The sequence below is a fragment of the Streptomyces sp. NPDC002054 genome (assembly GCF_040296685.1).
GTDB lineage: Bacteria > Actinomycetota > Actinomycetes > Streptomycetales > Streptomycetaceae > Streptomyces.
The window spans coordinates 113,455-170,930 of record NZ_JBEOXT010000017.1 but is presented as its reverse complement, the minus strand read 5'-3'; the positions used below and the strand labels follow the sequence as shown (position 1 = coordinate 170,930).

The window sequence follows — 57,476 nt, the reverse complement described above, 5'->3', positions numbered from 1 at the left end:
CACCCTGCGCCGGCTCCTCGGCCCCGAGGCCATCGCCTCCGCCGAACTCGCCGAGGCCGCCGCACTGGCCCTGCGCGCCACCGAGGCCTGCAGCCGCCACGGCCGCACCCTCTACTCCGCCCACGCCGACCTCCCCGTCCCCGAGGAGCCGCACCTGCGGCTCTGGTACGCCACCACCCTGCTCCGCGAGCACCGCGGCGACGGCCACATCACCGCCCTGCTCACCGTCGGCCTCGACCCGCTGGAGGCCCTCGTCAGCCACAGCGCCACCGGCAAGGGCTTCTCCCGGAAGTGGCTGAAGGCCACCCGCGGCTGGGACCAGGAGGACCTCGACGCCGCCTCCGCCCGCCTCCGCGAGCGCGGCCTGCTCGACGAGGCGGGCGAGCTGACCGTCGCGGGCAAGGAGCTCCGCGAGGAGCTCGAGACCCAGACCGACCGCCTGGACGCCGCACCGTACGCGCACCTCGGCGCGGCCGGCCTGGACCGGCTCGCCGAGCTCGGCGGCGCCTTCGTCCTCCAGGCCGTCGTCGCAGGAGCCTTCCCCGGGGACCTCCTCGGCAAGGCCTGACCCCTCCCGTCGGTGCCACCTGCCACAATTGGCGGCTCCAGGCACAGACGAAGGCGGGACCGAGATCGTGACCACGTCCATCGAAGGCAGGATCGCCGAGGAACTCGGCGTACGGGAGCGGCAGGTCAAGGCCGCCGTCGAGCTGCTCGACGGCGGCTCCACCGTCCCGTTCATCGCGCGCTACCGCAAGGAAGCGACCGAGATGCTCGACGACGCCCAGCTGCGCACCCTGGAGGAGCGCCTGCGGTATCTGCGCGAGCTGGAGGACCGCCGCGCGGCGATCCTGGAGTCCGTCCGGGACCAGGGCAAGCTGGACGCCGAGCTGGAGGCCCGGATCAACGCGGCCGACACCAAGGCCCGGCTGGAGGACATCTACCTGCCCTTCAAGCCCAAGCGGCGTACGAAGGCCCAGATCGCCCGCGAGGCCGGACTGGAGCCGCTCGCCGACGGGCTGCTCGCCGACCCGTCCGTCGAGCCGGCGGCAGCCGCCGCCGCGTTCGTCGACGCCGACAAGGGCGTCGCCGATCCGGCCGCGGCCCTGGAGGGCGCCCGCGCCATCCTCACCGAGCGGTTCGCCGAGGACGCCGACCTGATCGGCGAACTGCGCGAGCGCATGTGGGGCCGCGGCCGGCTCGCCGCCAAGGTCCGCGCGGGCAAGGAGGAGGCCGGCGCCAAGTTCGCCGACTACTTCGACTTCGCCGAGCCCTTCACCGCCCTCCCCTCGCACCGCGTCCTCGCCATGCTGCGCGGCGAGAAGGAGGACGTGCTCGACCTCACCCTCGAGCCCGAGGAGCCGAGCGACACGCCCGGGCTGCCGTCCACGTACGAGCCCATGGTCGCGCGCCGCTTCGGGATCGCGGCCCCCTCGGAAGGCAGCCGGCCCGGCGACAAGTGGCTCGCCGACACGGTCCGCTGGGCCTGGCGTACGAAGATCCAGGTGCACCTCGGCATCGACCTGCGGATGCGGCTGCGCGCCGCCGCCGAGGACGAGGCCGTCCGGGTCTTCGCCGCCAACCTGCGCGACCTGCTGCTCGCGGCACCGGCCGGCACCCGGGCCACCCTCGGCCTGGACCCGGGCTTCCGCACCGGCGTCAAGGTCGCCGTCGTGGACGCCACCGGCAAGGTGGTCGCCACCGACGTGATCTACCCGCACGTCCCCGCCAACAAGTGGGACGAATCCCTCGCCAAGCTGGCCCGGCTCGCGAAGGAGCACGCGGTCGAGCTGATCGCCATCGGCAACGGCACCGCCTCCCGCGAGACCGACAAGCTGGCCGGCGACCTGATCACCCGCCACCCCGAGCTGAAGCTCACCAAGGTGATGGTCTCGGAGGCCGGCGCCTCCGTGTACTCGGCCTCCGCCTTCGCCTCCCAGGAACTCCCGGACATGGACGTGTCGCTGCGCGGCGCGGTCTCCATCGCCCGCCGGCTCCAGGACCCGCTCGCCGAGCTCGTCAAGATCGACCCCAAGTCGATCGGCGTCGGCCAGTACCAGCACGACCTGTCCGAGGTGAAGCTCTCCCGCTCCCTCGACGCGGTGGTCGAGGACTGCGTCAACGGCGTCGGCGTGGACGTCAACACCGCCTCCGCACCGCTGCTGTCGCGGGTGTCGGGCATCAGCGGCGGACTCGCCGAGAACATCGTCGCGCACCGCGACGCCAACGGGCCCTTCCGCAGCCGCAAGGCCCTCAAGGACGTGGCCCGGCTCGGCCCCAAGGCGTACGAGCAGTGCGCCGGCTTCCTGCGGATCCGCGGCGGGGACGACCCGCTGGACGCCTCCAGCGTGCACCCGGAGTCCTACCCGGTGGTCCGGGCGATGGGGAAGAAGGCGGGCGGCGAGGTGGCCGCGCTGATCGGCAACAGCGGGGTGCTGCGCTCGCTGCGCCCCGAGGAGTTCGTCACCGAGGCCTTCGGGCTGCCGACCGTCTCCGACATCCTGCGCGAGCTGGAGAAGCCGGGCCGGGACCCGCGCCCCGCCTTCAAGACGGCCACCTTCAAGGAGGGCGTCGAGAAGATCGGCGACCTGGCCGCCGGGATGGTCCTGGAGGGCGTGGTCACCAATGTCGCGGCCTTCGGCGCCTTCATCGACATCGGCGTCCACCAGGACGGCCTGGTGCATGTGTCGGCGATGTCGAAGACCTTCGTCAAGGATCCGCGGGACGTGGTCAAGCCCGGGGACATCGTCAAGGTCAAGGTCATGGACGTGGACATTCCGCGCAAGCGGATCTCGCTGAGCCTGCGACTGGACGACGAGTCCGCGGCGGCCGGTCCCGGGGGCCAGGGGGGCTCCGGCCCGAAGTCCCGGCAGGACCGGGGGCCGCGCCAGGAGCAGGGCGAGCGCGGCAACCGCGGCGACCAGGGCGACCGCGGCGACCGGCGCGGCGGCGGACGCCCGCCGCAGCAGCGCGGCAACGGCGGCAATGGAGGCAGCGGCGGCAACCGCCGCGAAGGCAGCACCCCGCCGCCGCCCGCCAACAGCGCGATGGCCGACGCTCTGCGCCGGGCCGGCCTCACCGGCGGCGGCGAGGGAGGCGGGCGCAACCGCAAGCGTTGATGGGGCGGCCGGGGTGGCCGAATAGCACCCCGGACGAGGGCGTTCCCTTGCCAACCTCCCGGCAAGATCGGTAAGCATGACGGAAGGCCCGTCCGCCGCAGGCGGGCGGGCCTTCATGAACTCCCCTCAGGAGCACTCCCCGAGGCCGCCCCGAAGGCTCAGGACGTCATGGAACCATCCGCCCCCGCCTATCACCGCTGCCCGGGAAAGGGTTCGAAGAGGGAGCACATGCCATTCCGGCACCTGAAACTGCGCCGGCGCTGCCAAACCATTCTCGGCCATCTCGATCTGACGGAGCCGTTCTCCGTCGACGCACTCTGCGCCCGCATGGCCGAGCAGCGCGGACGCCCCATACTCCTGCACCCGCTGCCCCGGGAAGCCGCCGAATCCGGCATCTGCGGACTGTGGGTCGGCACCGACAGCGCCGACTTCGTCTTCTACGAGGCCCAGACCTCCCCGCTGCACCGCGAGCACATCGTCCTCCACGAGCTGGGCCACATCCTCTTCGGGCACAACGCGCTGGCGGGCGAAGACGGCGAAGACGGCGAGGACGCAGCAGACGCTGTCCCGAGGATCCTGGGCCGGACCAACTACACCACCCGGCAGGAGCAGGAAGCCGAGATGCTCGCCAGCATGATCCGCGCCCGGGCCGGCCTGCACCCGCCGGGCGGCAGCCCGGGCGGCACCCTGGAACGCCTGGAGACCGCGATGGGCGTGCGATAGCCCATGACCTCCGGCCTCACCGCATTCGGCGACTGGCTCGCCGTCCCCAGCGTGGTCTGTCTCTGGGCCGCCATCCTGATCCGCACCCGCTCCGCCGTCCGCTGCCGCGAGCAGCGCGGTCTGCTGCTGGCCGTGGCCACCGCCGCAGCGGCCATGACCCTCAATCTCCCCGCCGTCGTGGACTACGCGATGCGCAACCCCGGCCACGGGCACACGGTCGGGCTGACCCGCAATTTCATCGGCGTCCTCTCGGCCGGCGCCGTGCTCTACTTCGTCGCCGCCACCACCGGTGGCCGCCTCCTCCAACGTGCCGCCTGTGCCGCCACCGTGGTCTACCTCGGCACGCTGGTCGCACTGGATCTGGTGGCCGGCTCCCACGGCACCCACCGCATGCCGCCGAAGGGCGACCCGGTGCCCTCGCTCGCCTACTGGCTCGTCCTCATCTCCGCGCATCTGCTCGCCAACACCATCTGCGTGTTCGTCTGCTGGCGCTACAGCCGCCGCACCGACAGCCCCGGACTGGCCGCCGGCCTGCGGCTGTTCGGCCTCGGCACCGCCCTCACCGGGCTGTTCTGGTTCGCCTACCTGCTCAAGGCCGTCTTCGGCACGGTCTGGCCGATGCCCTGGATGCCGCTGCTGATGAACCTGCACGGGCTGCTGCGGGCCGCCGCCATCCTGGTGCCCACCCTGTACGTGCTGCGCCGCACCCTGGCCGACACCGCCGTCGCCTGGCGGCTGTGGCCGCTCTGGCGCGACCTGGTGCAGGCCGTGCCGCATGTGGTCCTTACCGCCCCCGGGAGCAGCAGCCGGCTCGGTGAACTGCTCTGGCCGCCGGTGCCCCGCACCCTGCTGGCGTACCGGAAGGTCATCGAGACCCGGGACGCGATCCTGATCCTCAACGAGTACGTCGCCCCGGGCGTCCCGGAGCTGGCCCGCGGCCATGTCGCGGCGGCCGGCATCCCCGGCCCGCGACGGGACGCCGCCGCGCTGGCCTGCGTACTCAACGAGGCGCGGCAGGCGAAACTGGCGGGGCTGCCGCAGCAGCAGGGCGAGGAGTCCCCGGTCTACCTGTCCACCGCCTCAGCGGCAGCGGAAGGCAGCGATCTCGACGAAGAGAAACGATTCCTCGTTGCCGTCGCACAGGCCTACGCCGCTGCCCCCACCGCCACCTTCACCGGAAAGCGACCCTCCCCTTGAGCACCGCCGCCCCGACCGTCGTCCCGACCTCCGCCCCGACCACCGTTCTGATCACCGGCGCCAGCTCGGGCCTCGGCGCCGCCTTCGCCCGCGGGTTCGCCGCCAAGGGCTGCGATCTGATCCTGGTCGCCCGCGACACCGGCCGCCTCCGGGCTGCCGCCGCTGCCCTGACCGCCGAATTCGGCGTCGGCTGCGAGGTCCTGACGGCCGATCTGCTCGACCCCGCCCAGTGCAGCACGGTCGCCGACCGCCTCGCGGACCCCGCCCGCCCGGTCGGCATCCTCGTCAACAACGCCGGATTCGGGCTCCCGGCCCCCTTCCCGTACAACCCGGTCGAGGACGAGGAGCGGATGCTCGACCTGCTGGTCAAGGTCCCGCTGAAGCTCACCCACGCGATCATCCCGGGGCTGCGCGAACGCCGCCGCGGCGCGGTGCTCAACGTGTCCTCGGTGGCCGGCCTGCTGCCCACCGGCACCTATGGCGCGGCCAAGGCCTGGCTCACCGCGTTCAGCGAATCCCTGCGGGTGGACCTCGCCCCGTACGGGGTCCGGGTGCTCGCGGTGGTACCCGGCTTCACCCGCACCGAATTCCAGGAGCGGGCCGGCGTGGACATGAGCTCGCTGCCCGAGTCCTACTGGCTGGAGGCGGACGCGGTGGTGGCCCGGGCCCTGAAGGACCTGGGCCTGCGCCGCCCGCTCAGCATCACCGGCTGGCGCTACCAGGCGTACGCGGCGGCCGTCCGCCACCTCCCGCGCACCCTGGTCGCCACCAGGATGGCCCGCACCCGCCGCCCCCCGGCCCCCCGGCCGTCTGACCGGTTTTAACGGTCTGGCCGGTCAGACCTCGGTGACCCGGCCGGCCGAGACCTCCAGGCGGCGGGTGGTGTGGACCGCGTCGAGCATCCGGCGGTCGTGGGTGACCAGCAGCAGCGTGCCCTCGTAGGAATCCAGGGCGGATTCCAGCTGCTCGATCGCCGGAAGGTCGAGGTGGTTCGTCGGCTCGTCCAGGACCAGCAGGTTCACCCCGCGCCCCTGGAGCAGTGCGAGGGCCGCGCGGGTGCGCTCGCCCGGGGAGAGGGTGGCCGCCGGACGCAGGACGTGTGCGGCCTTCAGGCCGAACTTGGCCAGCAGGGTCCGGACCTCGGCCGGCTCGGTGTCCGGGACCGCCGCGCAGAACGCCTCCAGCAGCGGCTCGTCGCCCAGGAACAGCCCCCGGGCCTGGTCCACCTCGCCGACCAGCACCCCCGAACCGAGCGTGGCCGAACCCGAGTCCAGCGGAAGGCGCCCCAGCAGGGCGGCGAGCAGGGTGGACTTGCCGGAACCGTTGGCGCCGGTGATCGCCACCCGGTCGGCCCAGTCGATCCGCAGACTGGCCGGACCGAACCGGAACTCCCCGCGCCGGACTTCCGCCTCGCGCAGGGTGGCCACCACCGAGCCGGAGCGCGGGGCCGCCGCGATCTCCATCCGCAGCTCCCACTCCTTGCGGGGCTCCTCCACGACCTCCAGCCGTTCGATCGCCCGCTGTGTCTGGCGGGCCTTCGCCGCCTGCTTCTCGCTGGACTCGCCGCGCAGCTTCCGGCCGATCTTGTCGTTGTCGGTGGCCTTGCGGCGGGCGTTGCGCACGCCCTTGTCCATCCAGTTGCGCTGCATCTGGGCCCGGCCCTCCAGGGCGGACCGCTTGTCGGCGTACTCCTCGTAGTCCTCGCGGGCGTGCCGGCGGGCCGTGTCCCGCTCCTCCAGGTAGGCGTCGTAGCCACCGCCGTAGAGGTTGATCTGCTGCTGGGCCAGGTCGAGTTCGAGGACCTTGGTGACGGTCCGGGCGAGGAACTCGCGGTCGTGGCTGATCACCACCGTGCCCGCGCGCAGGCCCTTCACGAACTGCTCCAGCCGTTCCAGGCCGTCCAGGTCCAGGTCGTTGGTGGGCTCGTCCAGGAGGAAGACGTCGTACCGGGAGAGGAGCAGGGAGGCGAGGCCGGCGCGGGCGGCCTGGCCGCCGGACAGGGCGGTCATCGGCAGGTCCAGGCCGACCGAGAGGCCGAGGTCGTCGGCGACCTCCTGGGCGCGCTCGTCGAGGTCCGCGCCGCCCAGGTCGAGCCAGCGGTCCAGCGCCGTCGCGTACGCGTCGTCGGCGCCGGCCACGCCGTCCACCAGGCCCTGGGTGGCCGAGTCCAGGTCCGCCTGGGCGGCGGCCACGCCGGTACGCCGGGCCAGGAACTCCCGTACCGACTCGCCGGGCCGGCGCTCCGGCTCCTGCGGCAGGTGGCCGATGGTGGCGGTCGGCGGGGACAGCCGCAGCTCACCGTGCTCAGGGGTGTCGAGGCCGGCCAGCAGGCGCAGCAGGGTGGACTTCCCGGCGCCGTTGACGCCGACCAGGCCGATGACGTCCCCGGGGGCGACGACCAGGTCGAGCCCGGAGAAGAGGGAGCGCTCACCGTGTCCGGCGGCGAGTTCCTTGGCGACGAGAGTTGCAGTCATGATCTGCCGATCCTATGGCGTTTCCGGCGGGGGGCTGCCCGCCGGTGGCCGGATAGGTGGGATCCATGTCATTGCGGACGCCGGGGCCCGGCAACAGGATGGAGTCATGCCACTGCGAGACGTACTTGTCGTCCTGTACGACGGCGTGCAGAGCCTGGACGTCACCGGGCCTGTGGAGGTGTTCAACGCGGCCGGACTCTTTCCCGGGGTGCCCGGCGGCTACCGGATCCGGACGGTCTCGGTCGGCGGCGCGCCGGTCCGCACCAGCAGCGGGCTGCGGCTGCTGCCGGACGGCGACCTCGAAGGCGCCGAGCTCGACCTCGGCGAGGACACCACCCTGCTGGTGCCGGGCGGCCAGTACTCGGGCCGTTTCGACCCAGGGCTCACCGACTGGCTCCGGGCGCACGGGGGTCGCGCGGGCCGGCTGATGGCCGTCTGCACGGGCGGGCTGCTGTTCGCCGAGGCGGGACTGCTGGACGGGCACCGGGCGACCACGCACTGGCACGCGTGCGAGCAGCCCCAACCGGGGCTGCGCCCGACCCGGTAGTCCAGGCTCCGCCTGGGAACCGGGGGCTGCGCCCCCATTCTGTCCGGCTCCGCCGTTTTCCCGAGCCCGGGCTCCGCCCGAACCACCGACCGGGGCTGCGCCCCGGCCCTGACCTCCCAGACTCCGCCTGGACCCCCCGGGGGCTGCGCCCCCGAGTGCCGGGCTTCGCCCGGGCCCGTACGCCAGGTTCCGCCCGGGAGCCGGGGGCTGCGCCCCCGTCCCGTCCGGCTTCGCCGGTCCTGGTCCCGGGCTTCGCCCGGACCGCCAGCGGGGCGCGGCCCCAACCCGGGGCCGCGCCCCCGGCCTGACCTTCCGGGCTTCGCCCGGATCGACCGGGGGCTGTGCCCCCAACGCCGGGCTTCGCCCGGATCCGTACGCCAGGTTCCGCCTGGGACCCCGGGGGCTTCGCCCCCACCCCCGCCGGCTTCGCCGGTCCTGGTCCCCGGGCTTCGCCCGGACCACCAGCGGGGCGCGCCCCCAACCCGGGGCCGCGCTCCGGACCGGGCCTTCCGGGCTGTCCGGACCGGTCCGGGGCTCCGCCCCCGAGTGCCGGGCTTCGCCCGGGCCCGTACGCCAGGCTCCGCCTGGGACCCCGGGGGCTGCGCCCCCGGGGCGCCGGCTTCGCCGGTTCTGATCCCGGGCTTTGCCCGGACCGCCAGCCGGGGCTGCGGCCCCGACCCGGGACCGCGCCCCGGGTGGCCTTCCGGGCTTTGCCCGGATCGACCGGGGGCTGCGCCCCCCAACGCCGGGCTTCGGCCCGCCTACCGCTCCGGAGGAGCCATGCAGATTGCCGTACTGCTCTACGACCGGTTCACCGCGCTCGACGCCATCGGGCCCTTCGACACACTTGGCCGGCTGCCCGGCGCCGAGACCGTGTTTGTCGCCGAGCGGCCCGGGCCCGTACGCAACGACTCCGGCATGCTCGCCCTCGTCGCGGACAAGGGGCTCGACGAGGTCACCCGGCCCGACATCGTCATCGTGCCCGGCGGGCTGGTCGAGGAGCAGCTGAAGAACCAGGCGCTGCTCGACTGGCTGCGGACCGTCGATGTCACCACCACCTGGACCACCTCCGTCTGCACCGGCTCGCTGCTGCTCGCCGCCGCCGGGCTGCTCTCCGGGCGCCGGGCAACCTCCCACTGGCTGGCGCTGGAGCAGCTGCCCGCATTCGGCGTCGAGCCCACCGGCGAGCGCGTGGTGATCGACGGCAAGTACGTCACCGCCGCCGGGGTGTCCTCCGGCATCGACATGGGGCTGACCCTGCTTGGGCGGATCGCTGGGGACCGGGTCGCGCAGTCCGTGCAGCTGCTCATCGAGTACGACCCGCAGCCCCCCTACGACGCCGGCTCGCCGGACAAGGCCCCGGCCGACCTCGTCGCCGAGTGGCGCGGGATGAGCCCGGCCGAGCTGGGCTAAGAGCCGCCCGGGGCCGGCACCGTCCAGGTGAAGCGCGGCTCGCGCCGTTCCAGGAATGCGGCGACACCCTCCGCGGTGTCGCCGCTGCCCGCCGCCTGGGCGGCCCAGTACGCGTCGCGGTCCGGCCGCCCGTTCGCGAATTCCTTGGCCGCGGCCTGGGTCAGCTGCGAGCGCTCGGCCAGTACGCCCGCGAACACCGCGACCCGCTTGTCCAGCCGGCCCGGCGTCAGCAGCTCGTCCACCAGGCCGGTCCGCAGGGCCCGCTCCGCATCGATCAACTCCGCCGAGAACAGCAGGTACTTGGCGGCGGACGGTCCGACCAGTGCGGCCAGCCGCCGGGTCGAGGACGCGGGGTAGACGATGCCGAGCCGCGCCGGGGTCACCCCGAACAGGGCGTCCTCCGTCGCGAACCGCAGATCGCAGGCCGCGGCCAGCTGCGTGCCGCCGCCCACGCAGTGCCCGCGGATCGCGGCCAGCGTGGGCTTCGGGAAGGCGGCCAGGGCCTCCTCGGCGGCGACGGCGAGGGCCTGCGGGTCCTCCGAACCGGCCAGCGACGAGATGTCCGCGCCCGCACAGAAGGTGCGGCCCTCCCCGGTGAGGACCAGCACCCGCACCGCGGGGTCGGCCGCGTACCCGGCCAGCAGCTCGGGCAGGGCCCGCCACATCGCGGCGGTCATCGCGTTCCGCTTGGCCGGGTGGGAGATGACGATCGTGGCGACCCCGTCCGCGACGGAGTGCAGCAGCTGCGCGTCCATGCGGCCGATCCTATGATCAATACAGTCGGTCGAAACAGTCCGTCCCGTCCGGGGGGTGCGAAGAGGAGGCACGCCCATGGGCGCAGACCGTCCCCCCGAGCAACAGCAGACCCAGCAGGCGCAGGAGACGAAGAAGCTTCGGCGGCATTTTGCGCTGGTCGCCGCGCTCGGGGTGATTCTGGTTCTGGCCGGGATCGTCGGACTGGTCTACACCGGCCTGGCCACCCTCACCTCGATGTTCCTCTTCGGCTGGCTGCTGCTGATCGGCGGTGTGGTCGGACTGGTGCAGGCCGTCCAGGCGCGCAAGAGCAACTACTTCTGGCTGGCCGTGATCGTCGCCGCGATCAACATCGCGGCCGGTCTCGTGGTGCTGCGCCGCCCGGAGGCCAGCGCCGAGGCGCTGACCATGTTCGCCGCGCTGTTCTTCCTGATCGGCGGGGTGTTCCGGCTGGTCGGCGCCCTGGTGGTGCGGGGCACGCACTTCGGCCTGACCCTGGTGCAGGGCGCCTTCGGAATCCTGCTCGGCATTCTGATCCTGTGGGAGTGGCCGGGCAGCAGCCGGTATGTGATCGGCGTCTTCTTCTCGCTCGCGCTGCTCTTCGACGGCCTGGGCCTGATTGCGCTGGGCATGGGTGCGCGCCGCGTTCTGGGCCTGGTCGGCGAGGAGGAGCAGCCGGTCATCGGCACGACGGATGCCGCCGATGCCGCGCCCAAGTCGGCGGGTCAAGAACAGTCCAACAACTGACTCTGTCATACGCCAGCGGTCAGAAAGTGCCCGAATGACGCTGACTTCTGGTCAGCGGTTCGGTCCGGACCAGCCCGTTCCCCACTCTTGACGCGTGGAGACGATCGAGCGTGAAGACGGGGGCCGGAAGATGGACGTCAGCGGGAGCGCCCCGCCTGCCCAGTACGAGGGAGTGTGGCGGTTCACCGCTCCCGCGGTCGAAGAATCCGTTCCGCAGGCCCGCCGAGCGGTCCGGGACCTGCTCGGCCGCCAGGGCGTGCCCGCGGACCGGGACCTCGTGTACGCCCTGCTGCTGATCGTTTCCGAGCTGGTCACCAACTCGGTGCGGCACGCGGCCCTGCTCTCCCCGGAGGTCGCGGTCGAGGTGGCCATCGACCGGGCGTGGGTACGGGTGGCCGTCGAGGACAACCACCCCTACCGTCCCAAGGCGCTCGAAGCCGACTTCGGCCAGACCGGCGGGCGCGGGCTGCTGCTGGTCCGCGAGATCACCCGGGAGGCCGGCGGGGTCTGCGATGTCGAGCACACCTCCACCGGCGGCAAGGTGATCTGGGCTGCGCTGCCGCACGCGGGCAACCACCCGGTCCCCCCGGTCCACCAGGTTCCCCCGGTTCACCAGGTCCCCCCGGTCCGCCCGGCCTAGCGCGGGCGTGCCCGCCGGCCGTGCCGCTACCAGCCCGCGGCTTCCCCGGTCAGTTCGCGGATGGCCGGCCGGGCCGCGTCCAGCACGGTCATGAACCAGGCCGAGAACGGTGCCTCGGCATGCCGCTTCACCAGTTCCTCCGCCGTCACGAAGACCGTGTCTTCGACCTCCTCCGGGTCCGGCCGCAGCGGAGCCTGCGCGAGTCCCACGAACAGGTGGTTGTACTCCTGTTCCACCAGGCCCGACGCCGGGTCCGGGTGGTTGTAGCGGACCGTACCCGCCTCGGCGAGCAGCGAGGGGGACAGGCCCAGCTCCTCGTGGGTGCGCCGGGCGGCAGCCGCGAACGGGGACTCACCCGGGTACGGGTGGCCGCAGCAGGTGTTCGACCAGACGCCGGGGGAGTGGTACTTCCCCAGCGCCCGCTGCTGGAGCAGCAGTCGTCCCTGCTCGTCGAAGAGGAACACCGAGAAGGCCCGGTGCAGCTGCCCGGGAGCCTCGTGCGCGGACAGTTTCTCGGCCGTGCCGATGGTATTTCCCGCCTCGTCGACCAGCTCGAGCATGATCGGTTCCTGCGGGGCGGTGCCGTGTGACGCGGGGTTCGCGGCGGTGGCTGGTGTGATCGGCATAACCATCCTTCGCTTCGGACTACGGCCTTCAGTCTGCCGCACAAATGAGGCTTGTCCGCACTTCGGTCATCCGCGCATGTCCGTCCCCCGCCCCGTGCTATGCACCCGGGGCGGGGGACGGCAGGGTCAGACGCCGAACGGCGCCGGATAGCCGATCGTGCCCGCCGGGACCGGCACGGAATCGGTCAGGACCAGCGCCATCATGGCCTCGTCAGGCACCGGGAACGGCGCCCGGATCCCGTACCGCGAGGCCGGCACGAAGCCGAACCGCGGGTAGTACTCCGGGTGCCCCAGGACCAGTACCAGGCCCTCGCCGCGCTCGCGCGCCGCCGCCAGCAGGGCCCGTACGACCGCACTGCCCGCGCCGGAGCGCTGCACCGCCGGGTCGGCGGCCACCGGTGCCAGCGCGAGCGCCGGCACCCCGTCCACCGTGCAGCGGGTCAGCAGGGCGTGCGCCGCGACCGAGCCGTCCGGGCCCTCCGCGACGTACGACAGGCCCGGCAGCCAGGACGCGTCGGCGCGCAGGGCGTCCACCAGGTCCGCCTCCAGCGGGGTCTCGAAGGCCGCCAGGTTGACGGCCCGTACGGCGGCCCGGTCCGCGGCGGTCTCCGGCCGGGCCGGCCAGCGGCCGTCGTCCCCGGCCGTGACCGGGCGCAGCACATAGCCGGTGTACCCGTACTCGTGCCCGTGCCGGGCGCGTACGGCGATCTCCTCGCGGGTCGCGGCCAGTGCCTCGGCCATCCCGGGAGCGGACGGGTCGGCCGCGTCGGCCCGCTCGCCCAGCGGCCCGTAGTACTCGGCCCAGTCGGACTCGGGCTGCGGCAGCACCCCGAGCACCCGGTAGCCCGCGGCCTGCACGGCCGCCAGGTTCCGGGTGGCGGAGCGCAGTGGGTAGTGCCGGTCCCAGAAGGCCCGGGCCCCGGCGGACGGCTCCTCGGCCGTCCACTCGCACTCGGTCAGCACCAGGGTGCCGCCGGGGGCGAGCAGCCGCTTCCACTCCGCGAGCGCGGTGTCGAAGCCGATCGAGTAGGCGGAGCTCTCCGCCCACACCAGGTCGAAGGAGCCGTCCGGGTACGGGAGCTTCCCCATGTCGGCGCGGACGGGGTGGACCCGGCCGGTGAGCCCGCGGGCCGCCGCGGCCTTGCGCAGCTCGTCGAGGAAGCCCTCGTACAGGTCGACGGCGGTCACCTCGGCGCCGCCGTGGCCGCCCGCCTCGGCGGCGAGCAGCAGGGCGGAGCGGCCCGGGCCGCAGCCGAGGTCGAGGACGCGAGGCCGCTCGGGGAGGGGGCCCGCCAGGTCGAGGAGACGGCGGGTGGTCGCATCGGAACCGGGACCCTGCCGGGGCAGGCCGCGGTGCAGCGTGAAGAATGCTTCGTGAAGATCTTCGTGATGGTCGGTGTCGGTCAACGTGAGCCCTTGAACGGGGGCACCGGCCGACGAGCCGGATCGAAAGACTCGTAAAGAGAGAGTGATCAGGCCTGGCCGGGTGCCCGGAAGAAGTCGGGGATGTACCGGATGTCGCTGCGCACGGCAGCGATCTCTGCGACGGTCATCAACCCCACCTCTTTCCAGCTCAGGTCTGTGCACACCGTAACATCCAGGCGGTTTGTGATCGGTCGCCAGGATCGTCGATGATGATCAAGCGTCGGAGGATCCAGGTGTGAACGGGGGGTGAACCCCGGCTTCCATTCATCGGATAGCCTCTGCCGACGTGCCGCCGCCCCCACGAGGCGCCCGTTCCAAGGAGTGAGTTCGTCGCCGACCGCCATCCTCACCGGCCTGCCGGTTCCCGGATCACCGCTCGAAGGCGACCTCCGCACCCTCGGCTTCGAGGTCAGGTCCGTGCCCGAGCCGGCCGGCCTCGCCGCCGCGCTGGCCGCCGTCCCCGCCGACCAGCGGGTCGCCGTGGTCGACAGCGGCTTCGTCGGACACGTCCACGCCCTGCGGCTGGCCCTCACCGACCCGCGCTTCGACGCCTGCGCCGTGACCGGCGCGCTCTCCGTCCAGCCGGCCGCCCGCGCCGCCCTGGACCGGGCCGTGACCCGGGTCACCGTGCCCGCCGCCCCGGCCGGCGAGCCGGGCCCGGCCGCCCCGTACGCCGCGGAACTGGCCGACGTACTGGAGGCAGCCGGCACCACCGTGCAGCGGCCGGAGCTCGGCACCCTGGTGGCCGCCCTCCCCGGCAGCGAGCAGGAGCGCGCCGAGGCCGTCGCCGCGGTCGCCGCCGTGGACGACGAGGCGGTCCGCCTGCGCACCGCAGTGAAGTCCCGCGACGGGTTCTTCACCACCTTCTTCATCAGCCCGTACTCCCGCTACATCGCCCGCTGGTGCGCCCGCCGCGGCCTGACCCCCAACCAGGTCACCACCGCCTCGCTGCTCACCGCCCTGGTCGCGGCCGGCTGCGCGGCCACCGGCGACCGCTGGGGCTATGTCGTGGCCGGCGTGCTGCTGCTGGTCTCCTTCGTACTGGACTGCACCGACGGGCAGCTGGCCCGCTACTCCCTGCAGTACTCGACGATGGGCGCCTGGCTGGACGCCACCTTCGACCGGGCCAAGGAGTACGCCTTCTACGCCGGCCTGGCCCTCGGCGCCGCCCGCGACGGGGACGACGTCTGGGCCCTGGCCCTCGGCGCGATGATCCTGATGACCTGCCGGCACGTGGTGGACTTCTCGTTCAACGAGGCCAACCACGACGCCACCGCCAACACCAGCCCCACCGCCGCCCTCTCCGACAAGCTCGACAGCGTCGGCTGGACGGTCTGGGTCCGCCGGATGATCATCCTGCCGATCGGCGAGCGCTGGGCGATGATCGCGGTCTTCACCGCCTTCACCACCCCCCGCATCACCTTCTACGCCCTGCTGATCGGCTGCGCCTTCGGTGCCCTCTACACCACCGCCGGCCGGGTCCTGCGCTCCCTGACCCGCCGGGCCGCCCGGACCGACCGCGCCGCCCGCGCGCTGGCGGACCTGGCCGACACCGGCCCGCTGGGCGAGCTGGTCGCCGCCGGGATGCGCCGGCTGCCCGCGTACACCGCGCCCGCGTTCCTGGCCGGCGGGGCGGGCGCCGGGATCGCCCTGCTCGCCGCCGCCTGGGCGCTGCCCTTCGGCTCCCCGCTGCTGCTGGTCTTCGCCGGGCTGTACGTGCTGGCCGCCGGAGCCGCCGTCGCCCACCCGCTGAAGGCCCCCCTGGACTGGCTGCTGCCCCCGCTGTTCCGCGCCGCCGAATACGGCACGGTCCTGATCCTGGCTGCCAAGGCCGAGGTCCCCGGGGCCCTTCCCGCGGCATTCGGACTGGTCGCGGCGGTCGCCTACCATCACTACGACACGGTGTACCGCATTCGCGGTGGCACCGGCGCGCCCCCGCACTGGCTGGTGCGGACGATCGGCGGCCACGAAGGCCGGGTCCTGCTGACCGCGGCCCTGGCGGCCGTCCTCGCGCGCAGCACGGACTTCCCCGTCGCGCTCACGGCCATGGCCGCGTTCGTGGCACTCGTGGTGCTTGTGGAGAGCATCCGCTTCTGGGTCTCCGCCGGAGCACCCGCCGTACACGACGAAGGAGAACCCGCATGATCGGCCTTGTCCTCGCTGCCGGTGCCGGACGCCGTCTGCGTCCGTACACCGACACCCTGCCCAAGGCCCTCGTGCCCGTCGGCCCCGAGGGCCAGGAGGACAGCCTCACGGTCCTCGACCTGACCCTGGGCAACTTCGCCGAGGTCGGCCTCACCGAGGCCGCGATCGTCGTCGGCTACCGCAAGGAGGCCGTGTACGAGCGCAAGGCCGCCCTGGAGGCCAAGTACGGCCTGAAGCTGACGCTGATCGACAACGACAAGGCCGAGGAGTGGAACAACGCCTACTCCCTGTGGTGCGCGCGTGAGGTTCTCAAGCAGGGTGTGATCCTCGCCAACGGCGACACCGTGCACCCGGTCTCGGTCGAGAAGACCCTGCTCGCCGCCCGCGGCAACGGCCAGAAGATCATCCTCGCCCTCGACACGGTCAAGAACCTGGCCGACGAGGAGATGAAGGTCATCACCGCCGATGGCAGTGCTTCCCGGACTGGCGTGCAGAAGATCACCAAGCTGATGGACCCGGCCACCGCGACCGGCGAGTACATCGGCGTCACCCTGATCGAGCCCGAGGCCGCCGAGGCCCTGGCGGACGCGCTGAAGACCACCTTCGAGCGCGACCCCGACCTGTACTACGAGGACGGCTACCAGCAGCTCGTCAACGACGGCTTCACGGTCGACGTGGCCCCCATCGGCGACGTCAAGTGGGTCGAGATCGACAACCACGACGACCTCGCCAAGGGCCGGACGATCGCATGCCAGTACTGACGAGGCTCATTCCCTCCCCGGTCGTCGTCGACATCAGCTGCGGGGCGATGGACAAGCTGGACGGCATCCTCGCCGACCAGCGGATCTCCGCGTCCGGCAAGCTGGCGATCGCGATCAGCGGCGGTTCCGGCCAGGCGCTCCGCGCCCGGCTGGAGCCGGGCCTGCCGCACGCCGACTGGTACCCGGTCGTCGACGGCACCATCGACTCGGCGGTCAAGCTCGCCGACGACATAAAGGGCCGCCGCTACGACGCCGTGGTGGGACTGGGCGGCGGCAAGATCATCGACGTGGCGAAGTACGCCGCGGCGCGGGTCGGGCTGCCGATGGTGGCGGTCGCCACCAACCTCTCGCACGACGGGATCTGCTCGCCGGTGTCCATCCTGGACAACGACAACGGGCGCGGTTCCTACGGCGTCCCCACGCCCATCGCCATGGTGATCGACCTGGACGTGATCCGCGAGGCCCCCGTCCGGTTCATCCGGGCCGGCATCGGTGACGCGATCTCCAACATCTCGGCCATCGCCGACTGGGAGCTCTCGCACCGGGTCACCGGGGAGGCCGTGGACGGCCTGGCCGCCGCCATGGCGCGCAGCGCCGGCGAGTCGGTCCTGCGCCACCCCGGCGGCTGCGGCGACGACGAGTTCCTCATGGTCCTTTCCGAAGCCCTGGTCCTCTCCGGCATCGCCATGTCCATCAGCGGTGACACCCGGCCCTCGTCCGGCGCCTGCCACGAGATCAGCCACGCCTTCGACCTGCTCTACCCGGGGCGCTCCGCGCTCCACGGCGAGCAGGTGGGGCTCGGCGCCGCCTTCGCCATGCACCTGCGCGGGTCCCGGGAACAGTCCGGGCTCTTCGTGGAGGTGCTGCGCACCCACGGCCTGCCCGTGCTGCCCGAGGAGATCGGGTTCAGCGTGGACGAGTTCGTCGCGGCCGTCGAGTACGCCCCGCAGACCCGTCCGGGACGCTTCACCATCCTGGAACACCTCAACCTGTCCGTAGCCGATATCAGGGACGCGTACGCCGACTATGCCAAAACCATCAGTAGCTGAACTCCGTCCCGTCGTTCACCCCGCGGGCGTGAAGGACCGGCGCAGTGGAGAGCACTGGGGCGGGCGCCTGTACATGCGCGAGATCTCCCTGCGTATCACCCGCCTGCTGGCGACCACCAAGGTCACGCCGAACCAGCTGACCTACCTGATGACCCTGGCCGGTGTCCTGGCCGCCCCGGCCCTGCTGGTGCCGGGCATCTGGGGCGCCGTCCTCGGCGTGGTCTTCGTCCAGCTGTACCTGCTGCTCGACTGCGTCGACGGTGAGCTCGCCCGCTGGAAGAAGCAGTACTCGCTGTCCGGGGTGTACCTGGACCGGGTCGGCGCCTACCTCTGCGACGCGGCCGTGCTGGTCGGCTTCGGCCTGCGCGCCGCGGACCTGTGGGGCACCGGCCGGGTCGACTGGCTGTGGGCCTTCCTGGGCACCCTCGCCGCGCTCGGCGCGATCCTGATCAAGGCCGAGACGGACCTGGTCGGTGTCGCCCGGCACCAGGGCGGGCTGCCGCCCGTCCAGGAAGCCGCCGCCGAGCCGCGCTCGTCCGGCATGGCACTGGCCCGTCGGGCCGCCGCCGCGCTGAAGTTCCACCGGCTGATCCTCGGCATCGAGGCCTCCCTGCTCATCCTGGTGCTGGCGGTCCTGGACCAGATCCAGGGCGACCTGTTCTGGTCGCGGCTCGGCGTCGCCGTCCTCGCGGGCATCGCGATGCTCCAGACCGTGCTGCACCTGGTGTCCGTCCTCGCCTCCAGCAGGCTCAAGTGACGGCGCCGATGCGGCTGGGCGCCGTCGTCATCACCATGGGCACCCGGCCCGAGGAGCTCAAGGCGCTCCTGGACTCGGTGGCCCGGCAGGCCGGGGACCCGATCGAGGTGGTCGTGGTCTGCCAGGGCGTGAAGCTGGACGGGCTGCCCGAGCTGCCGGGCGGTCTCCGTACCGTCGAGCTCCCGGAGAACGTGGGCATTCCGGCCGGCCGGAACGTGGGCATCGAGGCCTTCGGCCCCGGCGGCCGTGATGTGGACGCCTTGCTGTTCCTGGACGACGACGGGCTGCTGGAGCGCACGGACACCGCCGAGCTGTGCCGGCAGGCCCTCGCCGAGGACCCCCGGCTCGGGATCATCAGCTTCCGGATCGCCGACCCGGAGACGGGGTCCACCCAGCGCCGACACGTGCCGCGGCTGGGCCGCTCCGACCCTATGAAGTCCTCCCGGGTCACCACCTTCCTCGGTGGTGCCAACCTTGTCCGCACCACGGTGTTCCAGCAGGTCGGAGGCCTGCCGGACGAGTTCTTCTACGCCCACGAGGAGACCGACCTGGCCTGGCGGGCACTGGACGCCGGCTGGATGGTCGACTACCGGGCGGACATGGTGCTGCTGCACCCGGCGACCTCGCCCTCCCGGCACACGGAGTACCACCGGCTGGTGGCCCGCAACCGGGTGTGGCTGGCCCGCCGCAACCTGCCGGTCCTCCTGATCCCGCTGTACCTCGCGGTGTGGGTGCTGCTCACCCTCGTCCGCCGGCCCACCAAGGCGTCCCTGCAGGCCTGGGTAGGCGGTTTCCGGGAGGGCTGGAAGAATCCCAGTGGGCCCCGGCGGCCGATCAAGTGGCGCACCGTGTGGCTGCTGACCCGGCTGGGCCGACCGCCCGTCGTCTGACACGATCGGCTCTGGGACCATGGGCGTCGTACCCGGAGCCGGTGCCCTAGAGCCCGACGCCCGACCTGCCGCATCTTGAAGACGAAAGTTTCAACTTGTGAGTGACACAACCCACGACGGTGCCCTCGCCACGAGCACGCCGCCGTCCGCCGACGCAGGGCTGACCCCTGCGCAGCTCGCCACCAAGTACGGGCTCTCGGTGAGCGGTGCCCGGCCAGGGCTCGCCGAGTACGTGCGGCAGATCTGGGGCCGGCGCCACTTCATCATGGCCTTCTCGCGGGCCAAGCTGATGGCGCAGTACAGCCAGGCCAAGCTCGGCCAGGTCTGGCAGGTGGCCACCCCGCTGCTGAACGCGGCGGTCTACTGGCTGATCTTCGGCCTGATCCTCGGCGCGGGCAAGGAGATGCCCCCGGGCACCTACGTCCCGTTCCTGATGATGGGCATCTTCGTCTTCACCTTCACCCAGAGCTCCCTGATGGCGGGCGTCCGCTCGATCTCCGGGAACCTCGGCCTGGTGCGGGCCCTGCACTTCCCGCGGGCCACCCTGCCGATCTCGTTCTCGCTGCAGCAGCTCCAGCAGCTGATGTACTCGATGATCGTGGTCTTCATCATCGCGGTGTCCTTCGGCAACTACCCGAAGCTGTCCTGGCTGCTGGTGATCCCGACGCTGGCGCTGCAGTTCGTCTTCAACACCGGCCTGGCGATGATCTTCGCGCGGATGGGCGCCAAGACCCCCGACCTCGCCCAGCTGATGCCGTTCATCACCCGTACCTGGATGTACGCATCCGGCGTGATGTTCCCGATCGCGGCCTACCTCGAGGACAAGCCGGCCTGGATCAGCGACCTGCTGCTGTGGAACCCGGCGTCCATCTACATGGACCTCGTCCGGTTCGCCCTGATCGACGAGTACGGTTCGCAGAACCTGCCGCCGCACGTCTGGGCCTTCGCCGTCGGCTGGGCCGTGGTGATCGGCATCGGCGGATTCATCTACTTCTGGAAGGCTGAGGAGCGTTACGGCCGTGGCTGATACTTCGCAGGGGCGGATCCCCACAGTCATCGCCGATGACGTCCACATCGTCTACCGGGTCAACACCGGTGGCGGCGGCAAGGGTGCCGCCACGGCGGCGCTCAGCAGAATAGTCCGCCGCCGCAAGGGCGACACCCCCGGCGTCCGCCGGGTGCACGCCGTCCGCGGGGTCACCTTCACCGCGTACCGGGGCGAGGCCATCGGCCTCATCGGCTCCAACGGTTCCGGCAAGTCCACCCTGCTGCGCGCCATCGCCGGTCTGCTGCCCACCGAGTCGGGCAAGGTCTACACCGACGGGCAGCCCTCGCTGCTCGGTGTGAACGCCGCGCTGATGAACGACCTGACCGGTGAGCGCAACGTCACGCTGGGCGGCCTCGCCATGGGCATGTCCCGCGAGGAGATCCGGGAGCGCTACCAGGGGATCGTCGACTTCTCGGGCATCAACGAGAAGGGCGACTTCATCTCCCTGCCGATGCGCACCTACTCCTCCGGCATGGCCGCGCGTCTGCGGTTCTCCATCGCCGCGGCGAAGAACCACGACGTGCTGATGATCGACGAGGCGCTGGCCACCGGTGACCGCAAGTTCCAGATCCGTTCCGAGGAGCGGATCCGCGAACTGCGCAAGGAAGCCGGCACCGTCTTCCTGGTCAGCCACAGCAACAAGTCCATCCGGGACACCTGCGACCGGGTCCTGTGGCTGGAAAAGGGCGAACTGCTGATGGACGGCCCCACCGAGGAAGTCGTCGCCGCATACGAGAAGGAAACCGGCCGCTAGGCGCCGGCTCCGCGGAGACCGAGCAGGCCCCTGCCGCAGGTGCGGCGGGGGCCTTGCCGTGCGGGCCGCCGCGACATTTCGTTCATGCCGCGAACACCCGATAGGCCGCCTCGGCGTTGTACAACGTAAGCTGGACCGGTCCTGAATCACGGCATCTGGGGACGAATTCTCCGGCGGCGTGTCCGAAATAGGATGCTGGGTCGGCAGTGTAGAACGGGAGATGTGACGGCAATGGCTACGGGAATTCTCCGCCCCCCGGGCGGACCGGCCGTCCCCCCTGGCGGCGGGCGGTGACCCAGGGAACCGGCATCCGGCCCGACGCCGACACGCAGGCCCACCACCGGGCCCACACCCGAGCCACCCTCGGCAAGGCCGCCGCGGAGAACTTCCCCGTGGCCCCCGCCTTCCTGCCGCGCGCCTGGCGCGACGGACTGACCGCCGTCTACGGCTACGCCCGGCTCGTCGACGACATCGGCGACGGCGACCTCGCCCCCGGCGGCCACGACGCGGCTCTGCTCGGCCTCGACCCGGCCGTCGAGGACCGGCTCGCCCTCCTCGACGCCTTCGAGGCCGACCTGCGGCGGGTCTTCGCCGGCACCCCGCGGCACCCCCTGCTCCAGGCCCTGCAGCCGGTGGTCCGGGCGCACGCCCTGACCCCCGAGCCGTTCCTCGGCCTCATCGAGGCCAACCGGCAGGACCAGCGGGTCAGCCGCTACGCCACCCACCAGGACCTGCTCGCCTACTGCGAACTCTCCGCCAACCCGGTCGGCCGCCTGGTGCTGTCGATCACCGGCACGGCCACCCCCGAACGGATCCGCCGCTCCGACGAGATCTGCACCGCCCTGCAGATCGTCGAACACCTCCAGGACGTCACCGAGGACCTCGGCCGCGACCGGATCTACCTGCCCGCCCGGGACATGGACCGCTTCCACGTCTGTGAAGCCGACCTGGCGGCCCCGACCGCCGGCGCCGCGGTGCGCAGCCTCGTCGCGTACGAGGCCGAACGCGCCCGGCATCTGCTGAATGAAGGCACCCCGCTCGTGGGTAGCGTGCACGGCAGACTCCGGCTGCTGCTCGCGGGCTTCGTGGGAGGAGGGCGCGCCGCGCTGAGAGCGATTTCGGCCGCCGGTTTCGACGTACTCCCCGGCCCGCCCAAACCCACCAAGACCGGCCTGCTCCGCGAGGTGGCCGCCGTCCTGCGCCCAGCGCCGAGAAAGGGGTGAGCCCGACCGTGGAGGGCCCCTCGCACGCCACCGTCCCCACCGCACCGGTCATCGCCGCCTACAGCTACTGCGAGGCCGTCACCGGCGCGCAGGCGCGGAACTTCGCGTACGGCATCAGGCTGCTGCCGACCGACAAGCGGCAGGCGATGTCGGCGCTGTACGCGTTCTCCCGGCGCGTCGACGACATCGGCGACGGCACGCTCCCGCCCGAGGCCAAGCTGACCCGGCTGGAGGAGACCCGGGCGGTGCTCGGCCGGATCCGGGAAGGCGCCGTCGAGGAGGACGACACCGATCCGGTCGCCGTCGCCCTCGCCCATGCCGCCCGCCGCTTCCCGATCCCCCTCGAAGGCCTCGACGAACTGATCGACGGGGTGCTGATGGACGTCCGCGGCGAAAGCTACGAGACCTGGGACGACCTCAAGACCTACTGCCGGTGCGTGGCCGGAGCCATCGGCCGGCTCTCGCTCGGCGTGTTCGGCACCGTGAACACCGGGGGCCTCGGCGCGCGCGATGCGGCGCGCGCCCCCGAGTACGCCGACACGCTGGGCCTCGCCCTCCAACTCACCAACATCCTCCGTGACGTCCGCGAGGACGCCGGCAACGGCCGCACCTACCTGCCCGCCGAGGACCTCGCCAAGTTCGGCTGCGCCGAGGGCTTCGGCTCCGGCCGGGCCCCCGCCGGCTCCGACTTCCCCGGCCTGGTCCACCACGAAGTCCGGCGCGCCCGGGCCCTGTTCGTCGAGGGCTACCGGCTGCTGCCGATGCTCGACCGGCGCAGCGGCGCCTGCGTGGCCGCCATGGCCGGGATCTACCGCCGCCTCCTCGACCGCATCGAACGCGAACCGTACGCCGTGCTGCGCGGCCGGGTCTCGCTCCCGGCCCGCGAGAAGGCGTACGTCGCCGTCCGGGGCCTCTCCGGACTCGACGCGCGCACCGTCTCCCGCCAGAGCACGAGAAGGCGGCCCCTGTGACGCCATACTGCGCAGCACGCGCAACCCCTGTCCGGGCGGGCGCGTCTTACCGGCCGGGGCACGCCCCGAGTGGCCGGTTTACGTACCAGCGGCCCGACAGGGAGGGCTCATGACCGCGCAGAACACCGCCGTGGTCGTCGGCGGCGGACTCGCCGGCGTCACCGCCGCACTGGAACTCGCCGACGCCGGCCTCCGGGTCACCCTGCTCGAGGGCCGGCCCCGGCTCGGCGGCCTCGCCTTCTCCTTCAAGCGCGGCGACCTCACCGTCGACAACGGCCAGCACGTCTACCTGCGCTGCTGCACCGCCTACCGGTGGTTCCTGGACCGGATCGACGGCACCGCGCTGGCCCCGCTCCAGGACCGGCTCGACGTCCCCGTGCTCGACGTGGCCCACCCCAAGGGACCCCGGCTGGGACGGCTGCGGCGCAGCGCGCTGCCGGTACCGCTGCACCTGGCCGGCGCGCTCGCCCGCTACCCGCACCTGTCGCTGGCCGAACGCGCCGCCGTCGGCCGGGCCGCCCTCGCACTGCGCCGGCTCGACCCCGCCGACCCCGCCCTGGACGGGGTCGACTTCGCGACCTGGCTCGGCCGCTACGGCCAGTCCCCGCGCGCCATCGAGGCCCTCTGGGACCTCGTCGGCATCGCCACCCTCAACGCCACCGCCGAGCAGTCCTCCCTGGGCCTCGCCGCCATGGTCTTCAAGACCGGCCTGCTGTCCGAACCCGGCGCCGCCGACATCGGCTGGGCCCGGGTCCCGCTCGGCGACCTCCACGACACCCTGGCCCGCAAGGCCCTGGACGCGGCCGGGGTACGGACCGAACTGCGCACCCGGGTCACCGCCATCTCCCGTACCGAGGACGGGAACTGGCGGGTCGACACCGAGGGCGAGAGCCTGGAGGCGGCCACCGTGGTCCTCGCCGTACCCCAGCGCGAGGCCCACGTACTGCTCCCGCAGGGCGCCCTCGACGACCGCGACAAGCTCCTCGACATCGGCACCGCACCCATCCTCAACGTGCACGTCGTCTACGACCGCAAGGTGCTCCGGCAGCCCTTCTTCGCCGCCCTCGGCTCCCCGGTGCAGTGGGTCTTCGACCGCACCGAGGCCTCCGGGCTCACCGACGGCGGACAGTACCTCGCCCTGTCCCAGTCGGTCGCGCAGGACGACATCGACGAACCCGTCACGGTGCTGCGCGAGAAGTACCTGCCCGAACTGGAGCGGCTGCTCCCGGCCGCGCGCGGCGCCAAGATCCGCGACTTCTTCGTCACCCGGGAGCGGACGGCGACGTTCGCCCCCACCCCCGGCGTCGGCCGGCTGCGCCCCGCCGCGCGCACCGATGCGCCCGGTCTCTACCTCGCGGGATCGTGGACGGCCACCGGCTGGCCCGCGACCATGGAGAGCGCCGTCCGGAGCGGCATCGTCGCGGCCCACGCCGCGCTCGCCGTGCTGGGCCGCCCCCGCGTGAACCCTCTGCAGGAGGCGGCATGACCCTCACCAGCACCACCGGCACAGCACGTACAGGAACCAGAGGAGAGCCAGTGAACCCGGGGAATCACACGGGCAACGTCGAGAAGGCGGACACGCTCGCGCTGCTGGAGCGCGGCCGTACGCTCTCGACGCCCGTGCTCCGCGCGGCCGTCGACCGGCTCGCACCACCCATGGACACCGTCGCCGCCTACCACTTCGGCTGGATCGACGCCCAGGGCAATCCGGCGGACGGGGACGGCGGCAAGGCCGTGCGCCCGGCGCTCGCCCTGCTGTCCGCGGAGGCCGCGGGGGTCCCGGCCGAAGTCGGCATCCCCGGCGCGGTCGCCGTGGAACTCGTGCACAACTTCTCGCTGCTGCACGACGACCTGATGGACGGCGACGAGCAGCGCCGGCACCGCGACACGGTGTGGAAGGTGCACGGCCCGGCCCAGGCCATCCTGGTCGGCGACGCCCTGTTCGCCCTCGCCAACGAGGTGCTGCTGGAACTCGGCACGGTCGAGGCGGGCCGCGCCACCCGCCGGCTGACCACCGCCACCCGCAAGCTCATCGACGGGCAGGCCCAGGACATCTCCTACGAGCACCGCGAGAGCGTCAGCGTCGAGGAATGCCTGGAGATGGAGGGCAACAAGACCGGCGCGCTGCTCGCCTGCGCGGTCTCCATCGGCGCGGTGCTCGGCGGGGCGGACGACCGTACCGCCGACAAGCTGGAGGAGTACGGCTACCACCTCGGCCTCGCCTTCCAGGCCGTCGACGACCTGCTCGGCATCTGGGGCGACCCGGACTCCACCGGCAAGCAGACCTGGAGCGACCTGCGGCAGCGCAAGAAGTCCCTGCCCGTGGTCGCGGCCCTCGCGGCCGGCGGCCCGGCCTCGGCCGAGCTCGCCGAGCTGCTCGCCGCGGACGCCAAGAGCAGCGACTTCGCGAACTTCTCGGAGGAGGAGTTCGCGCACCGTGCCGCACTCATCGAGCAGGCGGGCGGCCGGGCATGGACCGCCGAGGAGGCGCGCCGCCAGCACACGGTGGCCGTCAAGGCCCTGAGCGAGGTGGACATGCCGGAGCGGGTCCGCGAACAGCTCGTGGCGCTGGCCGACTTCGTCGTCGTACGCAAGAGGTGAACGCCACGCTCAAGCGGATATGAACCGCCAGTCGCCGGCCGGCCCGGCCCGACAGATCTCTGTCGGGCCGCGCCGGCCGACGGCAGACCCCAGCACAGCAGACGACACTGCACGAAGGGGAAGCCATGACAGCGACGACGGACGGTTCGGCCGGCCTCCCGGGCGGCGAACCGGACAGCGGAACCGGAGCGGAACTGCTCCGCCGGATCCCGGCCGGCCATGACGCGCCGCCACCGGAGTCCGCCAGCGGGGCCACCACGGCAGAGCCGGGCCCGGGCAGCACTCCCACGGGCCCGGCCGGCCCGACGCAGCCCGCCGGCTTCGCCGCCCCACCGGGGCCCGAGGCCGCCCTGGTCGCCGAGCCCGGACCGGCGCCGACACCAGGGGTGACCGTCGGCTTCGCCGGCGGGCGGTCGGGTGGCGTGGCCGTGGACCTGTTGCCGCGGCCGGACGGGCAGCCCGGGCGGACCGGGCGCGGCTCGGCCGAGGAGGCCGCCGTGCGGGCCACCGAGCACCTGCTCGCCCGGCAGCACCCGGACGGATGGTGGAAGGGCGACCTCCAGACCAACGTCACCATGGACGCCGAAGACCTGCTGCTGAGGCAGTTCCTCGGCATCCGGGACGAGGCCACAACCCGCGCCGCCGCCCGCTTCATCCGCGGCGAGCAGTGCGAGGACGGCACCTGGGCCACCTTCCACGGCGGACCCCCCGAACTCTCCGCCACCATCGAGGCGTACGTCGCCCTGCGCCTCGCTGGGGACGAGCCCGACGCCCCGCACATGGCCCGCGCCTCGGCCTGGATCCGGGCGCACGGCGGCCTTGCCGCAGCCCGGGTCTTCACCCGCATCTGGCTGGCCCTGTTCGGCTGGTGGAGCTGGGACCACCTGCCCCAACTCCCGCCCGAGCTGGTCTTCCTGCCCCCCTGGGTGCCGCTCAACATCTACGACTTCGGCTGCTGGGCCCGGCAGACCATCGTGCCGCTGACCGTGGTCTCCGCGAAGCGGCCGGTCCGGCCGGCCCCCTTCCGGCTGGACGAGCTGCACACCGACGCCCGCAACCCCCACCCGGCCCAGCCGCTCGCCCCGGTGGCCAGTTGGGAGGGCGCCTTCCAGCGCATGGACAAGGCCCTGCACCTGTACCACAAGGTGGCCCCGCGCCGGCTGCGCAGGGCGGCCATGGACTCCGCCGCCCGCTGGATCATCGAGCGGCAGGAGAACGACGGCTGCTGGGGCGGTATCCAGCCGCCCGCCGTGTACTCCGTCATCGCCCTGCACCTGCTCGGCTACGACCTCGGGCATCCGGTGATGAAGGCGGGCCTGGCCTCCCTCGACCGGTTCGCCGTCTGGCGCGAGGACGGTGCCCGCATGATCGAGGCCTGCCAGTCCCCGGTGTGGGACACCTGCCTCGCCGCCATCGCCCTGGCCGACGCGGGCCTGCGGCCCGATCACCCGGCGCTGGTCCGGGCCGCCGACTGGATGCTCGGCGAGGAGATCGCCCGTACCGGGGACTGGGCCGTGCGCCGCCCCCAACTCGCCCCCGGCGGCTGGGCGTTCGAGTTCCACAATGACACCTACCCCGATATCGACGACACCGCCGAGGTCGTCCTCGCCCTGCGCCGGATCGCCTACCCCGACCAGGCCAGGCTGGAGGGGGCCATCGCCCGCGGGGTGTCCTGGAACCTCGGCATGCAGTCGAAGAACGGGGCCTGGGGCGCCTTCGACGCCGACAACACCAGCCCCTTCCCCAACCGGCTGCCGTTCTGCGACTTCGGCGAGGTCATCGACCCGCCCTCCGCCGACGTCACCGCACACGTGGTGGAGATGCTCGCCGCCGAGGGCCGGGCGGGCGATCCCCGGACCTGGCGCGGCATCGCCTGGCTGCTCCGCGAACAGGAGGCCAACGGCTCCTGGTTCGGCCGCTGGGGCACCAACTACGTCTACGGCACCGGCTCGGTGGTGCCGGCCCTGACCGCCGCCGGGATCCCCGGCTCGCACCCGGCGGTCCGGCGGGCGGTGGCCTGGCTGGAATCCGTACAGAACGACGACGGCGGCTGGGGCGAGGACCAGCGGTCCTACCGGGACCCGGCCGGGTGGGCCGGCCGCGGCGCCTCCACCCCCTCGCAGACCGCCTGGGCGCTGCTCGCCCTGCTTGCGGCCGGCGAGCGCGAGGGCAAGGCGGTGGAACGCGGCATCCACCACCTGGTGGACACCCAGCGGGCGGACGGTTCCTGGGACGAGCCGTACTTCACCGGCACCGGATTCCCCTGGGACTTCTCCATCAACTACCACCTGTACCGACTGGTGTTCCCGCTCACCGCCCTCGGCCGGTACCTGTACGGGGACCCGTTCGAGGCCGGTGGCCGGGCCCTTCCGGCCCGGCCCGGAGGCAGCTGATGCCGCCCGCCCGGCCGGGACCGCCGCTGCTCGTCGCCTGCGCCCTCGGCATCGAGCGCCTCGCCCTGGGCCCGGTGGAGCGGGCCGGGGCCCCGCCCGGTCCGGTCACGGTCATCCGTACCGGCATGGGACCGCGCGCCGCCGAGCGCGCGGTGGACCGGGTGCTGGCCCGCCCCGGCATGGCCGGGGCGGCCGTGGTCGCCACCGGATTCTGTGCCGGCCTGGTCCCCGGCATGCACCCCGGGGACCTGGTGGTGGCCGAGGCGACCCGCGACCCCCGCGGGACCGTGCGCTGCGACGACACCGCGCTGCTCGCCGCGGCGCTGGCCCGGGCCCTGCCCGGCCGGACCGTCCACACCGGCCTCCTCACCGGCTCCGACCATGTCGTACGCGGCCACGAGCGCGCGGAGCTGCGGGCCGGCGGGGCCATCGCGGTCGACATGGAGTCGGCCGCCACGCTGTGGGCCGCCGCCCGGAACCGGAATCCGGGCGAGTCCCCGACGGGGGAGCTGCTCCGCCCCGCCGGAGGGCCACCGGTTGCGGCCGTCCGGGTGATCGTGGACGCTCCGGAGCACGAGCTCGTCCGTATCGGCACGGTCCGCGGTGGAATATCGGCCTTCCGTGTTCTCCGTGCCGTGTTGCCCGCATTCTTCGATTGGCACCACTCTTCGCTGCTCCCCAGGAGGTGAGCCAGATGGCCATGCCGCTGCGACAGTCCATCAGGGTCGGGACCTATCTCTTCGAACAGAAGCTCCGCAAGCGCGAGAAGTTCCCGCTCATCGTCGAGCTGGAGCCGCTCTTCGCCTGCAATCTGAAGTGCGAGGGCTGCGGCAAGATCCAGCACCCTGCCGGGGTGCTCAAGCAGCGGATGCCGGTCGCCCAGGCGGTCGGCGCCGTCCTGGAATCCGGCGCACCCATGGTGTCCATCGCCGGCGGTGAACCGCTGATGCACCCGCACATCGACGAGATCGTGCGCCAATTGGTGGCTCGCAGGAAGTACGTCTTCCTCTGCACCAATGCCATGCTGCTGCGCAAGAAGCTCGCGGACTTCACCCCCTCCCCGTACTTCGCGTTCGCCGTCCACATCGACGGGCTGCGGGAGAGGCACGACGAGTCGGTCGCCAAGGAAGGCGTATTCGACGAGGCGGTGGCGGCCATCAAGGAGGCCAAGAAGGCCGGCTTCCGGGTCACCACCAACTCGACCTTCTTCAACACCGACACCCCGCAGACCGTCATCGAGGTACTCAACTACCTCAACGACGAACTGCGCGTCGACGAAATGATGATCTCGCCCGCCTACGCCTATGAAAAGGCCCCCGACCAGGAACACTTCCTCGGCGTCGAACAGACCAGGGAACTCTTCCGCAAGGCGTTCGCAGGTGGCAACCGGCGCCGCTGGCGGCTCAACCACTCCCCGCTCTTCCTGGACTTCCTCGAAGGCCGGGCGGATTTCCCCTGCACTGCCTGGGCCATTCCGAATTACTCGCTGTTCGGCTGGCAGCGGCCCTGCTATCTGATGAGTGACGGGTACGTGCCGACGTACCGGGAGCTCATCGAGGACACCGACTGGGAGAAGTACGGCCGCGGGAAGGACCCGCGCTGCGCCAACTGCATGGCGCACTGCGGATACGAGCCCACCGCGGTCCTCGCCACCATGGGATCGCTGAAGGAGTCCCTGCGCGCCGCCCGCGAGACGGTCTCGGGGAACCGGGAGAAGTCGTGACCGAGTTCGACCTCCGGGCCCTGCTGGCCGAGCGCGGAGCGGAACGGTACGAGCTGCACACCCGCCACCTCAACCACCAGCTGCCCCGGATGCTGCACACCATCGGCTTCGACAAGGTCTACGTCCGGGCCGAGGGCGCGCACTTCTGGGACGCCGAGGGGAACGACTACCTCGACATGCTCGCCGGGTTCGGGGTGATGGGCCTGGGCCGGCACCATCCGGTCGTCCGGAAGGCGCTGCACGACGTCCTGGACGCCCAGCTGGCCGATCTGACCCGGTTCGACTGCCAGCCACTGCCCGGGCTGCTCGCCGAAAAGCTGCTCGCGCACAGCCCGCACCTGGACCGGGTCTTCTTCGGCAACAGCGGCACCGAGGCCGTGGAGACCGCGCTGAAATTCGCCCGGTACGTCACCGGCCGACCCAGAATCCTCTACTGCGCCCACGCCTTCCACGGGCTCACCACGGGCTCCCTCTCGGTCAACGGCGAGAACGGTTTCCGCGAGGGCTTCGCACCCCTGCTGCCGGACACCGCCGTCCCGCTCGGCGACCTGGCGGCGCTGGAGCGGGAACTGCGCAAGGGCGATGTGGCGGCCTTTGTGGTGGAGCCGATCCAGGGCAAGGGGGTGCACGAGACCCCGCCCGGCTTCCTGCGGGCGGCCGGGGAGCTGCTCCACCGGCACGGGGCGCTGCTCATCGCGGACGAGGTGCAGACCGGGCTCGGACGTACCGGAGATTTCTACGCGTACCAGCATGAAGGCGGCGTCGAGCCGGATCTGGTCTGCGTGGCGAAAGCCCTCTCGGGCGGGTACGTGCCGGTCGGGGCCACCCTCGGCAAGGACTGGATCTTCAAGAAGGTCTACTCCTCCATGGACCGGGTGCTGGTCCACTCGGCCAGCTTCGGCTCCAATGCGCAGGCCATGGCGGCGGGGCTCGCGGTCCTGTCGGTGCTGGAGCAGGAGGACCTGGTGGCCCGCGCCCGGGCGATGGGGGACCTGCTGCGCGGGCGGCTGGCCGCCCTGGTGGACGAGTACGAGCTGCTGCACGAGGTGCGGGGGCGCGGGCTGATGATCGGCATCGAGTTCGGCCGGCCGTCCTCGCTGGGCCTGCGCAGCCGGTGGACCATGCTGCAGGCGGCCCGCAAGGGCCTGTTCGCGCAGATGGTGGTGGTGCCGCTGCTGCAGCGGCACCGGATCCTCACGCAGGTCTCCGGGGACCACCTGGAGGTGATCAAGCTGATCCCGCCGCTGGTCGTGGACGAGCAGGACGTGGACCGGTTCGTGACCGCCTTCCGGGCGGTCATGGACGAGGCGCACGGCGGCGGCGGCCTGATGTGGGACTTCGGCCGGACCCTGGTGAAGCAGGCCGTCGCCAACCGCTGACGGCCTGCTTCGGGCACGGCTGGTTTCGGCTAGTCGAGGAGTCGTTCGCGCAGGCGGTCGAGGGTCTCGGGGCTGAGCCCGAGGCCCTCGGCCAGGTACGCCGGGACGCTGCCCCAGGTCTCCCCGATGGTGTCGAAGGCCGCCTCCAGGTACTCGGCGCGGGCGTCGAACAGCGGGGCGAGCAGGGCCATCACCTCGGGGGAGCGGGCTTCCGCGGAGTCGCTGCTGCGGCGGACCCGGTAGCGGCGGTGCGGCGCGTTGGACTCCAGGTAGTCCGCCAGGATCGCCTCCCGCTCCACACCGAGCGCGAGCAGGGTGACGGCGATGGAGAGCCCGGCGCGGTCCTTGCCGGCGGCGCAGTGCATCAGGGCCGGCACGCTGTCCTCGGCCAGGGCGTGCACCACCCGGCTGTGCTCGGCGGTGCGGGTCCGGATGATCTCCCGGTAGGACCGGGTCATCCGGGCCGCCGCCCGGCCCTCGCCCAGCAGTCCTCGGAGCTGCTCGAGGTCGCCGTCGCGGACCATCTTCCAGAACTCCTTGCCGTCCGCCGGGTCGGAGAGAGGAATGCCGACATTCCGGACACCCGGCAGGGTGACGTCGGGTCCCTCCAAGGCGTGGTCGGCGGAGTTCCGGAAGTCGAAGATGGTGTGCAGTCCGAGCGAGGCGAGAAACTCTGCGTCGGTTTCGGTGGCATGTGCGAGATGTCCGCTTCGGAACAGAACTCCCGATCTGACCTGTCGCCCATCCGAGGTCGACAAACCGCCCACATCACGGAAGTTGCGCACTCCGGACAGTTCGGGCTCAGTGGACGAATGGTGGGGTATCTGTTGCGTCACGGGAACTCCTCCGCGTCGGTGATGCCTCGTGAGCAGGATCATACGGTGACGTTGAGTGGCGGCTCGGCGTGGCCGAATTGCCTTGCCCGAACGGGTGTTGCCGGTCCGGAATGGACAGAGGGTGACGGGAATTCCGGTGATCCATCACTTTCATGATTCCTACCGCAAATTCATGGCTTGTTCTGTGCGCCCGAATTGGAATACGGTCACGACCGATCCGGGTGGAACGCCGAATCCTGCCGCCTCCCGGAAAACCGCACCCGACCATTCACGTGCGCGGCAGGAGCGGGGGAACCAGGTAAGCCGCTGTTCCGGATCTTTGTGCCGGGACGGCTCGGGGTGAAGCCGTACACCCGATGTACATGTGATGTGCATCGGATGTACTGCCGGACATCTCCAGTCCGAACCCGACAGCTCACCTCGCAGGCGACGGAGAGGAATTCGCCATGCCTGCAAAGGGTAAGCACCGCCGTCCCAAGTCCAGCCCGATAGCCCGCGGTTTCGTCGCGGCCGGCACCGGCGGTGCGGCCCTCGCGCTCCCGCTGCTGGGTGCCACCGGCGCGAACGCCGCCGAACTCCCCGTCACCCAGGCCCCCACCGCGCTGGCGGCCCAGAGCGCCGCCCGGGTCGCCGTCCAGACGCAGATCCAGTCCCTGGCCGTGCCGGCCGCCGCCCCCAAGGCGGTCCAGCTTCCCTCCGTCTACACCGTGGTCTCCGGCGACTGCCTCTCGGACATCGCCCAGGACCGGCAGGTCGGCGGCGGCTGGAAGCAGCTGTACGACAACAACCGCGAGGCGGTCGGTTCCGACCCGTCGATGATCCACCCGGGCCTGAAGCTGAAGGTCGGCGCCCCGGGCCAGGGCCAGGGTGCGGCCCAGGCCGCCGCCGAGGCTCCCGCCGACGCCCAGGCCGCGCAGGAGCAGCCTGCCGAGGCCGCGCCGGCCCCCGAGCAGCCTGCCGAGGTCGCCCCCGCCCCCGAGCAGGCAGCCCCCGCCCCCGAGCAGGCGGCCCCGGCCCAGGAGCAGGCGGCCCCGGCCCCGGCGCCCGAGCAGGAGCCCGCCCCGGCCGGGAACTCTGCCGCTGACACGAAGTCCTCCGGTGCGGCCACCGCCGGCGGCTTCGTCGCCCCGGTCACCGCCCGCGTCTCCACCCCGTACAAGGCCAGCGGGGCCATGTGGTCCAGCGGCATGCACTCCGGCGTGGACTTCGCCGCGACGGCCGGCACCAGCGTGAAGGCGGTCGGCGCCGGCACCGTGGTCTCGGCCGGCTGGGCCGGTTCGTACGGCAACGAGGTCATCATCAAGCACGCCGACGGCCACTACTCGCAGTACGGCCACATGTCGCAGCTCTCGGTCTCGGTCGGCCAGAGCGTCACCGCCGGCCAGCAGGTGGGCCTCGTCGGCTCCACCGGCAACTCCACCGGCCCGCACCTGCACTTCGAGATCCGCACCGGGAAGAACTACGGCTCGGACATCAACCCGCTGAGCTACCTCCGCTCGAAGGGTGTGAGCGTCTGACGGACTGAAGTCCGCCAGTAGGCCGGGGCCGGGAATCCGAGGGGGATTCCCGGCCCCGGCGGTATTCCTCGCGGGCGGGTGGCAAAGATCACGGTCCGTCAACCCCTGGCTACGGTCGCGTAGGTCACAGGTGTCGGGGAAAGATAAGCCGACGTGGCAGGCGACGACGATACGACGAACTCGACATTCCAGACCATTGGCTCATACGCGGCGATCGGTGACAGCTTTACCGAAGGTGTGGGGGACCCGGGACCGGGGGACACCTTCGTCGGCTGGGCCGACCGGCTGGCCGTCCTGCTGGCCGACCGCCGCGAGGAGCACGACTTCCGGTACGCCAACCTCGCCGTGCGGGGGCGGCTGCTCGACCAGATCGTGGCCGAGCAGGTACCGCGGGCCAAGGAGCTCGCACCCGACCTGGTGACCTTCTGCGCCGGCGGGAACGACATCATCCGGCCCGGCAGCGACCCCGACGACGTGGCCGAACGCTTCGAGGCGGCGGTCGCCGACCTCACCCGGGCCGTCGGCCTGGTCATGATCACCACCGGCTTCGACACCCGCGGCGTGCCCGTGCTCCGGCACCTGAGGGGCAAGGTGGCCACGTACACCGCACACGTCCGGGCCATCGCCGACCGGTACGACTGCCCGGTGCTCGACCTCTGGTCGCTGAAGTCCGTACAGGACCGGCGGGCCTGGGACGACGACCGGCTGCACCTCTCACCCGAAGGCCACACCCGGGTCGCCCTGCGGGCCGGCCAGGTACTCGGCCTCGAGGTGCCCGCCGATCCCGACCAGCCCTGGCCGCCGCTGAGGCCGCGCGGCTCCGCGGAGGTCACCCGGGACAACATCCAGTGGGCGCGCGAACACCTGGTCCCGTGGATCGGGCGGCGGCTGCGCGGGGAGTCCTCCGGAGACCATGTGGAGCCCAAGCGCCCGGACCTGCTTCCCCTGTGACTGAGGGGACGGGCGCCGGGAGCGGAATCCTTCGGCCTCGGTGTGCGTTGGGAAGGGCAGACACCTAGTACACCGTCCCTACCACCACCGTCCCAGGAGGCGCCTTGACCGGCTCCCGTCCCTTGCGTCAGCAGCTGCGTGAGCTGCGGTCCGAAGCCTTCGGCGCGGACCCGTCCGGCGAGCGGATGGAGCGGATCCGCCGCTCGCCGAACTTCGCGGACGGCGTCTTCCAGAACCCGGTCGGGGCGCGTACCAGGCCGTCCGGCTCCAAACGCGAGTTCGCGAAGATCTACTTCCACAAGGAGCAGCGCCTCCGCCGCAGCCCGGGCGCGCCCATCCCGGTCCATCCGACCACCCTGGCCGACCTGGCGAAACCGCCGGTCAGCGGCCTGCGGCTGACCTGGATGGGCCACTCCAGCGTGCTCGCGGAGATCGACGGGCGCCGGGTGCTGTTCGACCCGGTCTGGGGAGAGCGGTGCTCTCCCTTCCCCTTCGCCGGCCCCAAGCGGCTGCACCCGGTGCCGGTGCCGCTGGCCGTGCTGGGTCCGGTCGACGCGGTGGTGATCTCGCACGACCACTACGACCACCTCGACCTGCCCACGATCAAGGCCCTGGCCGGCACGGACACCGTCTTCGCGGTGCCGCTGGGCGTCGGCGCGCACCTGGAGCGCTGGGGCGTGTCCGAGGACCGGATCCGCGAGCTGGACTGGAACGAGACCACCAGGATCGCCGGCCTCTCGCTCACCGCCACTCCGGCCCGCCACTTCTGCGGGCGCGGCCTGCGCAACCAGCAGCACACCCTCTGGGCCTCCTGGGCGGTCGCGGGCGAGGAGCACCGGATCTTCCACAGCGGGGACACCGGCTACTTCCCCGGCTTCAAGGAGATCGGCGCCGCGCACGGCCCCTTCGACGCCACGATGATCCAGATCGGCGCCTACAGCGAGTACTGGCCGGACATCCACATGACCCCGGAGGAGGGCATGCGCGCCCACCTCGACCTCCAGGGCGGGACCCCGCACGGAGTGATGCTGCCGATCCACTGGGGCACCTTCAACCTCTCCCCCCACGCCTGGGCGGAGCCGGGGGAGTGGACGGTAGACGCCGCCGAAGAGGCCGGCCAGCCGGTGGCGCTCCCGCGTCCCGGCGAGCCCTTCGAGCCTGCCGGAACGCTGCCCGTGGATCCCTGGTGGCGCCCGGTCTCCCGTCCGATCGCCCACCCGTGGCGTCGCCCGAAGCCGGTGGCTCTCCCGTCGAGCGACGCCCGGGCCGGAGACCTCGACCTTGCCGGCGAGCGGTGACGCCGGAAGCGGAGCTGGAACAAGTTGCCCGGTTATGGGTCAGGCTGGCGCCGGAGGACCGCGAGCGGGCCGTCCATAGACGGGCCTCCTCGCACTGAGCCGCAGGAGCGGTCTCGACGTTTCAGGCCCTTGCCCACCTCGAACGGATCGTCTCGTGTCGTCGTACGCGCGCGGATCGTGCGTACGACGGCGGGCGGGCCGGCACTTGGTGATCATCCCGGTCCCGGTGCGTGAGCCGTTCTGAGCGGGCGCCCAAGGGCTCCGGCTGCCTCTGGGTGGCCGTCTTGTGGGTTGTCCGCAAGGGCTGACCGCTGGCCCTGGCCCGAGACTTGGCCGACGGCGCCGATCCCAGCTGCTGCATCTGCGTCTTCGATCTGTTCTCGATGACCCACCACGTGGAGTGCGTGGCGATCCTTGAGCCCACCGAAAAGGGCCTCTGACCTGCGGTTTCGGTGAGTGTGCGTTATGTGCAATACGTGCGTTACGGGCGATATCTTGACGCAAATCTGACGCACGTGACGCACGCGTGACGCACGCCGGACGGATATTCTGACGGGCAGTCACGCAGGGAGCCGCCTCCGGAAGCGGGCTGTGTTGCCCGCTGGGGGAGGTGGCTTTCGCGTGGCTGGACAGTGCGCCCCTCGCTCCGTCGGCGTCCAGCACGGTCTCTCAGCCCAGTAACGTTCTGTAGTCGAACTGGCTGGCGGGGTGCCGGCGGGGCGCGGTCGGAAACAGTCTCGGACCCGGCGGCCGACCCGCCTGCTACGACCTCCACGCGGTCCGCGAGCCCCGGGCGCTCGATCGCCCTGGTCCGCTGGTGGCCCTTCGCCGACGACCGTCATGGTCAGCGGACGGAGCGGCTCGCGCGGCGACTCTAACCCGCCTCCAGCAGCGCAAGATGCTCAAGCGTCAGATGTTTGGCCGCGCCGGCTTCCAACTCCGTCGGAAACGCGTTCTGCTTGCCTGAAGCCGGCGGCACCGAACATAAGCTACGACAGCGATGCCGATCAGCCCTGGAAGGGATGACCGCGTGACAACGACGCTCAACCTGTGGAAGCACAAGCTCGGGGTACTGCCAGAGTCGTTATGGCAGCGGACCGAACTCCAGGTGCTGATCCTTGCGGACAATGAGTTGAAACACATCTCCCCACAGATCAGACGGCTACGGCATCTGCACACACTGGACCTGGGGCACAACGAGCTTGCCTCGGTACCAGATGGACTCACCGAGCTGCCCCTCACCGAGTATCTCTATCTGCACGACAACCAGCTGAAGGAGCTTCCCCCATCCTTGGGGCGGCTTAGCGGACTCCGCTACCTCAATGTCGGCGAGAACCATCTCACCAGTCTCCCGGAGACCACCGCCGCAATGACCGGGCTGGTGGAGCTTCGTGCCCAGTGCAATCACCTGGCCGCGCTGCCTGGCACCATCGGTCGGCTTCGCAACCTCCGCGAGCTATGGCTACGTGGCAACGCGCTGAGGTGCCTACCGGAATCCGTCGCCGACCTGGCCGAACTGCGTCACCTTGACCTCCGGGAAAACGCACTGGCGGAATTCCCGGAGCCCCTGGCGGGGCTCCCACTGCTCCGCCACCTCGACCTACGGAGCAACCACCTCAGCAGTCTGCCGGACTGGCTGGCCGGACTGCCCTCACTCGAAAAACTAGACCTCCGCTGGAACAATATTGAGCCCGAGACAGGTCTAATCGACCTCCTCAGACAACGGGGTTGCGTCGTCTTGACGTAGGAACCGTCTGCTCCTCGTGCCGGGTGAGGAGAGCGGTGATGCCCGTCTCCATCGCCACCAGGTCCGGGGTGTCACCGGCCATGAGTTGAGGGAAGAACGCCTCCGACATGTAGGTGACGAGTTGTCCCGACACCTCCAGCGGCTCGATCGTGTGGTGGAAGTCGGGCCGGTCCTCGTTGTCGGTGATCGCATCGACGGCTTCCGACTGCCGGGCGACAGCCACCTCGAAGGCCTACGGATAGTCCGCGTTCCCGATCCCCCGAACGGCGGTATGCCACAGCAGCGGAGTCAGCGCCCGCTGGTCGATCGTGGAGGAGGCCACCAGCGGCCCCAGCGCCTGCTCCGGTTAACCCAGCCTGATCGAGGAACGGGCACAGTCAGGGGATGAAGGTCGTACAGACGCTGCTCGGCCACTTCTCCCTCACCATCACCTCGGACACGTACACCAGCGTCCTGCCCGAGGTCGCGCGGATGGCTGCCGGGGCCGCGGTGAGGCTGGTCCCGCGGCAGGCCGTTCGTACCGCCGGGCTCACCTCGGGCTCACATCAGACCACCGGACGCCCCAGGCACGGCAAAGCGCCCCACCCGAAGACGGCGGTGACTCGAACCGACAACCAACGGATTAAAAGTCCCGGCAAGATCGTGCCGGAGCATTCCGCTCCGTCCACCGAGGTCCGGCAATGCCTGGTCAGAGCGCTGCACTGTGCCGTCTCATCCGCTCCAGACCGGCCCGTTCCAGCACGTCCGCTCACGCATCCGGCGTCGCTGACCTGGGCTCTCGTGCCCCTTGTCGTGACAGGGGGCGAGATGAGGGGGTGTCCCTGACGGGCGTTTTCCTCATCAGGGGGCGCACAAGAGTTTGTGACGGTACGTCGACCGCCGTGTCGAGTCGGTGGGTGTGCGCTTCACGCGCCCTTCAGCGCAAGCATCGTCGTGCGGCTTCTGTGAAGCCGTCGTGAAGTGCCAGGGCGAGTGCCCGCAGGCGTCCGTCTCAGCCACCCAGCGCAGCAGCGCTGACCACGCCGGTTCGGCAAGCGGCTGATCCCGAAGGGCCCGGCGATTGACCCCCATCCGCGCCGCGGGAGCAGGAGCCTGGTGTGCTGATCGACGAGTTGATCGGCCTGGGCGGGCCTACGTCGGGCGCTCGCCGGGGGCCCGACGGCGGAGGCGGCATTGGCCGGAGAAGACGGTGGCGAGGTGGTCGCCGAGGGCGGCGAGGGCTGCGGCGGGCGGCATCCCGGCGGGGTCGGCGTAGAGGTGGGCGGTGAGGCCCTCGGCGTACGCCGCGATACGTGCCGCCTCTCGCGCCGAGTCGGTCTCCGGGGCGACCTCGCCGCACTCCTTGGCATTGGTGAGCGCCTGTACGAGAAGGGCGCGCGTGCGGTTCAGGGCGGCGACCTTGACCTCGCTGAGCCGGGGCTCGTCGGCCGCGCGGCCGGTGAAGGCGAGCGCGACCCGCCATTCCTGCCGGCGCTCGTCGTCCAGCGGCATGCTCTCCGACAGCGCGTCGAGGACGATGTGCTCGATGCGTGTACCGATGGATTCGGAGCGCGCGATCAGGGCGGTCACCCGGTGCTCGATCCGCTCCAGGACGTGGCCGTAGGTGAACAGCAGCATCTCGTCCTTGTTGCGGAAGTAGTGCTGGACGAGCCCGACCGAAATCCCCGCCTCGGCGGCGGTCCTGGCGACGGTCACACCTGTCAGGCCCTCGGCGGCGATGAGCCGCCGCACCGCGGCGGCGACTTGGAGGCGGCGTTCGTCATGGTCGGCAACACGAGGCATGGCTTAACCATATAGCCGTACGGTAACGTCATAACCGTACGGTCGTATGGTTATGGAGGTGGGGCGTGCGACGTTTGAGCGCAGTGGGTCTGGTGACCCTCTTATTCCTGGGAGTTGTGGGAGTTGTACGACCTGCCACTGCGGCCGACCGGGCACAGGGCGACTTCACCCGGGTCGATGCGTACATACAGGAGCAGAGGGAGCGCACTCGCGCGCCCGGTCTGGCGTACGCCGTCATCAGCGCCGACCAGGTGGTGCATCAGCGCACGTGGGGACGGGACGGGAACGGGACGCCTGTCACGCCCCGGACCCCGTTCCTCATCGGCTCGGTGTCCAAGCCGGTCACCGCCATGGCTGTCATGCGGCTGGCCGAGGAAGGCAGGATCGCCCTGGACGGGCCGGTGCGTGAGCACCTGCCCTGGTTCACGCCCTCGGGTGACGGCGGCGAACGCATCACCGTGCGCCAACTGCTCACCCACACCAGCGGGATCTCCGAGCGCGATGGCTATCTCCGATCCGACCGCTACGACAATGAGCCCGGCGGCATCCTGCGGCTGGCGCGCAGTCTGGCCGATGTCCGGCTGAACGCCCTCCCGGGCGAGCGGCACGAGTACAGCGACGCCAACTACATGCTGCTCGCCGCCGTGGTCGAGCAGGTCACCGGGCGCCCCTTCGGCGACCACCTGCGCGATTCCGTCCTCCAACCGCTGGGCATGACCGGGGCGATCACCGACGCCCGGACCGCCGAGAACGCGGGCCTGGCCCCCGGCCACCGGTACTCCTTCGGCCGCCCGCAGGCTTACGCCCCGCCCTTCGACACGTCCGGCGTGCCGTACGGATACCTCGGCATGAGCATCGAGGACCTGAGCCGCTTCGCCATCGCCCAACTCGGCAGCCCGCAGACCGTGGTGTCCCAGGACGGGATACGCCAGATGCACACGGGGACCGCACCCGTGCGCGACGCCCACCGGTACGGGCTCGGCTGGCGCGACGACGCCTTCGACGACCTGGGCGTGCGCACCGTCTGGCACGCCGGCGCGACCCCCGGCTACCACAGCATCCTGATCCTCGCGCCTGAGAAGAAGCTCGCGGTGGTCGTGGAGCAGAACATCTACGGCACCCAGAACGACGAGCTGCTCAACGCCACAGCCTTCGGAGCACTGCGCATCCTGCTCGGCGCCGAGCCGCAACCAGCTGATGAGGACCCGCTGCTCGGCCGCATGCTGACCGCTCTGGCCGCCGTCACCACCGTGCTGGGGGCAGGGGTCGCATGGTCCTTGTTCCGCCTGGTCCGGCCGCCAGGCGTGCCAAGGAAGGTGAGCAGGCGCCGAGCTCTTGCGGGAGGCGTAACGGCGGTGGCGGCATGTCTGCTGCTGGCCGCTGCGGCCTATGCCGTGCTTCCAGGCCAGGTGGCCACAGACCTGCGCCAGATCCTGCTCTTCGCGCCCGACGCCGGGCGGCTGATCATCGCGGTATCCGCACTCGCACTCGCCCTCGCGGTGCTTCGTGCCGCAGTCACAGTCCGCTCGGTGAGGCAGAGCACGAGGTAGGCGCTCAGGGAGCAGCTGCCTCTTGTGTCCCTGCTGGCCGTACGCGATGAGCTGGGCTTTCCATCGGGCGGGGAAGGATATCGGCGCCTGGTTGATCACCATGTCTGTGCTGGTCGGGCTGCTGGTTTTCGGGATCTCGTTTGGTATCTACGTTCACTCCAGCCCTCTGTTGAAGCGGGGCGTGCGAACTTCTGCCGTCTGTGTGAACGTGGCCAGGTCGCGCCGGGTTCGAAGCTGCTGCTGGAGTACACGCCCCCGAGCGGTCCCGCGAGGCAGTACACCGTGGGCCCCTTCGTGTTACCGCCCGTGCGGGTCGGGGGCCGTCTCGATGTGATCTACGATCCGAAGCGCCTGCAGGAGGTGAGCCTCCCGGAGCATCTTCCCAAGAGCACGCGCGGGGTGGTCATCACCATGGCCGTATCCGGCGCAGTGCTCGCGGTGTGCGCGGTGCGGATCGTGATTGCCGTACGGGGCTGAGCGCGAGGGCGAGACAGGCCGATGGCCGACACCCCATCGGGTGTCGGCCATCGCGCTGCTCGGTCCGGGTCAGGAATCGGGATCGTGGGCGGCGCCGACGAGTTCCTCCAGGAGGTCTTCCATTGTGACGAAGCCGACCACCGCGCCGGTGGCCGCTGCGACGGCAGCCAGGTGAGTGCCCGCGTCGCGCATCGCGGTCATGGTGTCGTCGAGCGGGGTGTCGAGGGCGACCGTGGTGACGGGGCGCATGGCGCTGCGGGGGAAGGGGGCGGAGCGGTCGCCTGCGGCCAGGGCGTCCTTGATGTGCAGGTAGCCCAGGATCTCCCGGCCCGCGGGTCCGATGACGGGGAGGCGGGAGTAGCCGTGGTCGGCGGCGGTGCGTTCCAGGCGTCGGGGGGTGATGTCGCAGGGGACGGTCACCACCTTGTCGAGCGGGACCATCACCTCGCCGACGGGGCGGGTGCCGAGTTCGAGGGCGTCCTGGAGGCGTTCGCTGTCTCCAGGGGCGAGGAGGCCCGCGGCGCTGGAGTCCTTGACGAGGCGGGCGAGTTCGTCGTCGGTGAAGACGGAGCCGACCTCGTCCTTCGGTTCGACCTTCAGCAGCCGCAGCAGGGCGTTGGCGAAGGCGTTGATGCCGAAAACGAACGGGCGCAGGGTCCGGGTGAGGGCGACCAGCGGCGGGCCGAGGAGCAGGGCGGTCGGCGCCGGGGCGGCGAGCGCGATGTTCTTGGGGATCATCTCGCCGACGAGCATGTGCAGGTACGTCGCCAGGGTGAGCGCGATGACGAAGGCGATCGGGTGGATCAGCGCCTCGGGCACCCCGATGGCGTGGAACGGCGGTTCCAGCAGGTGGGCGATGGCCGGCTCGGCGACCGCGCCGAGCACCAGGGAGGAGACGGTGATGCCGAGCTGGGCGGTGGCCATCATCGCGGAGAGGTGTTCGATGCCCCAGAGGGTGGTCTTCGCCCGGAGGTTGCCCTTCGCCGCGGCCGGTTCGATCTGGCTGCGGCGTACGGAGATCAGCGCGAACTCGGCGCCGACGAAGAAGGCGTTGGTGATCAGGGTGAAGGCGCCGATCAGCAGCTGGATCGCGGTCATCGGGCCTGCTCCTCATCGGCGGCGGAGATCGCGGGCGCCGTGATCGACACACGGTCGGCGCGGTGGTGGTCTATGTCGAGTACGGACAGCTCCCAGCCGTCCACCTCCACGGTGTCGCCCTCGACGGGGATGCGCTCCAGGCTTGTGGCGATCAGCCCGGCAAGGGTTTCGTACGGGCCTTCGGGCGCGGCCAGGCCGATCTCCTCCAGCTCGTCGAGGCGGACGCTGCCGTCGGCCTCCCAGACCTTGCGGCCGTCCTCGTCGGGGCCTTCGATGAGGTCGGGTGCCTCGATCGGGTCGTGCTCGTCGCGCACCTCGCCGACGACCTCCTCGACGATGTCCTCGATGGTGGCGACACCGGCGGTGCCGCCGTACTCGTCGATGATCACGGCCATGGTGCGGGCCTTGCGCAGCCGCCCGAGGAGGGTGTCGACGGGCAGGGAGTGGGGCTCCAGCAGCGCCGAGGTCATCAGGTCGGCGACCGAGGTCACCGAACGCTTGTCCTCATCGAGATCGAGGACGTCACGGATGTGGATGGTGCCGACGACGTCGTCGAGCGTGTCGCGGTAGACGGGGAAGCGGGAGATGCCGGTGGCCAGGGTCAGGTTCGCGGCGTCGGCCGCGGTCGCGTGGAGTTCCAGGGCCTGGACGTCGATGCGTGGGGTCATGACGTTCTCGGCGGTCAGTTCGGCCAGGCGCAGCGACTTCACGAACAGCTCGGCGGAGTCCGCCTCGATCGCGCCGGCGCGGGCGGAGTGCCGGGCGAGTGCCACCAGCTCTTCGGGCGTACGGGCGGAGGCCAGCTCCTCGGCCGGCTCCAGGCCGAAGCGCCGTACGAGGTGGTTGGCGGTGTTGTTCAGGTGCCGGATCAGCGGGGCGAACGCGGCCGTGAAGCCGCGCTGCGGGCCGGCGACGATCTTGGCCACGGCCAGCGGCCGGGAGATCGCCCAGTTCTTGGGTACCAGTTCGCCGACCACCATCAGGACGACGGTGGAGATCGCGACGCCCAGCAGCGTCGCTGTGGTCGACACGGCCCCGGCGGGCAGGCCGATGGCCTCAAGCGGGCCGCGTAGCAGCGCCGAGACGGACGGCTCGGCCAGCATGCCGATGACCAGAGAGGTCACGGTGATGCCCAGTTGGGCACCGGACAGCTGGAAGGTGAGGCGCTTGGCGGCCTTCAGGGCGCCTTCGGCGCCGCGTTCACCGGCGGCGGCGGCCCGTTCGAGTTCGCTGCGCTCGACGGTGGTGAGCGAGAACTCGGCTGCGACGAACACCGCGCACGCCAGCGTCAGGGCAAGCGCAAGAAGGAGCAGCAGGACTTCGGTCACCGTGCCACCCCCGCTCCCGGCGCGATCATCTGCGGGCAGGGCGTGGCACGGCTCGTACTGGGAGGTTCACCCATTGCGGGTCTGCTGCTCCTTCTGCACTCGGCGGCACCGTCTCCGGTCCGCGGATGGGTTCTGGGGATTGTCCCCGACTTCATCGTAAAGGGCTCGTAAAGTCCCCGGCGACGCGGGAGGGATTCGTCGGCCTATCGCTCCGGAGTCGGGGGGTGCATTTTCCGGACTTTCTCCTCCAGGGCCCCTTGGTTGTTGCCCCTGTGCAACGTTCCGCCCTTATGCTTGTTTCTACAGTCATGTAGAAACGTGGCGGCGACCGCACTGGAGGACTGCCGTGGCTTCGATCGACCTCGCCGATCTGAAGTACGTCCGCTGGGCCCAGGCGCCGGCCGCGCTGGACACCTCCGCCAAGTAACGCTGATTCGTGGGTCGGTGCCTCCCCGCAGCGGGAGTGCGCCGGCTCACGGCCCGAACGCACAGATGAAGGAGTGGACGCCATCATGGTGTTCAAGAAGTTGCTCGGCTCGCTCGGTGTGGGCGGTCCGACCGTGGACACGGTCCTGGATCCGGTCTCCGCCGTGCCCGGCGGCACCCTCAGCGGCGAGGTCCGCCTCCATGGCGGCAAGGCCGACTTCGCCATCGAGCACATCACCCTGGAGCTCGTCGCCCGGGTAGAGGCCGAGCACGACGACGGCGAGTCGCACGGCGTGGTCGTCTTCGACCGGTTCACCGTCGGCGGCGGCTTCCGCCTCGCCGAGGACGAGCGACACGCCGTCCCCTTCGCCGTGACGCTGCCGTGGGAGACGCCGGTCACCGAGCTGTACGGACAGGCCCTCGGCATCGTCCTCGGCGTACGGACGGAGCTGTCGGTCGCGGGCGCCAAGGACAGCGGCGACCTCGACCCGCTCACCGTACGGCCGCTGCCCGCCCAGGAGGCGGTCCTGGAGGCCCTCGGCCAGCTCGGCTTCGGCTTCAAGTCGGCCGACCTGGAGCTGGGGCACATCCGCGGCACCGGCCAGCAGCTGCCCTTCTACCAGGAGCTGGAACTCACCCCGCCCGCGCGATACGCGCACCAGGTCAACGAGATCGAGGTGACCTTCCTCGCCGACGCTGCGGGCCTGGAGGTCGTACTCGAAGCCGACAAGCGCGGCGGCCTCTTCTCCGAGGGCCACGACGCCCTCTCCCGCCACAGGATCGACCACTCCGAGGTCCCGCACCGGGACTGGAACTCCGAGGTCGACGCCTGGATCCGGCAGCTGATCGACCACCGCGCGGGGCACGGCTCGCATGAGACCCCGTACGGGCAGGGCGGCGGTCACGGGCACGGAGACGGCCACCACGGCCACCGCTCCGGCCCGGGCATGGGAACCGTCGTCGCCGCCGGTGCGGCCGGCCTCGCGGTCGGTGTCGTCGGAGGGATGGTCGCCGCCGAAGTGGTGGACGAGGTCGGCGACTTCTTCGAGGAAGACGAGGAAGGTGCCGAGGAGGGTGACGACGAGAGCTGAGGCTCTCTCACTTCCACCTGGCAGCTTCTGCGGAAATATAGCAATTCCGGCGTTCGGCCAGGCTCGTCCGGACCGGATCCGCCAACTCGACACAGATGGAGTTCTCGTGGCCCTGTGGGACCGCCTCAAGGAATCCGCATCGACGATGCAGACCCAGCTCATGGCGAAGAAGAACGAACTGACCAGCGGCGCCTTCCGTGACGCGTCGATGGCCATGTGCGCCCTGGTCGCCGCCGCCGACGGCACGGTCGACGCCTCCGAGCGGCAGCGCGTGACCCAGCTGATCACGACCAACGAGGTGCTGCAGAACTTCGACGCCACCGACCTCCAGCGGCGCTTCGAGGCCAACCTCGACAAGCTGGCCGCCGACTTCGCCCTCGGCAAGGTCAGCGTGATGCAGGAGATCGCCAAGGCGAAGAAGAAGCCCGCCGAGGCCCGCGCCGTCGTCCAGATCGGCATCGTCATCGGCGGCGCCGACGGCGACTTCGACAAGTCCGAGCAGGCCATCGTCCGCGAGGCCTGCTACGCCCTCGACCTCCCGCCCCACGAGTTCGACCTCTGAGCCGAACGGGACCAGGCCGGGGCCGCTCGATCAGCGACCCCGGCCTTCGGCCTCCCGGGCACCGGTCACAGCGGAGTCGCGGCGTGCAGGATAAAGAACAAGGTGACCGCCGAGTTCGCCGAGGACAGTGCCGAGATGGTGGTCCCGGCAGCGGCTCCCCAGGCGGCGAGACCCGCGGCGGTGAAGGCAGGCGGCCACAGGCGTGCTGCCGGGGCCGGCCCCAGCAGCGCGGCCACCCGTCGAGGTACAGGGCCCACGGTGGCCGCGAAGCCCGCGAGCGTCGCGATCGGGGCGCCGCGGGAGACCAGCGCGGCCTTGCCCACCGCCCGCGCGACGGTGCGCCGGCTGCCGACGCGGGCAGCCGCCTCCTCGTCCGCCCACCGCTCGGCGGTGTACGTCACGGCGGTCCGCAGTGACCGCAGGAACGGGTTCGCCCGCGCGGCCAGCTGTACGGCCAGCAGGAACCGGTGGTGCTGACCTGCGAGGTGGGCGCGTTCATGGGCGAACAGGGCCCGGCGCTCGGGTGCGCTGAGCGCCCCCAGCATTCCGGTCGTGGCCACGATCCTGCCGGTCCCCCGCCTGCCCGGCAGGGCGTACGCGTACGGGGCTTCGTCGGGCAGGACGACCACGGGCGTGGCGGGCAGCCCTGCCAGCGCCTGCTCGGCGCGCAGACACACCCGGTGGTGTTGCCAGGCTGCCCGCGCGCACGAGGCGATCACTGCGATCAGCGCGGGGATGGCGACCTTGCCGGCGATCTCGTCGTACGGCACCGCCGCGCGCACCTCGGGATCCGACCAGCCGTCCGGCAGCGGGTTGCCCGGCAGCTGCGCGGTACCGACCACGACCAGCAGCGCGAGACACAGCGTGCTGCACACGGCAAGCACGGCGGCGACCGCGGTCAGCAGCCAGGTGGCGGCGCGCGGGTGGAGGTGGTGCTCGGCGAGGCGGGCGATGGGCCAGGCGGTCAAGGGCAGGACGAGCGGCAGGAAGACGAAGACCCCCATTGCGTCAGCGTTCCCCTTCTCCTTCTTCCGTCGTCTGCCCCAGCAGGTCCCGCAGCACCCTCTCGTCGCCGGGCGACAGGGCGGTGACGAAGCTGGCCAGCACGGCCTCCCGGTCCGACTCGGCGTCCAGCACCTTGCGCATGCGCAGCGCGGCGAGACCGGCCTCGTCCGCGACCGGAGTCCACTCGAAGGACCGGCCCGCCCGCTTGCGGCTGACGGCGCCCTTGGCGTGCAGACGGGTCAGGATGGTCATCACCGTGGTGTACGCGAGCCCGCTTCCCAGGTGCTCCTGGACCCAGCCCGCGTTGGCCGGCCCCGGAGCCCGGTGCAGCGCGGCCAGCACCTGGGCCTCCAACTCGCCCTGTCCCCGGCGCCGGGAGGGCTCGTCGGCGCTGCTGTCGATCTGGTCCGTCATGCCGTCAACCTCCCGTGGCCCGGCCCCGTCTACCTCCACGGGGCGGTTCATCGTACTGATGGGGGTCCGCGGCAGAGCACGGCCGCGCCCTCGCGACCCGCCCCAACTTCTACATTAATGTAGTTTTCGGTTTCTGCTACTCGGCTACCCGGCTTCGGCCACGAGAGGGATGCGACATGGGTGTGAGCCTGTCCAAGGGCGGCAATGTCTCGCTGAGCAAGGAGGCGCCGGGCCTGACCGCTGTACTGGTCGGCCTGGGCTGGGACGTCCGCACGACCACCGGAACCGACTACGACCTCGACGCCAGCGCCCTGCTGGTCGGAGAGTCCGGCAAGGTGCCCTCCAGTGGGCACTTCGTCTTCTACAACAACCTCAAGAGCCCCGACGGCTCCGTCGAGCACACCGGTGACAACCTCACCGGTGAGGGCGAGGGCGACGACGAGGTCGTCAAGGTCGACCTGGCCGCCGTCCCCGCGGACATCCAGAAGATCGTGTTCCCCGTCTCCATCCACGACGCGGACGCCCGCGGCCACAGCTTTGGCCAGGTCCGCAACGCCTTCATCCGCGTCGTCAACCAGGCCGGCGGCGCCGAACTCGCCCGCTACGACCTCTCCGAGGACGCCGCCACCGAGACCGCGATGATCTTCGGCGAGCTCTACCGCAGCGGCGCCGAGTGGAAATTCCGCGCAGTCGGCCAGGGCTACGCCTCCGGCCTGTCCGGGATCGTCGCCGACTTCGGCGTCTGATCGGTCGGGTGAGACCGGGCGGGCCGGAAGTCCGCTCCGGCCCGCCGCGGGCCTTGCCATCCGTGTCGGTGCCTGCCTGGCCCCGCCGTGAGCGGGACCGGACCTCGTCTCGTCACCTTGTTCCTATGCGGTGCGCCGGTACGTCTGCCGGAGTGTGGCTGGGGAGCGAGTGATGGGTGCGGCGCCGGAGTCTGCGGGCACGTACGAGTTGAAGCGGCACCTGGGTGTGTTCGACGCTGTGGACATCGGCCTGGGGTCGATGATCGAGGCGGGGATCTTCGCCGCCCTGGCTCCGGCGGCCGGTGACGGGTTGTAGCCGGACATCCATATGACCCCGGAGGAGGGCATGCGCGCCCACCTCGACCTCCAGGGCGGGACCCCGCACGGAGTGATGCTGCCGATCCACTGGGGCACCTTCAACCTCTCCCCCCACGCCTGGGCGGAGCCGGGGGAGTGGACGGTCGACGCCGCCGAGGAGGCCGGCCAGCCGGTCGCCCTTCCGCGTCCCGGTGAGCCGTTCGAGCCTGCCGGCCCCCTTCCGACTGTTCCGTGGTGGCGTCCGATCTCGCGCCCCATCGCCCACCCGTGGCGTCGCCCGAAGGCGGTGGAACCGGTGCCGATCGAGCCGCGGGCCGGCGATCTGGACCTTGCGGGCGAGCGGTGACGCCGAATGCGGAGCTGAGGCAGACCGCTCACTGATGGGGCCGGCTGACTCCCGAGGAGCGCGAGCGGGTCGTCCTCGACGGGCCCGCTCGCGCTGAGCCGCAGAAGCGGCAGCTTTCCAGCAGGTCCTCCGCCTGGGCGAGGTCACGGTCGAGGAGACTCGCCGATTCGGACAGGGACATGAACGGGCTGGTGGATGAACTCAGCAGCCGGAAGGCGCACGCCTGTTCAGCGTCCAGACAGGCGTAACCGCGTTCGAGGACTGTCTTCACTGCCAGGTCGCCTGCCTGTAGTTCGGCCAGTCGGCGTGTCTCGTCGGCCAGCCGTGACGCCATAACCCCGATCGTCCAGGTGCGGCGGGCGACGAGCCGGCAGGCGGCGATGCGGATGGCCAGCGGCAGGAAGCTGCACGCGGCAACCACGTACCGGGCGTCTTCGAGTTCGGCGCATACCCGCCCCTCGCCGACGATCCGTGTGACGAATCCGAGCGCTTCGTCCGGGGACATGACGTCGAGAGTTCCACTGCGTGGTCCAGCAGCAGCACACGCTGGCCTTCCAGCACAGAGCGGAACAACGCCGAGCGGGCGGCGAGGCTGTCGGGGATCTCACGCTCAGCCACTCCCAGGGTCCGCAGCACTGAGCCGAGCGCGGCAGCCGGCTCCCCTGCTCGCAGGTCGACATACAGCTGGCCGTCCGGGAAATCCTGACGGACCACGTGTCCGACCTGCACCGCCAGAGTTGTCTTTCCCACCCCGCCCGTGCCGGAGATGGCGGCCACCTTCACACCTGCGCGTTCTGCGGTGAGTGCCTGGACCAGCTCTGCCTGGACGGACGCACGTCCCGTGAAGTCCGGCACTGTCGCCGACAGTTGGAAAGGCTGCCGGAGGAGAGTGCAGTTGCCCTGCCATCAGGATGCGGCGCTGGAGGTCGACGAGCTCGGGGCCCGGGTCTACCCCCAGCTCGTCGGCGAGGAGTCGGCGTGTGTCCGCGTACACCGCGAGGGCCTCGGCCTGCCGACCACTGCGGTACAGCGCCAGCATCAGCAGCTCGCGCAGCGGGTGCGCCGCGGTCAGCGCGGTGAGTTCGGAAACCGCCTGGGCGTGCCGGCCGTCCGCGAGGTCCATGTCCAGGCACGCTTCGAGTGTCTCCAGTCGCCATTTCCCAAGGCGGGCTCTCTGCGTTTCCGCATACGGCCCCGGGACCCCGGCGAGCGGCTCACCCTCCCATAGCCCGAGCGCTGCTCGAAGCATGGTCCGCCCCTGATCCAGGTCGCCCCTCGGCGCGTGCCCTTTCCGCTTGCATGCACAGAGCCGTGGCGTTGGTGGTGTCCAGGGCCCGGACGGACAGACGGATGGCGTAGCCGCCCGACTCGCTGATCAGCACCTGATGGCCCAGCTGCTTGCGAAGTCTGGAGGCTTAGGTACGCAAGGCGGCCAGCGCCTGCGAGGGCGGCTCCTCGCCCCAGATCGCGTCGATCAGTTCGCCTGCTGTGGCGGTCCGTCCCTCGCGGAGCAAGAGGGCTGCCAGCAAAGCCCGTTGCTGAGGGGGGCATGAATGCCCGGCCCCCGTGAAGCCGCAGCTGCCGGACTCGGACCGAGTCCGGTCGGGGCCCTGGAGGCGCTGCGGCCCCTACCGGAATCGTCGGAGGTCGGACTCAGTTCCCTTCGGGTTTACGAGCCACGATAATGCCGTACCCGAAGTACTGACGCGCGAGAGCGACATACTTGGGAATTCCCTTCCTCATCCGTTCGACGAGTTCAGGATCTATGCCTTCTGCTTCCGGCCTGGAGAGCGGAGCCAGGAACTCGTCGTAACTCCGTCGCACCTTGTCCGACAGATCGACCACCTCCAGCACCGAGAATCCCGCACCTTCGATGGCCGTGCACAGTCCCTCGGCGGTTTCCGGAATGTCGATCGGCAGGGCAGGGTCCGAGGCCTCCTTCTCGACAGAGGCCGGAATGTGTTCGATGCGCGTGATGTCCGCCACTACGAAAAGCCCCCCGGGGCGAAGGACCCGGTAGACCTCTCGCAGCGGTTCGATTTTGTCGGGGAAGTGGATTACCGATTCGATGGCCAGCGCGGCGTCGAATACGCTGCCGGCGAACGGAAGGCAAGACGCGTCTGCGAACATGAAATCCGCGTCGAGCTCAGCAGCGGTGGAGATCTTCGCAGCGGACCGTGTCGCGAGCTCCACCTCACGCCGACTCACCGTCACTCCGGTCACTTTACAATCCGCGCCCGTCGCCAGTCGGATCGCCGGGCGTCCGTTGCCGCATCCCACATCGAGAAGTCTCCACCCCGGTCGGAGGTTCAGTTTCTCGCCGACCATATCGGTGAGCCGGTCCTGCGCCATGGTGAAGGAGTCCGAATCTGCCTCCCACATCCCGTGATGGATGCTCTGGCCGAACAGCCGGACTCCTTCGGCCGCAAGTTGATCATAATAGGCACCGACGTCACCTGCGGTGTAGTTCTTGTCACCCTTGTCGCCCATGTGCTTTTCCTTTTCTTTTATTCTTTGGTCAGGAACTTGAGCAGAACGTCAGCCAGCTCGTCGGGTCGCTCGTAGACGACGACGTGGCCCGAGTCGATCTCCGCGTATTCGCTCCCGGGAATCGCGGCGTGGAGCTCACGGCTGTGCTCGACGGGCACCATCTGGTCCTGGGTGAGTCCCACGACGAGAGTCGGACTCTTGACGAGGGGCGCCCGACTGCTGAGATCCGCACACATGTCAAGAGCTATTTGACGATCCGTGTCCGGTGCGAGCGACGATCCGGCGACCATTTCCTCCAGATGCTGCGTACTGAAAGAACCAAGACATCCGGGACTCAGGCCGGTCAGGAAGAGGAATCTGCTGAACAGTTCACGGTCACTTCGCAGCAGTCGCTGCCAAAAATCGAAACTGAAGATCTGGCGAGAGTCGTCGGCGCTGAGCCAGCCCCCGATGAGGACTGTCCGCCGAACCAGGTCAGGGTAATCTGCGGCGGCGACGGCGGCGATCTCCGCTCCCAGGGACAAGCCGACGACATCGACGGGACCGTCGGCCGTCGAGCGAATCACAGCAGCCACCTGCGCGGCCAGGAATTCAAGGGTCAGTGGCTCGTTCTTGTCGACTTCCTGCCCCGTTCCGGAATAATCCACCATCATGATGGTCCGATCGTCCGCGAATTGTCGGGCGAGGTGCCCCCAACAAGCCTCTGCGGTTCCGCCCGTTCCGTGGAGGAAAAGCAGCCCCGGACCGGACCCGGTGATGCTGTAGCGCACAGGGGGCGCTGCCGTCAGAAATTCGGACATGAAAACCTTCCTAGGTGCAGGAGGTGTCACGGGTGGGGATGGGAAGCGCAGCGACCGAACGCTTCCGCGATGTCGCGGATGGTGGTGTGGGTTTCCTGGGCGGGCATCGATAGGTCGCACTCCAGCCGCCCGGCGAGATCGGCCACCAGCTCGATCGTGGCCAGGGAGTCGAGCCCCAGGTCCGCGAGCTCCGCGTCCGGGTCGGGCAGGCTTCCCGGTCGCAGGGCCAGGACCTCGGCCACGGCGTCCTGTACGAACCGTGTGAGGGACGGCGCCGCGGCGTCCTCCGGGCCGGGGGACTTGGCGGCGGACATCGGGAAGGTGGCTTCCTGTGCGGCGGTTCCGGGTTCTGCCCAGTAGCGCCGACGCTCGAACGGGTAGGTCGGCAGCTGCACCCGCCTGTGGTTCCCGTCCGCGAAGACGGCACGCCAATCGACGTGCCGGCCACGGCTCCAGAGGTCTCCCAGTTTCGTCAGGAGTGCGGACCGCAGGCCGGCGGCATCGGTTCCGGTCTCGTACCCCGTCGGACAGACGGCGAGCGACAAGACCGGTATCTCCCGCGCCCGGAGCGGTGTCGGGGTCTCGCCGGTGGTCATGGCGTCGAGCGCACGGCGTGGGCTGAGCACCCCCGCAAGAGCCGCGGCGACCCATTCGCCGGTGCCCGTGCCCACGATGGCTTGGGGCTCTACCCCCCAGGACCGCCACAGGCACGCCAGGGCGTACTGGCCCACGAAGTCGGCGCGACGGTCTTCGGCCGACAACGCGCTCCGTCCGTCGGCGGGACCTGGGTGGGCGGTGTCCAGACAGGCGTCGACTGCCGCCCGGAACACGCCGCTCTCCTCGTAGAGATCCGCCAGCGGTTCGCGCGGGCAGGAAATCCGGTCGTCGAGGACGAACAACAGGCCGGGTTCGTGCTCCGGGGCGTGTATGGCGGGGGCGAGCGGCAGCCCGAGTGAGGCGGTCCAGAGGTCCTTGGCGACGAGGGCGCGCCGGTAGGGGCGGGCCGTGCGTCCCTCGGCGAGTGTCCGAGCCACCTCACCCAGCGGCAGGTCCGGATGCTCGCGCAGATGGTCGGCGATCTCCTGTGTCATGCGGTGGAGTGCCGTGGGGGTGGTTGCCGACAGCACCAGCAACTCGTCGGCCTCGCCCGTGTCCTCGTTCGACCGGACGGGAGGTTCTTCGAGGATCACGTGGGCGTTGGTGCCACCGATGCCGAACGAGCTCACCCCGGCGCGCAGCGGGCGTCCCGTCTCCGTCCAGGCTCGATGACGGGTGTTCACGTAGAACGGGCCGGCATCGAAGTCGATCTTCGGGTTCGCCTCCTGGAAGTGCAGACTGGGGACGAGTTCCCGGTGCCTGAGCATCAGCACCGTCTTGATGAGGCCGGCCATGCCGGCAGCCACGTCCAGGTGGCCGATGTTCGTCTTCACGGATCCCAAGGCGCAGGACCGCGGAGTTCCCGGTCCGAACACCTCGTTGAGTGCGGCCACTTCGGCCGGATCTCCCAGGGACGTGGCGGTTCCGTGCGCCTCCACGTACGAGAGTGAGTCGGCGGTGCACCGTGCGGCGTCCAGAGCGGCTCGGATGACCCGCGCCTGCCCCTCGATCCCGGGGGCGGTGTAACCGATCTTGCCGGAACCGTCGTTGTTGACGGCCGTGCCCTTGATCACGGCATGCACGAAGTCCCCGTCCTCCAGGGCGAGGGCCAGCGGTTTGAGGACGACCGCGGCCACGCCCTCGCCGACGACCGTGCCGCCGGCCGCCCGGTCGAAGGTGCGGCACCGGCCGTCCGGGGAGAAGATCATGCCGTTGTGGTGGGTGTATCCGCGGCCGTGTGGGACGACCAGGTGGACCGCTCCGGCGAGAGCCACGTCGCAGTCACCGGCGAGCAGTCCCAGCACCGCCGTGTGCAACGCGACGAGGGATGTCGAGCAGGCGGTGCTCACACCGATCGCCGGACCGCGCAGGTTCAGCCGGTGTGCGACACGGGTGGCCAGGAAGTCCTTGTCGTTGGCGATGGACAGCCGGTAGCGCCCCGGAACGGTCGCGGTGCGCCAGCGTTCGCCCAGTTGGTGCTGCAAGTACGTGTTCGCGCCGGCTCCGGCGTACACGCCGATGGCGCCGTCGTACGAGGCCGGGTCGCATCCGGCGTCCTCCAGGGCTGCTGCCGAGCACTCCAGGAACAGCCGGTGCTGAGGGTCGAGGATCTCGGCTTCGTCCGCCGGGATGCCGAAGTGCTCGGCGTCGAACCCCGAGATGTCGGCCAGACCCTGCACCGCCCTGACGTAGTGCGGATCGGCGAGGGTCTCAGGGGTGACACCCGCGGCGAGCAGTTCCTCGTCGGTGAGGAAGCGCGTGGCCTCGCGGCCGGCCCGGAGGTCGTCCCAGAAGGCCGTGACCGAGTCGGCACCGGGGAAGCGCCCGGCCATGCCGATGACGGCGATGTCGGTGGGGTTGGTGTGCTCTTCTTCGTGCATGTCGCACTTCCTTGGTGTGGGTCGGGAGGTGTTCCGGTCCGGCCTGTGTTCCTCACGGAGTGCGGAGAGGGTCAGCGCCTCCGGCCGGCCGCCAGCGCCGTTCGCGAGGCATGGAGGCCGCGCACAGGCCGCACTCGTCCCTGGCCGGACCGCTCGCCGCGTACGTGGTCGGCCAGGGACCGGACTGTCGAATGCCGGAGCACGTCCGTGTGCCTCAAGGACGGGGCGAGAGAGTCCCGTAGACGCCGTGTCACCAGCATCAGCTGGAGGGAGGTACCGCCGAGGTCGAAGAAGCCGTCGTCCGGGGGCACCGTGTCCAGGTCCAGGACCTCGCACCAGATCGCGCTGATGACGCGTTCGACGTCGCGGGCGGACGCATGGTGCGCGGTCTCGGCGGGTTCGGCGGGACGGGGCCCCCTGGCGGGGGGAGGTGTCAGGGCCTTGCGGTCCAGCTTTCCGTTCGAGGTCAACGGCAGCGCGGGGACGGGGACGTAGTGGGAGGGCACCATGTAGGCGGGGAGCCGGGCCGAAAGGTGCGCGCGGAGTTCCTTCGCCAGGGCACCGAGGGCCACGGCCCCGGATCCGGCATCGGCCCCGGATCCGGCATCGGCATCGGCATCGGCATCGGCGAGAACGAGGTGTGCCATCAGGTGTCCGTCGTCGTCGGAGGTGTGCGCGGACACGGCGGCGTCGGAGACGGCGGGGTGTTCACGCAGCGCCGTCTCCACTTCGCCGAGCTCCACCCGGAAGCCCCTGACCTTGACCTGACCGTCCGTACGGCCCAGGTGGAAGAGGTTCCCGTCCGCCGTACGGGAGACGAGGTCCCCCGTACGGAAGACCCGGCCGCCCGCCGGATCGATCGGGTCGGGCACGAACCGCGTACGGGTCAGGTCGGGGCGGCCCAGATACCCCTTGGCCACGCCGGCGCCGCCGATCAGCAGTTCCCCCGCCGTGCCGGGCGGCACCAGGCGGTCCCAGCGGTCCACCACGTGGAAGCGGGTCCGTCCGATGGGTCGTCCGATGTGTACGGGCATGCCCGGCCGCACCGGTGCGATGGACGACCAGATGGTGGTCTCGGTCGGTCCGTAGACGTTCCACACCCGCCCCGCTCTGGCGCACAGTTCCCGGGCCAGGTCCTGATGCAGTTGTTCCCCGCCGCACAGCACGGTGAGACCGGGGTGTCCGGTCCAGCCCGCGTGGATCAGGGTTCGCCACGTTGCCGGTGTGGCCTGCATCAGGCTCGGATGCTCGGCTTCCAGACGGGCTTTCAGGAGGAAGCCGTCCCGGGTCTCCGCGGCCGTGGCGATCGTCACCGTGCCGCCCCGGGTCAGGGGGAGGAAGATCTCCAGTGCCGCGATGTCGAAGCACACGGTGGTCACCGACAGCATGTGGTCGCGTTCGGTGCAGCCGGGGACTTCGGCCATGGAGTGCAACAGGTTGGCCAGCGCGCCGTGTCCGACTTCGACCCCCTTGGGGCGTCCTGTGGAGCCGGAGGTGTGCAGGACGTAGGCAGTGGAGTCGGGAGCGGCCCTGTCGGGAACGTCGGTCGCCGTCTGTGCCGCGATCCGGTCGGCTTCGGTGTCGAGCTCCAGGACGGGCACCTCACCGGGGCACCCGTCCCGGAGCAGTCCGGACCGGCTCACCAGCAGCCGCATGCGGGTGTCCGCCACGATGCCGGCGAGACGTGCCGGTGGGTGGTCCGGGTCCAACGGCACGTAGCCGGCGCCTGTCCGGAGTACGGCGAGGAGCACCGCCACGAGGTCCGGCGACCGGTCCAGGCAGACGCCCACGAGCTCCCCGGGGCCGACGCCCCGCGTGGTCAGCACGCCCGCGAGTCGTGATGTCCGTTCCTCGAGCTCGCCGTAGGTCCACGTCACCCCGCCGGTCCGCACCGCGGGCGCGTGGGGCCTGCGGCGGGCCTGAGCGCTGACGAGTGCCGTGACGCAGGTGCCCGGAGGCGGGCCGTCGGCGGTGCCGCGTCCCTGCTCCAGCAGCCGTATCCGCTCCGACGCCGTCACCAGGGGGATCCGGGTGACGTCGGTCGCCGGACTTCGCACACTCCGCAGGAACCGTGCGAGCCGGCGGCTCGTCCCCTCGTCCGGCCGGCCGTCGTCGGACGTGCGGCAGCGGATGCCCGAGGCGTCGGCCGTGATCCTGAACGTCCCGGCCGCGGATTCCAGTACCAGGCCGTGCCCGGCCGCGCCGACGAGGGCGGGCAGGTCCGTCCCGAGGGCCCGCCGCACCAGCCGGTGAAGCCCGCCCGCCGTCGTACCGGCGGGTATGTCCGACAGGTCCAGCGTGACCTCGTGCTCCGTGCCCTCTGGGTCGTCCGCGGCACGCAGCACACAGCCGACGGTGTCCTGATGTCCCTCCTGCCCGAGGAGGAAGGCGACGACGAGGCCGCACAGGACGAGCGGGCCGTCGTCCTCGGCCGCGACGAGTCGGCGTACCGCCGTCGGGACCCGGACGGTGGCGGCACTTCGGACGTGCCCGGCACGACGCGGCAGGTCCCGGACCCGGGCTCCCGGCCTGGCGGCCATCGCGAGCAGGTTCGACACCACCTGGTCGAGGAATGCGTCCGCCGACTCGTCCGACCAGCGTCGCCTGTCGTGCGTGAGGGCCAGGGACAGGTCTCCGTGCCGGCGCACGCACAGGGTCAGTGGAAAGCCGGCCTGTTCCACGAGACGGAAGGACCGCTCGGCCCAGGGCCCGCCGAGGGAGCGCAGTCGCGACCCGGCCGTGTCGTCGTCGTACATCACGACGGTGTCGAACAGTGGCTGGTCGGCGGGCCAATCGACGGCCGCCCGGATGCGGGGCAGCGGGGTGTGCACCCAGGGACGCATCTGCCTCGCGCGGGAG

General features: G+C 71.1%; 47 protein-coding genes, 4 pseudogenes and 1 riboswitch (2 of these 52 only partly in view). Of the genes and pseudogenes, 35 read left to right on the top strand and 16 right to left on the bottom strand.

Features of this window, described 5'->3' with window-relative positions; genetic code table 11:
• From ABT123_RS18350 to ABT123_RS18330, 5 genes are all read left to right on the top strand, one after another.
• Window positions 1–568, top strand: partial view of an SCO6745 family protein gene (locus ABT123_RS18350; RefSeq protein WP_351315243.1) — the 3' portion only. 296 nt of this gene lie to the left of the window's left edge; only the last 568 of its 864 coding nucleotides appear in the window; its start codon lies beyond the left edge, outside the window; the stop codon is at window positions 566–568.
• Between the two features lie 67 nt (window positions 569–635).
• A complete protein-coding gene (locus ABT123_RS18345) occupies window positions 636–3,119 on the top strand; it encodes a Tex family protein (protein ID WP_351315240.1) in 2,484 nt (827 codons plus the stop codon).
• 228 nt (window positions 3,120–3,347) lie between these two features.
• Window positions 3,348–3,842 carry a hypothetical protein gene (locus tag ABT123_RS18340; RefSeq protein ID WP_351315237.1) on the top strand — a complete coding sequence of 165 codons (495 nt, stop codon included), beginning with the start codon at window positions 3,348–3,350 and terminating at the stop codon, window positions 3,840–3,842.
• Between the two features lie 3 nt (window positions 3,843–3,845).
• Window positions 3,846–5,039, top strand: a complete 1,194-nt coding sequence (locus ABT123_RS18335; RefSeq protein ID WP_351315234.1) for an MAB_1171c family putative transporter — start codon at window positions 3,846–3,848, stop codon at window positions 5,037–5,039.
• The gene (locus tag ABT123_RS18330) at window positions 5,036–5,863 is read left to right on the top strand and encodes an SDR family NAD(P)-dependent oxidoreductase (RefSeq protein ID WP_351315231.1); all 828 of its coding nucleotides are present in this window, start codon (window positions 5,036–5,038) and stop codon (window positions 5,861–5,863) included. Before ABT123_RS18335 ends, ABT123_RS18330 begins: the two co-directional genes overlap by 4 nt.
• Window positions 5,864–5,875: 12 nt before the next feature.
• Here the strand turns inward: ABT123_RS18330 and ABT123_RS18325 are convergent, their stop codons facing one another.
• The gene (locus ABT123_RS18325) at window positions 5,876–7,513 is read right to left on the bottom strand and encodes an ABC-F family ATP-binding cassette domain-containing protein (RefSeq protein ID WP_351315228.1); all 1,638 of its coding nucleotides are present in this window, start codon (window positions 7,511–7,513) and stop codon (window positions 5,876–5,878) included.
• A 106-nt stretch (window positions 7,514–7,619) separates the two neighbouring features.
• Between ABT123_RS18325 and ABT123_RS18320 the strand changes: the two are divergent.
• Together ABT123_RS18320 and ABT123_RS18315 are read left to right on the top strand one after the other, a co-directional pair.
• A pseudogene (locus ABT123_RS18320) lies at window positions 7,620–8,027 on the top strand (DJ-1/PfpI family protein); the annotation flags it as partial.
• Between the two features lie 813 nt (window positions 8,028–8,840).
• Window positions 8,841–9,473, top strand: a complete 633-nt coding sequence (locus ABT123_RS18315; protein ID WP_351315222.1) for a DJ-1/PfpI family protein — start codon at window positions 8,841–8,843, stop codon at window positions 9,471–9,473.
• Here the strand turns inward: ABT123_RS18315 and ABT123_RS18310 are convergent.
• The gene (locus tag ABT123_RS18310; RefSeq protein WP_351315219.1) at window positions 9,470–10,228 is read right to left on the bottom strand and encodes an enoyl-CoA hydratase/isomerase family protein; all 759 of its coding nucleotides are present in this window, start codon (window positions 10,226–10,228) and stop codon (window positions 9,470–9,472) included. The two genes, ABT123_RS18315 and ABT123_RS18310, sit on opposite strands and share 4 nt — an antisense overlap.
• 76 nt (window positions 10,229–10,304) lie before the next feature.
• Between ABT123_RS18310 and ABT123_RS18305 the strand changes: the two genes are divergently transcribed.
• Both ABT123_RS18305 and ABT123_RS18300 read left to right on the top strand, forming a co-directional pair.
• A complete protein-coding gene (locus tag ABT123_RS18305) occupies window positions 10,305–10,973 on the top strand; it encodes an HdeD family acid-resistance protein (protein WP_351315216.1) in 669 nt (222 codons plus the stop codon).
• A 130-nt stretch (window positions 10,974–11,103) separates the two neighbouring features.
• Window positions 11,104–11,613 carry an ATP-binding protein gene (locus ABT123_RS18300; RefSeq protein ID WP_351315315.1) on the top strand — a complete coding sequence of 170 codons (510 nt, stop codon included), beginning with the start codon at window positions 11,104–11,106 and terminating at the stop codon, window positions 11,611–11,613.
• 26 nt (window positions 11,614–11,639) lie between these two features.
• Here the strand turns inward: ABT123_RS18300 and idi are convergent, their stop codons facing one another.
• Together idi and ABT123_RS18290 are read right to left on the bottom strand one after the other, a co-directional pair.
• On the bottom strand, window positions 11,640–12,239 hold the full coding sequence (gene idi / locus ABT123_RS18295) for an isopentenyl-diphosphate Delta-isomerase (protein ID WP_351315213.1): 600 nt from the start codon (window positions 12,237–12,239) through the stop codon (window positions 11,640–11,642).
• Between the two features lie 126 nt (window positions 12,240–12,365).
• A complete protein-coding gene (locus ABT123_RS18290) occupies window positions 12,366–13,646 on the bottom strand; it encodes a bifunctional class I SAM-dependent methyltransferase/N-acetyltransferase (protein ID WP_351315211.1) in 1,281 nt (426 codons plus the stop codon).
• Between the two features lie 339 nt (window positions 13,647–13,985).
• On the opposite strand from ABT123_RS18290, the gene ABT123_RS18285 reads away from it, so the two are divergent.
• The 15 genes from ABT123_RS18285 (at window position 13,986) to ABT123_RS18215 (ending at window position 31,358) form a co-directional block, all read left to right on the top strand.
• Window positions 13,986–15,809 (top strand): DUF5941 domain-containing protein, encoded by a 1,824-nt coding sequence (locus ABT123_RS18285; RefSeq protein WP_351315208.1) that lies wholly within the window; start codon window positions 13,986–13,988, stop codon window positions 15,807–15,809.
• Window positions 15,806–16,570: a phosphocholine cytidylyltransferase family protein gene (locus ABT123_RS18280; RefSeq protein WP_351315206.1), complete on the top strand. Its 765-nt coding sequence runs from the start codon at window positions 15,806–15,808 to the stop codon at window positions 16,568–16,570. The genes ABT123_RS18285 and ABT123_RS18280 overlap by 4 nt, the downstream gene beginning before the upstream one ends.
• Window positions 16,558–17,619 carry an iron-containing alcohol dehydrogenase family protein gene (locus ABT123_RS18275; RefSeq protein WP_351315203.1) on the top strand — a complete coding sequence of 354 codons (1,062 nt, stop codon included), beginning with the start codon at window positions 16,558–16,560 and terminating at the stop codon, window positions 17,617–17,619. Before ABT123_RS18280 ends, ABT123_RS18275 begins: the two co-directional genes overlap by 13 nt.
• Entirely contained in the window at window positions 17,597–18,376 is a 780-nt protein-coding gene (locus ABT123_RS18270) for a CDP-alcohol phosphatidyltransferase family protein (protein WP_351315200.1), read from the top strand. The genes ABT123_RS18275 and ABT123_RS18270 overlap by 23 nt, the downstream gene beginning before the upstream one ends.
• 8 nt (window positions 18,377–18,384) lie before the next feature.
• Window positions 18,385–19,266, top strand: coding sequence for a glycosyltransferase family 2 protein (locus ABT123_RS18265; RefSeq protein ID WP_351315312.1), 882 nt, complete (start codon window positions 18,385–18,387; stop codon window positions 19,264–19,266).
• A 97-nt stretch (window positions 19,267–19,363) separates the two neighbouring features.
• Window positions 19,364–20,293, top strand: a complete 930-nt coding sequence (locus tag ABT123_RS18260; protein ID WP_351315197.1) for an ABC transporter permease — start codon at window positions 19,364–19,366, stop codon at window positions 20,291–20,293.
• Window positions 20,286–21,068 (top strand): ABC transporter ATP-binding protein, encoded by a 783-nt coding sequence (locus ABT123_RS18255; protein WP_351315194.1) that lies wholly within the window; start codon window positions 20,286–20,288, stop codon window positions 21,066–21,068. The genes ABT123_RS18260 and ABT123_RS18255 overlap by 8 nt, the downstream gene beginning before the upstream one ends.
• Window positions 21,069–21,376: 308 nt before the next feature.
• Window positions 21,377–22,291, top strand: coding sequence for a squalene synthase HpnC (gene hpnC, locus ABT123_RS18250; protein ID WP_351315309.1), 915 nt, complete (start codon window positions 21,377–21,379; stop codon window positions 22,289–22,291).
• Window positions 22,288–23,262, top strand: a complete 975-nt coding sequence (gene hpnD, locus ABT123_RS18245) for a presqualene diphosphate synthase HpnD (RefSeq protein WP_351315191.1) — start codon at window positions 22,288–22,290, stop codon at window positions 23,260–23,262. The genes hpnC and hpnD overlap by 4 nt, the downstream gene beginning before the upstream one ends.
• Window positions 23,263–23,371: 109 nt before the next feature.
• A complete protein-coding gene (hpnE, locus tag ABT123_RS18240; protein ID WP_351315188.1) occupies window positions 23,372–24,748 on the top strand; it encodes a hydroxysqualene dehydroxylase HpnE in 1,377 nt (458 codons plus the stop codon).
• Window positions 24,745–25,863: a polyprenyl synthetase family protein gene (locus ABT123_RS18235; RefSeq protein WP_351315186.1), complete on the top strand. Its 1,119-nt coding sequence runs from the start codon at window positions 24,745–24,747 to the stop codon at window positions 25,861–25,863. The genes hpnE and ABT123_RS18235 overlap by 4 nt, the downstream gene beginning before the upstream one ends.
• Before the next feature lie 125 nt (window positions 25,864–25,988).
• Window positions 25,989–28,256 carry a squalene--hopene cyclase gene (gene shc / locus ABT123_RS18230; protein ID WP_351315183.1) on the top strand — a complete coding sequence of 756 codons (2,268 nt, stop codon included), beginning with the start codon at window positions 25,989–25,991 and terminating at the stop codon, window positions 28,254–28,256.
• Entirely contained in the window at window positions 28,256–28,945 is a 690-nt protein-coding gene (locus tag ABT123_RS18225; RefSeq protein WP_351315180.1) for a phosphorylase family protein, read from the top strand. Before shc ends, ABT123_RS18225 begins: the two co-directional genes overlap by 1 nt.
• A 5-nt stretch (window positions 28,946–28,950) precedes the next feature.
• The gene (gene hpnH, locus ABT123_RS18220) at window positions 28,951–29,979 is read left to right on the top strand and encodes an adenosyl-hopene transferase HpnH (protein ID WP_351315177.1); all 1,029 of its coding nucleotides are present in this window, start codon (window positions 28,951–28,953) and stop codon (window positions 29,977–29,979) included.
• Window positions 29,976–31,358, top strand: a complete 1,383-nt coding sequence (locus tag ABT123_RS18215; protein ID WP_351315174.1) for an aspartate aminotransferase family protein — start codon at window positions 29,976–29,978, stop codon at window positions 31,356–31,358. The genes hpnH and ABT123_RS18215 overlap by 4 nt, the downstream gene beginning before the upstream one ends.
• Window positions 31,359–31,387: 29 nt before the next feature.
• Here the strand turns inward: ABT123_RS18215 and ABT123_RS18210 are convergent, their stop codons facing one another.
• A complete protein-coding gene (locus ABT123_RS18210; RefSeq protein ID WP_351315171.1) occupies window positions 31,388–32,194 on the bottom strand; it encodes a tyrosine-protein phosphatase in 807 nt (268 codons plus the stop codon).
• Between the two features lie 251 nt (window positions 32,195–32,445).
• Window positions 32,446–32,638: riboswitch (cyclic di-AMP (ydaO/yuaA leader) on the top strand.
• Between the two features lie 2 nt (window positions 32,639–32,640).
• On the opposite strand from ABT123_RS18210, the gene ABT123_RS18205 reads away from it, so the two are divergent.
• From ABT123_RS18205 to ABT123_RS18190, 4 genes are all read left to right on the top strand, one after another.
• Entirely contained in the window at window positions 32,641–33,711 is a 1,071-nt protein-coding gene (locus tag ABT123_RS18205) for a M23 family metallopeptidase (protein ID WP_351315168.1), read from the top strand.
• A 153-nt stretch (window positions 33,712–33,864) separates the two neighbouring features.
• Window positions 33,865–34,662 (top strand): SGNH/GDSL hydrolase family protein, encoded by a 798-nt coding sequence (locus ABT123_RS18200; RefSeq protein ID WP_351315165.1) that lies wholly within the window; start codon window positions 33,865–33,867, stop codon window positions 34,660–34,662.
• Window positions 34,663–34,766: 104 nt separating this feature from the next.
• Entirely contained in the window at window positions 34,767–35,960 is a 1,194-nt protein-coding gene (locus ABT123_RS18195; protein WP_351315163.1) for an MBL fold metallo-hydrolase, read from the top strand.
• A gap of 1,030 nt (window positions 35,961–36,990) precedes the next feature.
• Entirely contained in the window at window positions 36,991–37,707 is a 717-nt protein-coding gene (locus ABT123_RS18190) for a leucine-rich repeat domain-containing protein (protein WP_351315160.1), read from the top strand.
• On the opposite strand, the gene ABT123_RS18185 is transcribed toward ABT123_RS18190, so the two are convergent.
• Both ABT123_RS18185 and ABT123_RS18180 read right to left on the bottom strand, forming a co-directional pair.
• Window positions 37,676–37,930 carry a hypothetical protein gene (locus ABT123_RS18185; protein ID WP_351315157.1) on the bottom strand — a complete coding sequence of 85 codons (255 nt, stop codon included), beginning with the start codon at window positions 37,928–37,930 and terminating at the stop codon, window positions 37,676–37,678. The genes ABT123_RS18190 and ABT123_RS18185 overlap by 32 nt on opposite strands.
• A gap of 908 nt (window positions 37,931–38,838) precedes the next feature.
• Window positions 38,839–39,489 carry a TetR/AcrR family transcriptional regulator gene (locus ABT123_RS18180; protein WP_351315155.1) on the bottom strand — a complete coding sequence of 217 codons (651 nt, stop codon included), beginning with the start codon at window positions 39,487–39,489 and terminating at the stop codon, window positions 38,839–38,841.
• Window positions 39,490–39,605: 116 nt separating this feature from the next.
• Between ABT123_RS18180 and ABT123_RS18175 the strand changes: the two genes are divergently transcribed.
• Window positions 39,606–41,039 carry a serine hydrolase domain-containing protein gene (locus ABT123_RS18175; protein WP_351315153.1) on the top strand — a complete coding sequence of 478 codons (1,434 nt, stop codon included), beginning with the start codon at window positions 39,606–39,608 and terminating at the stop codon, window positions 41,037–41,039.
• A gap of 24 nt (window positions 41,040–41,063) precedes the next feature.
• Complete coding sequence (locus tag ABT123_RS18170; RefSeq protein ID WP_351315150.1) at window positions 41,064–41,516, top strand: hypothetical protein; 453 nt, start codon at window positions 41,064–41,066, stop codon at window positions 41,514–41,516.
• Between the two features lie 69 nt (window positions 41,517–41,585).
• Here the strand turns inward: ABT123_RS18170 and ABT123_RS18165 are convergent, their stop codons facing one another.
• On the bottom strand, window positions 41,586–42,614 hold the full coding sequence (locus ABT123_RS18165) for a hemolysin family protein (protein ID WP_351315147.1): 1,029 nt from the start codon (window positions 42,612–42,614) through the stop codon (window positions 41,586–41,588).
• Window positions 42,611–43,942 carry a hemolysin family protein gene (locus ABT123_RS18160; RefSeq protein WP_351315145.1) on the bottom strand — a complete coding sequence of 444 codons (1,332 nt, stop codon included), beginning with the start codon at window positions 43,940–43,942 and terminating at the stop codon, window positions 42,611–42,613. Before ABT123_RS18160 ends, ABT123_RS18165 begins: the two co-directional genes overlap by 4 nt.
• Before the next feature lie 512 nt (window positions 43,943–44,454).
• Between ABT123_RS18160 and ABT123_RS18155 the strand changes: the two genes are divergently transcribed.
• Window positions 44,455–45,459, top strand: coding sequence for a sporulation protein (locus tag ABT123_RS18155; RefSeq protein WP_351315142.1), 1,005 nt, complete (start codon window positions 44,455–44,457; stop codon window positions 45,457–45,459).
• A 106-nt stretch (window positions 45,460–45,565) separates the two neighbouring features.
• A complete protein-coding gene (locus tag ABT123_RS18150; protein ID WP_351315139.1) occupies window positions 45,566–46,021 on the top strand; it encodes a tellurite resistance TerB family protein in 456 nt (151 codons plus the stop codon).
• A 65-nt stretch (window positions 46,022–46,086) separates the two neighbouring features.
• On the opposite strand, the gene ABT123_RS18145 is transcribed toward ABT123_RS18150, so the two are convergent.
• Window positions 46,087–47,025: a M56 family metallopeptidase gene (locus ABT123_RS18145; protein ID WP_351315136.1), complete on the bottom strand. Its 939-nt coding sequence runs from the start codon at window positions 47,023–47,025 to the stop codon at window positions 46,087–46,089.
• Between the two features lie 4 nt (window positions 47,026–47,029).
• The gene (locus tag ABT123_RS18140; protein WP_351315133.1) at window positions 47,030–47,440 is read right to left on the bottom strand and encodes a BlaI/MecI/CopY family transcriptional regulator; all 411 of its coding nucleotides are present in this window, start codon (window positions 47,438–47,440) and stop codon (window positions 47,030–47,032) included.
• Window positions 47,441–47,616: 176 nt separating this feature from the next.
• Between ABT123_RS18140 and ABT123_RS18135 the strand changes: the two genes are divergently transcribed.
• The 3 genes and pseudogenes from ABT123_RS18135 to ABT123_RS18125 form a co-directional block, all read left to right on the top strand.
• Window positions 47,617–48,186, top strand: coding sequence for a TerD family protein (locus ABT123_RS18135; RefSeq protein ID WP_351315130.1), 570 nt, complete (start codon window positions 47,617–47,619; stop codon window positions 48,184–48,186).
• A 172-nt stretch (window positions 48,187–48,358) separates the two neighbouring features.
• A pseudogene (locus ABT123_RS18130) lies at window positions 48,359–48,499 on the top strand (amino acid permease); the annotation flags it as partial.
• Between the two features lie 3 nt (window positions 48,500–48,502).
• A pseudogene (locus ABT123_RS18125) lies at window positions 48,503–48,850 on the top strand (MBL fold metallo-hydrolase); the annotation flags it as partial.
• Window positions 48,851–48,878: 28 nt separating this feature from the next.
• On the opposite strand, the pseudogene ABT123_RS18120 reads toward ABT123_RS18125, so the two are convergent.
• The 5 genes and pseudogenes from ABT123_RS18120 to ABT123_RS18100 all read right to left on the bottom strand — a co-directional run.
• Window positions 48,879–50,394 (bottom strand): annotated as a pseudogene (locus ABT123_RS18120) (AfsR/SARP family transcriptional regulator); the annotation flags it as partial.
• A 109-nt stretch (window positions 50,395–50,503) separates the two neighbouring features.
• Window positions 50,504–51,340 (bottom strand): SAM-dependent methyltransferase, encoded by an 837-nt coding sequence (locus tag ABT123_RS18115; protein ID WP_351315127.1) that lies wholly within the window; start codon window positions 51,338–51,340, stop codon window positions 50,504–50,506.
• A gap of 17 nt (window positions 51,341–51,357) precedes the next feature.
• Window positions 51,358–52,140, bottom strand: coding sequence for an alpha/beta fold hydrolase (locus ABT123_RS18110; protein WP_351315124.1), 783 nt, complete (start codon window positions 52,138–52,140; stop codon window positions 51,358–51,360).
• A gap of 26 nt (window positions 52,141–52,166) precedes the next feature.
• Window positions 52,167–54,617: a type I polyketide synthase gene (locus ABT123_RS18105; protein WP_351315120.1), complete on the bottom strand. Its 2,451-nt coding sequence runs from the start codon at window positions 54,615–54,617 to the stop codon at window positions 52,167–52,169.
• A 71-nt stretch (window positions 54,618–54,688) separates the two neighbouring features.
• Window positions 54,689–57,476 carry the 3' portion of a non-ribosomal peptide synthetase gene (locus tag ABT123_RS18100; protein ID WP_351315117.1) on the bottom strand. The gene runs 995 nt beyond the window's last position, so only the last 2,788 of its 3,783 coding nucleotides appear in the window; the start codon falls outside the window, past its right edge; the stop codon is at window positions 54,689–54,691.

Bases quoted from the DNA above. Each gene is read 5' to 3' on its own strand.
- ABT123_RS18275 (WP_351315203.1), top strand. From the start codon at position 16,558: ATGCCAGTACTGACGAGGCTCATTCCCTCCCCGGTCGTCGTCGACATC.
- ABT123_RS18280 (WP_351315206.1), top strand. From the start codon at position 15,806: ATGATCGGCCTTGTCCTCGCTGCCGGTGCCGGACGCCGTCTGCGTCCG.
- ABT123_RS18325 (WP_351315228.1), bottom strand. From the start codon at position 7,513: ATGACTGCAACTCTCGTCGCCAAGGAACTCGCCGCCGGACACGGTGAG.
- ABT123_RS18315 (WP_351315222.1), top strand. From the start codon at position 8,841: ATGCAGATTGCCGTACTGCTCTACGACCGGTTCACCGCGCTCGACGCC.
- ABT123_RS18265 (WP_351315312.1), top strand. From the start codon at position 18,385: ATGCGGCTGGGCGCCGTCGTCATCACCATGGGCACCCGGCCCGAGGAG.
- ABT123_RS18115 (WP_351315127.1), bottom strand. From the start codon at position 51,340: ATGGGCGACAAGGGTGACAAGAACTACACCGCAGGTGACGTCGGTGCC.
- ABT123_RS18165 (WP_351315147.1), bottom strand. From the start codon at position 42,614: ATGACCGCGATCCAGCTGCTGATCGGCGCCTTCACCCTGATCACCAAC.
- ABT123_RS18135 (WP_351315130.1), top strand. From the start codon at position 47,617: ATGGGTGTGAGCCTGTCCAAGGGCGGCAATGTCTCGCTGAGCAAGGAG.
- ABT123_RS18310 (WP_351315219.1), bottom strand. From the start codon at position 10,228: ATGGACGCGCAGCTGCTGCACTCCGTCGCGGACGGGGTCGCCACGATC.
- ABT123_RS18300 (WP_351315315.1), top strand. From the start codon at position 11,104: ATGGACGTCAGCGGGAGCGCCCCGCCTGCCCAGTACGAGGGAGTGTGG.
- ABT123_RS18180 (WP_351315155.1), bottom strand. From the start codon at position 39,489: ATGCCTCGTGTTGCCGACCATGACGAACGCCGCCTCCAAGTCGCCGCC.
- ABT123_RS18305 (WP_351315216.1), top strand. From the start codon at position 10,305: ATGGGCGCAGACCGTCCCCCCGAGCAACAGCAGACCCAGCAGGCGCAG.
- hpnE (WP_351315188.1), top strand. From the start codon at position 23,372: ATGACCGCGCAGAACACCGCCGTGGTCGTCGGCGGCGGACTCGCCGGC.
- ABT123_RS18235 (WP_351315186.1), top strand. From the start codon at position 24,745: ATGACCCTCACCAGCACCACCGGCACAGCACGTACAGGAACCAGAGGA.
- hpnH (WP_351315177.1), top strand. From the start codon at position 28,951: ATGGCCATGCCGCTGCGACAGTCCATCAGGGTCGGGACCTATCTCTTC.
- ABT123_RS18140 (WP_351315133.1), bottom strand. From the start codon at position 47,440: ATGACGGACCAGATCGACAGCAGCGCCGACGAGCCCTCCCGGCGCCGG.
- ABT123_RS18225 (WP_351315180.1), top strand. From the start codon at position 28,256: ATGCCGCCCGCCCGGCCGGGACCGCCGCTGCTCGTCGCCTGCGCCCTC.
- ABT123_RS18340 (WP_351315237.1), top strand. From the start codon at position 3,348: ATGCCATTCCGGCACCTGAAACTGCGCCGGCGCTGCCAAACCATTCTC.
- ABT123_RS18205 (WP_351315168.1), top strand. From the start codon at position 32,641: ATGCCTGCAAAGGGTAAGCACCGCCGTCCCAAGTCCAGCCCGATAGCC.
- ABT123_RS18335 (WP_351315234.1), top strand. From the start codon at position 3,846: ATGACCTCCGGCCTCACCGCATTCGGCGACTGGCTCGCCGTCCCCAGC.
- ABT123_RS18145 (WP_351315136.1), bottom strand. From the start codon at position 47,025: ATGGGGGTCTTCGTCTTCCTGCCGCTCGTCCTGCCCTTGACCGCCTGG.
- idi (WP_351315213.1), bottom strand. From the start codon at position 12,239: ATGCCGATCACACCAGCCACCGCCGCGAACCCCGCGTCACACGGCACC.
- ABT123_RS18105 (WP_351315120.1), bottom strand. From the start codon at position 54,617: ATGCACGAAGAAGAGCACACCAACCCCACCGACATCGCCGTCATCGGC.
- ABT123_RS18110 (WP_351315124.1), bottom strand. From the start codon at position 52,140: ATGTCCGAATTTCTGACGGCAGCGCCCCCTGTGCGCTACAGCATCACC.
- shc (WP_351315183.1), top strand. From the start codon at position 25,989: ATGACAGCGACGACGGACGGTTCGGCCGGCCTCCCGGGCGGCGAACCG.
- ABT123_RS18270 (WP_351315200.1), top strand. From the start codon at position 17,597: ATGCCAAAACCATCAGTAGCTGAACTCCGTCCCGTCGTTCACCCCGCG.
- ABT123_RS18155 (WP_351315142.1), top strand. From the start codon at position 44,455: ATGGTGTTCAAGAAGTTGCTCGGCTCGCTCGGTGTGGGCGGTCCGACC.